General features: G+C 60.6%; 59 protein-coding genes and 1 other RNA gene (2 of these 60 cut by a window edge). 21 read left to right on the top strand and 39 right to left on the bottom strand.

Annotated elements, in window-relative coordinates:
- The 5 genes from RE418_RS11805 to purL all read right to left on the bottom strand — a co-directional run.
- Positions 1–637, bottom strand: partial view of an NAD+ synthase gene (locus tag RE418_RS11805; RefSeq protein ID WP_025303930.1) — the 5' end (the start) only. It extends 986 nt beyond the left edge of the window; only the first 637 of its 1,623 coding nucleotides appear in the window; its start codon is at positions 635–637; the stop codon falls past the left edge of the window.
- A 130-nt stretch (positions 638–767) separates the two neighbouring features.
- A complete protein-coding gene (glrR, locus tag RE418_RS11800; protein WP_025303931.1) occupies positions 768–2,108 on the bottom strand; it encodes a two-component system response regulator GlrR in 1,341 nt (446 codons plus the stop codon).
- On the bottom strand, positions 2,105–2,977 hold the full coding sequence (gene qseG / locus RE418_RS11795; protein ID WP_089181224.1) for a two-component system QseEF-associated lipoprotein QseG: 873 nt from the start codon (positions 2,975–2,977) through the stop codon (positions 2,105–2,107). Before qseG ends, glrR begins: the two co-directional genes overlap by 4 nt.
- A 3-nt stretch (positions 2,978–2,980) precedes the next feature.
- Positions 2,981–4,417 carry a HAMP domain-containing sensor histidine kinase gene (locus RE418_RS11790; protein ID WP_025303933.1) on the bottom strand — a complete coding sequence of 479 codons (1,437 nt, stop codon included), beginning with the start codon at positions 4,415–4,417 and terminating at the stop codon, positions 2,981–2,983.
- 887 nt (positions 4,418–5,304) lie between these two features.
- Positions 5,305–9,198 (bottom strand): phosphoribosylformylglycinamidine synthase, encoded by a 3,894-nt coding sequence (purL, locus tag RE418_RS11785; protein ID WP_399676273.1) that lies wholly within the window; start codon positions 9,196–9,198, stop codon positions 5,305–5,307.
- A gap of 275 nt (positions 9,199–9,473) precedes the next feature.
- Between purL and mltF the strand changes: the two genes are divergently transcribed.
- The gene (gene mltF / locus RE418_RS11780) at positions 9,474–10,934 is read left to right on the top strand and encodes a membrane-bound lytic murein transglycosylase MltF (protein ID WP_025303935.1); all 1,461 of its coding nucleotides are present in this window, start codon (positions 9,474–9,476) and stop codon (positions 10,932–10,934) included.
- On the opposite strand, the gene tadA is transcribed toward mltF, so the two are convergent.
- On the bottom strand, positions 10,935–11,441 hold the full coding sequence (gene tadA / locus RE418_RS11775) for a tRNA adenosine(34) deaminase TadA (protein ID WP_049204917.1): 507 nt from the start codon (positions 11,439–11,441) through the stop codon (positions 10,935–10,937).
- Between the two features lie 117 nt (positions 11,442–11,558).
- Between tadA and RE418_RS11770 the strand changes: the two genes are divergently transcribed.
- Complete coding sequence (locus RE418_RS11770) at positions 11,559–12,611, top strand: DUF2157 domain-containing protein (RefSeq protein ID WP_060448114.1); 1,053 nt, start codon at positions 11,559–11,561, stop codon at positions 12,609–12,611.
- Positions 12,612–12,656: 45 nt separating this feature from the next.
- Here the strand turns inward: RE418_RS11770 and yfhb are convergent, their stop codons facing one another.
- Genes yfhb through murQ form a run of 3 tightly spaced genes read right to left on the bottom strand, consistent with a single transcriptional unit; the run spans position 12,657 to position 15,596 of the window.
- On the bottom strand, positions 12,657–13,313 hold the full coding sequence (gene yfhb / locus RE418_RS11765; RefSeq protein ID WP_043138142.1) for a phosphatidylglycerophosphatase C: 657 nt from the start codon (positions 13,311–13,313) through the stop codon (positions 12,657–12,659).
- A 3-nt stretch (positions 13,314–13,316) separates the two neighbouring features.
- The gene (locus RE418_RS11760; protein ID WP_089181225.1) at positions 13,317–14,684 is read right to left on the bottom strand and encodes a PTS transporter subunit EIIC; all 1,368 of its coding nucleotides are present in this window, start codon (positions 14,682–14,684) and stop codon (positions 13,317–13,319) included.
- 18 nt (positions 14,685–14,702) lie between these two features.
- Complete coding sequence (gene murQ / locus RE418_RS11755; protein WP_049209567.1) at positions 14,703–15,596, bottom strand: N-acetylmuramic acid 6-phosphate etherase; 894 nt, start codon at positions 15,594–15,596, stop codon at positions 14,703–14,705.
- Between the two features lie 167 nt (positions 15,597–15,763).
- Here murQ and RE418_RS11750 point away from each other — a divergent pair, with 167 nt between their 5' ends.
- The 3 genes from RE418_RS11750 (at position 15,764) to RE418_RS11740 (ending at position 18,652) form a co-directional block, all read left to right on the top strand.
- Positions 15,764–16,612, top strand: coding sequence for a MurR/RpiR family transcriptional regulator (locus RE418_RS11750; RefSeq protein ID WP_016929788.1), 849 nt, complete (start codon positions 15,764–15,766; stop codon positions 16,610–16,612).
- Positions 16,613–16,755: 143 nt separating this feature from the next.
- Complete coding sequence (locus RE418_RS11745) at positions 16,756–18,300, top strand: phosphoethanolamine transferase (RefSeq protein ID WP_199559654.1); 1,545 nt, start codon at positions 16,756–16,758, stop codon at positions 18,298–18,300.
- A 91-nt stretch (positions 18,301–18,391) separates the two neighbouring features.
- On the top strand, positions 18,392–18,652 hold the full coding sequence (locus RE418_RS11740) for a YfhL family 4Fe-4S dicluster ferredoxin (RefSeq protein ID WP_025303942.1): 261 nt from the start codon (positions 18,392–18,394) through the stop codon (positions 18,650–18,652).
- Between the two features lie 44 nt (positions 18,653–18,696).
- Here RE418_RS11740 and acpS read toward each other — a convergent pair whose 3' ends face one another.
- From acpS to lepA, 7 genes are all read right to left on the bottom strand, one after another.
- A complete protein-coding gene (gene acpS, locus RE418_RS11735) occupies positions 18,697–19,077 on the bottom strand; it encodes a holo-ACP synthase (protein WP_004929169.1) in 381 nt (126 codons plus the stop codon).
- Positions 19,077–19,808, bottom strand: coding sequence for a pyridoxine 5'-phosphate synthase (gene pdxJ / locus RE418_RS11730; RefSeq protein ID WP_025303943.1), 732 nt, complete (start codon positions 19,806–19,808; stop codon positions 19,077–19,079). The genes acpS and pdxJ overlap by 1 nt, the downstream gene beginning before the upstream one ends.
- 71 nt (positions 19,809–19,879) lie before the next feature.
- Entirely contained in the window at positions 19,880–20,611 is a 732-nt protein-coding gene (recO, locus tag RE418_RS11725; protein WP_004929165.1) for a DNA repair protein RecO, read from the bottom strand.
- A gap of 6 nt (positions 20,612–20,617) precedes the next feature.
- On the bottom strand, positions 20,618–21,526 hold the full coding sequence (era, locus tag RE418_RS11720; protein WP_025303944.1) for a GTPase Era: 909 nt from the start codon (positions 21,524–21,526) through the stop codon (positions 20,618–20,620).
- A complete protein-coding gene (gene rnc / locus RE418_RS11715) occupies positions 21,523–22,203 on the bottom strand; it encodes a ribonuclease III (RefSeq protein ID WP_004929158.1) in 681 nt (226 codons plus the stop codon). The genes era and rnc overlap by 4 nt, the downstream gene beginning before the upstream one ends.
- A gap of 235 nt (positions 22,204–22,438) precedes the next feature.
- Entirely contained in the window at positions 22,439–23,416 is a 978-nt protein-coding gene (gene lepB / locus RE418_RS11710; protein ID WP_015378805.1) for a signal peptidase I, read from the bottom strand.
- Positions 23,417–23,448: 32 nt separating this feature from the next.
- The gene (lepA, locus tag RE418_RS11705; RefSeq protein ID WP_025303945.1) at positions 23,449–25,248 is read right to left on the bottom strand and encodes a translation elongation factor 4; all 1,800 of its coding nucleotides are present in this window, start codon (positions 25,246–25,248) and stop codon (positions 23,449–23,451) included.
- Between the two features lie 519 nt (positions 25,249–25,767).
- Between lepA and RE418_RS11700 the strand changes: the two genes are divergently transcribed.
- A complete protein-coding gene (locus RE418_RS11700; protein WP_025303946.1) occupies positions 25,768–26,604 on the top strand; it encodes a hypothetical protein in 837 nt (278 codons plus the stop codon).
- On the opposite strand, the gene rseC is transcribed toward RE418_RS11700, so the two are convergent.
- From rseC to rpoE, 4 genes are read right to left on the bottom strand one after another with little or no spacing between them, the layout of a single operon-like run.
- Positions 26,601–27,077 carry a SoxR-reducing system protein RseC gene (gene rseC, locus RE418_RS11695; protein ID WP_049209570.1) on the bottom strand — a complete coding sequence of 159 codons (477 nt, stop codon included), beginning with the start codon at positions 27,075–27,077 and terminating at the stop codon, positions 26,601–26,603. The two genes, RE418_RS11700 and rseC, sit on opposite strands and share 4 nt — an antisense overlap.
- Positions 27,077–28,033, bottom strand: coding sequence for a sigma-E factor regulatory protein RseB (gene rseB, locus RE418_RS11690; RefSeq protein WP_025303948.1), 957 nt, complete (start codon positions 28,031–28,033; stop codon positions 27,077–27,079). Before rseB ends, rseC begins: the two co-directional genes overlap by 1 nt.
- Positions 28,033–28,686, bottom strand: a complete 654-nt coding sequence (gene rseA / locus RE418_RS11685; RefSeq protein WP_016929795.1) for an anti-sigma-E factor RseA — start codon at positions 28,684–28,686, stop codon at positions 28,033–28,035. Before rseA ends, rseB begins: the two co-directional genes overlap by 1 nt.
- Before the next feature lie 30 nt (positions 28,687–28,716).
- Entirely contained in the window at positions 28,717–29,292 is a 576-nt protein-coding gene (rpoE, locus tag RE418_RS11680; protein ID WP_004929136.1) for an RNA polymerase sigma factor RpoE, read from the bottom strand.
- 214 nt (positions 29,293–29,506) lie between these two features.
- Between rpoE and nadB the strand changes: the two genes are divergently transcribed.
- On the top strand, positions 29,507–31,108 hold the full coding sequence (nadB, locus tag RE418_RS11675) for an L-aspartate oxidase (protein WP_025303949.1): 1,602 nt from the start codon (positions 29,507–29,509) through the stop codon (positions 31,106–31,108).
- 38 nt (positions 31,109–31,146) lie between these two features.
- Here the strand turns inward: nadB and RE418_RS11670 are convergent, their stop codons facing one another.
- Positions 31,147–31,926: a tRNA1(Val) (adenine(37)-N6)-methyltransferase gene (locus tag RE418_RS11670; protein WP_025303950.1), complete on the bottom strand. Its 780-nt coding sequence runs from the start codon at positions 31,924–31,926 to the stop codon at positions 31,147–31,149.
- A 99-nt stretch (positions 31,927–32,025) separates the two neighbouring features.
- Here RE418_RS11670 and srmB point away from each other — a divergent pair, with 99 nt between their 5' ends.
- Positions 32,026–33,348 carry an ATP-dependent RNA helicase SrmB gene (srmB, locus tag RE418_RS11665; RefSeq protein ID WP_025303951.1) on the top strand — a complete coding sequence of 441 codons (1,323 nt, stop codon included), beginning with the start codon at positions 32,026–32,028 and terminating at the stop codon, positions 33,346–33,348.
- Between the two features lie 52 nt (positions 33,349–33,400).
- Here srmB and RE418_RS11660 read toward each other — a convergent pair whose 3' ends face one another.
- From RE418_RS11660 to grcA, 3 genes are all read right to left on the bottom strand, one after another.
- Complete coding sequence (locus tag RE418_RS11660) at positions 33,401–34,156, bottom strand: ankyrin repeat domain-containing protein (RefSeq protein ID WP_043138324.1); 756 nt, start codon at positions 34,154–34,156, stop codon at positions 33,401–33,403.
- Complete coding sequence (locus RE418_RS11655) at positions 34,149–35,111, bottom strand: DUF2974 domain-containing protein (protein ID WP_025303953.1); 963 nt, start codon at positions 35,109–35,111, stop codon at positions 34,149–34,151. Before RE418_RS11655 ends, RE418_RS11660 begins: the two co-directional genes overlap by 8 nt.
- Positions 35,112–35,294: 183 nt before the next feature.
- On the bottom strand, positions 35,295–35,678 hold the full coding sequence (gene grcA, locus RE418_RS11650; protein ID WP_004929114.1) for an autonomous glycyl radical cofactor GrcA: 384 nt from the start codon (positions 35,676–35,678) through the stop codon (positions 35,295–35,297).
- Positions 35,679–36,024: 346 nt separating this feature from the next.
- On the opposite strand from grcA, the gene ung reads away from it, so the two are divergent.
- Entirely contained in the window at positions 36,025–36,708 is a 684-nt protein-coding gene (gene ung / locus RE418_RS11645; RefSeq protein ID WP_033635636.1) for a uracil-DNA glycosylase, read from the top strand.
- A 56-nt stretch (positions 36,709–36,764) separates the two neighbouring features.
- Here the strand turns inward: ung and grpE are convergent, their stop codons facing one another.
- On the bottom strand, positions 36,765–37,349 hold the full coding sequence (grpE, locus tag RE418_RS11640; RefSeq protein WP_025303955.1) for a nucleotide exchange factor GrpE: 585 nt from the start codon (positions 37,347–37,349) through the stop codon (positions 36,765–36,767).
- Between the two features lie 125 nt (positions 37,350–37,474).
- Between grpE and nadK the strand changes: the two genes are divergently transcribed.
- The 3 genes from nadK to bamE all read left to right on the top strand — a co-directional run bounded on the left by nadK (position 37,475) and on the right by bamE (position 40,680).
- Positions 37,475–38,353, top strand: coding sequence for an NAD(+) kinase (gene nadK / locus RE418_RS11635; RefSeq protein ID WP_043138328.1), 879 nt, complete (start codon positions 37,475–37,477; stop codon positions 38,351–38,353).
- An 86-nt stretch (positions 38,354–38,439) separates the two neighbouring features.
- Complete coding sequence (gene recN / locus RE418_RS11630) at positions 38,440–40,101, top strand: DNA repair protein RecN (RefSeq protein WP_043138331.1); 1,662 nt, start codon at positions 38,440–38,442, stop codon at positions 40,099–40,101.
- Between the two features lie 240 nt (positions 40,102–40,341).
- Positions 40,342–40,680 (top strand): outer membrane protein assembly factor BamE, encoded by a 339-nt coding sequence (bamE, locus tag RE418_RS11625; RefSeq protein ID WP_004929101.1) that lies wholly within the window; start codon positions 40,342–40,344, stop codon positions 40,678–40,680.
- A gap of 116 nt (positions 40,681–40,796) precedes the next feature.
- Here the strand turns inward: bamE and RE418_RS11620 are convergent, their stop codons facing one another.
- Both RE418_RS11620 and RE418_RS11615 read right to left on the bottom strand, forming a co-directional pair.
- Entirely contained in the window at positions 40,797–41,081 is a 285-nt protein-coding gene (locus tag RE418_RS11620) for an RnfH family protein (protein WP_004929098.1), read from the bottom strand.
- Positions 41,074–41,508 carry a type II toxin-antitoxin system RatA family toxin gene (locus tag RE418_RS11615; RefSeq protein WP_033648948.1) on the bottom strand — a complete coding sequence of 145 codons (435 nt, stop codon included), beginning with the start codon at positions 41,506–41,508 and terminating at the stop codon, positions 41,074–41,076. The genes RE418_RS11620 and RE418_RS11615 overlap by 8 nt, the downstream gene beginning before the upstream one ends.
- A 161-nt stretch (positions 41,509–41,669) precedes the next feature.
- On the opposite strand from RE418_RS11615, the gene smpB reads away from it, so the two are divergent.
- On the top strand, positions 41,670–42,152 hold the full coding sequence (smpB, locus tag RE418_RS11610; RefSeq protein WP_016929804.1) for an SsrA-binding protein SmpB: 483 nt from the start codon (positions 41,670–41,672) through the stop codon (positions 42,150–42,152).
- Positions 42,153–42,201: 49 nt separating this feature from the next.
- Positions 42,202–42,565: a transfer-messenger RNA gene (gene ssrA / locus RE418_RS11605) on the top strand.
- 97 nt (positions 42,566–42,662) lie between these two features.
- On the opposite strand, the gene RE418_RS11600 is transcribed toward ssrA, so the two are convergent.
- From RE418_RS11600 to RE418_RS11585, 4 genes are all read right to left on the bottom strand, one after another.
- Positions 42,663–43,010 (bottom strand): DUF6404 family protein, encoded by a 348-nt coding sequence (locus RE418_RS11600; protein ID WP_043138333.1) that lies wholly within the window; start codon positions 43,008–43,010, stop codon positions 42,663–42,665.
- 103 nt (positions 43,011–43,113) lie between these two features.
- Complete coding sequence (locus RE418_RS11595; protein ID WP_049296132.1) at positions 43,114–44,775, bottom strand: DUF2534 family protein; 1,662 nt, start codon at positions 44,773–44,775, stop codon at positions 43,114–43,116.
- 71 nt (positions 44,776–44,846) lie between these two features.
- Positions 44,847–45,263, bottom strand: a complete 417-nt coding sequence (locus tag RE418_RS11590; RefSeq protein ID WP_233494350.1) for a DUF2946 domain-containing protein — start codon at positions 45,261–45,263, stop codon at positions 44,847–44,849.
- 111 nt (positions 45,264–45,374) lie between these two features.
- Positions 45,375–45,827, bottom strand: a complete 453-nt coding sequence (locus RE418_RS11585) for a GNAT family N-acetyltransferase (protein ID WP_043138456.1) — start codon at positions 45,825–45,827, stop codon at positions 45,375–45,377.
- 98 nt (positions 45,828–45,925) lie between these two features.
- Here RE418_RS11585 and RE418_RS11580 point away from each other — a divergent pair, with 98 nt between their 5' ends.
- Positions 45,926–46,660, top strand: a complete 735-nt coding sequence (locus RE418_RS11580) for a bifunctional 2-polyprenyl-6-hydroxyphenol methylase/3-demethylubiquinol 3-O-methyltransferase UbiG (RefSeq protein WP_043138344.1) — start codon at positions 45,926–45,928, stop codon at positions 46,658–46,660.
- Positions 46,661–46,719: 59 nt separating this feature from the next.
- Here RE418_RS11580 and RE418_RS11575 read toward each other — a convergent pair whose 3' ends face one another.
- Positions 46,720–47,220, bottom strand: coding sequence for a GNAT family N-acetyltransferase (locus tag RE418_RS11575; RefSeq protein WP_025303970.1), 501 nt, complete (start codon positions 47,218–47,220; stop codon positions 46,720–46,722).
- A gap of 85 nt (positions 47,221–47,305) precedes the next feature.
- Between RE418_RS11575 and RE418_RS11570 the strand changes: the two genes are divergently transcribed.
- On the top strand, positions 47,306–48,232 hold the full coding sequence (locus tag RE418_RS11570; protein ID WP_043138348.1) for a LysR substrate-binding domain-containing protein: 927 nt from the start codon (positions 47,306–47,308) through the stop codon (positions 48,230–48,232).
- Here the strand turns inward: RE418_RS11570 and RE418_RS11565 are convergent.
- The gene (locus RE418_RS11565; RefSeq protein ID WP_043138351.1) at positions 48,227–48,742 is read right to left on the bottom strand and encodes a DUF1543 domain-containing protein; all 516 of its coding nucleotides are present in this window, start codon (positions 48,740–48,742) and stop codon (positions 48,227–48,229) included. The genes RE418_RS11570 and RE418_RS11565 overlap by 6 nt on opposite strands.
- A 120-nt stretch (positions 48,743–48,862) precedes the next feature.
- Here RE418_RS11565 and RE418_RS11560 point away from each other — a divergent pair, with 120 nt between their 5' ends.
- Complete coding sequence (locus RE418_RS11560; RefSeq protein WP_025303973.1) at positions 48,863–49,045, top strand: YodC family protein; 183 nt, start codon at positions 48,863–48,865, stop codon at positions 49,043–49,045.
- Positions 49,046–49,077: 32 nt separating this feature from the next.
- Here the strand turns inward: RE418_RS11560 and RE418_RS11555 are convergent, their stop codons facing one another.
- Entirely contained in the window at positions 49,078–49,356 is a 279-nt protein-coding gene (locus tag RE418_RS11555; RefSeq protein WP_025303974.1) for a GNAT family N-acetyltransferase, read from the bottom strand.
- Position 49,357: 1 nt separating this feature from the next.
- Positions 49,358–49,588, bottom strand: coding sequence for a (4Fe-4S)-binding protein (locus RE418_RS11550; protein WP_025303975.1), 231 nt, complete (start codon positions 49,586–49,588; stop codon positions 49,358–49,360).
- 192 nt (positions 49,589–49,780) lie between these two features.
- Between RE418_RS11550 and RE418_RS11545 the strand changes: the two genes are divergently transcribed.
- Complete coding sequence (locus RE418_RS11545; protein WP_016929826.1) at positions 49,781–50,194, top strand: DoxX family protein; 414 nt, start codon at positions 49,781–49,783, stop codon at positions 50,192–50,194.
- 50 nt (positions 50,195–50,244) lie between these two features.
- On the opposite strand, the gene smrA is transcribed toward RE418_RS11545, so the two are convergent.
- Positions 50,245–50,817, bottom strand: a complete 573-nt coding sequence (smrA, locus tag RE418_RS11540; RefSeq protein ID WP_043138356.1) for a DNA endonuclease SmrA — start codon at positions 50,815–50,817, stop codon at positions 50,245–50,247.
- Positions 50,818–51,001: 184 nt separating this feature from the next.
- Here smrA and RE418_RS11535 point away from each other — a divergent pair, with 184 nt between their 5' ends.
- Together RE418_RS11535 and RE418_RS11530 are read left to right on the top strand one after the other, a co-directional pair.
- Positions 51,002–51,337, top strand: coding sequence for an MbeD/MobD family mobilization/exclusion protein (locus RE418_RS11535; RefSeq protein ID WP_004928976.1), 336 nt, complete (start codon positions 51,002–51,004; stop codon positions 51,335–51,337).
- A 67-nt stretch (positions 51,338–51,404) separates the two neighbouring features.
- Positions 51,405–51,851: a DUF1198 family protein gene (locus RE418_RS11530; RefSeq protein WP_399676214.1), complete on the top strand. Its 447-nt coding sequence runs from the start codon at positions 51,405–51,407 to the stop codon at positions 51,849–51,851.
- A gap of 26 nt (positions 51,852–51,877) precedes the next feature.
- On the opposite strand, the gene RE418_RS11525 is transcribed toward RE418_RS11530, so the two are convergent.
- The 3 genes from RE418_RS11525 to RE418_RS11515 form a co-directional block, all read right to left on the bottom strand.
- Complete coding sequence (locus tag RE418_RS11525; RefSeq protein ID WP_025303979.1) at positions 51,878–52,216, bottom strand: DUF2002 family protein; 339 nt, start codon at positions 52,214–52,216, stop codon at positions 51,878–51,880.
- Between the two features lie 102 nt (positions 52,217–52,318).
- Complete coding sequence (locus tag RE418_RS11520) at positions 52,319–53,491, bottom strand: MFS transporter (protein ID WP_043138362.1); 1,173 nt, start codon at positions 53,489–53,491, stop codon at positions 52,319–52,321.
- A gap of 90 nt (positions 53,492–53,581) precedes the next feature.
- Entirely contained in the window at positions 53,582–54,487 is a 906-nt protein-coding gene (locus RE418_RS11515) for a LysR family transcriptional regulator (protein ID WP_043138365.1), read from the bottom strand.
- Positions 54,488–54,592: 105 nt separating this feature from the next.
- On the opposite strand from RE418_RS11515, the gene RE418_RS11510 reads away from it, so the two are divergent.
- Positions 54,593–55,288: the 5' portion of an MFS transporter gene (locus RE418_RS11510; protein ID WP_089181227.1), read on the top strand. It continues 687 nt past the right edge of the window; only the first 696 of its 1,383 coding nucleotides appear in the window; its start codon is at positions 54,593–54,595; the stop codon falls past the right edge of the window.

Below are 55,288 nucleotides of genomic sequence, written 5' to 3'. Positions count from 1 at the left end.
AGATCAGCTCATCCTGGCCGCCGACCTGGTTGAGGTACACCAGCGGCAGCTGGGTGCGCTGGCAGTGGCCGGCCATCAGCGTTTTACGGATATATGGTTTTTCGCGGTTATACGGCGAGGCATTGATCGACAGGATAATCTCCGCGCCGGCCGCCTTGGCGGCGTCGATCGGCTCAGGGAACCACAGATCTTCGCAAATCAGCAGCCCCAGACGGTAGCCTTTCAGCTCCACCACGCAGGTGTCGTTGCCGGCATGGAAATAGCGCTTCTCATCAAACACGCCGTAGTTCGGAAGCTGCTGCTTGAAGTAGCGGGTCAGCAGGCGCCCTTCGGCAAACAGCGACAGCGCGTTATACAGCTTGTCGCCTTCGCGCCACGGGTGGCCGACCAGGATCGCCGTCTCGGCGGAGGCCTGCTGCAGGCGCAGCAGCTGCGCGTCGCAGCGCTGGTAGAAATCATTGCGATACAGCAGGTCTTCCGGCGGGTAGCCGGACAGCGCCAGTTCGCTGAACATGACCAGATCGGCTCCCGCCTTCTGCTGCTCCTGCACGATTTGCAACATGCGTTCGGTGTTGCCTTCAATGTCGCCGACCAGCAGGTTCAGCTGGGCCAGGGCGATGGAAAGTGATCTGCTCATTTGTGTACGATCCCGCTTAATACGTTCCATGGTGCTCTACGCCGGGGCGCGCCGCGGCAAAGAGAACGGAGTGTAAATCATTCCGCCGGATTTGTTGAGAACCTGCGTGGCAGGCACCGGCGGGAATCTGTCATTCTTTGAAATCGTTGGCGTCCAGCTCGTGACGCGACAGCAATTTGTAAAACTCGGTGCGGTTGCGGCCCGCCATGCGTGCGGCCTGGGTCACGTTGCCCTTGGTGATCTGCAGCAGCTTGCGCAGGTAGTGCAACTCAAACTGGTTGCGCGCTTCGGCAAAGGTCGGCAGCGCGGTGTTTTCTCCTTCCAGCGCTTGCTCCACCAGGGCTTCGCTGATCACCGGCGCCGAGGTCAGCGCCACGCACTGTTCGATGACGTTGACCAGCTGACGCACGTTGCCCGGCCAGCTGGCGGTCATCAGCCGCTTCATGGCGTCGGTCGAGAAGCTGCGCACGAACGGCTTGTGCCGCTGAGCCGCCTCGCGCAACAGGTGGTTGGCCAGCAGCGGAATGTCTTCGGCGCGCTCGTTGAGCGCCGGGATCTTCAGGTTCACCACGTTGAGGCGGTAGTAGAGATCCTCGCGGAACTCGTTCTTCGCCATCGCCTTTTGCAGATCGCGGTGGGTGGCGGAGATGATGCGCACGTCGATGTCCAGATCGCGGTTGCTGCCCAGCGGCCGCACCTTGCGCTCCTGCAGCACGCGCAGCAGCTTCACCTGCAGCGACAGCGGCATATCGCCGATTTCGTCGAGGAACAGCGTGCCGCCCGCCGCCGCCTGGAACAGCCCTTCGCGGCTGCTGACCGCGCCGGTAAAGGCGCCCTTGGCGTGGCCGAACAGTTCGGACTCCAGCAGCTGCTCCGGCAGCGCGCCGCAGTTGATGGCGATGAACGCCTTGCCGGCGCGCGGGCTGGCGGCGTGGATCGCCTGCGCCACCACCTCTTTGCCGGTGCCGCTCTGGCCGTTGATCAACACGCTGACGTCGGACTGCGCCACCATTTTCACCTGCTCCAGCAGGCGCAGCATCAGCGGGCTGCGGGTGACGATGTCTTCCCGCCAGGCCTCGTCGCCGGCCGGGGTGGCCGACAGCGCGAGCGCCTCGTCGATGGCCTTGTACAGCGCATCGCGATCCACCGGTTTGGTGAGGAAGCTGAACACCCCTTGCTGGGTGGCGGCCACCGCATCGGGAATCGAACCGTGCGCGGTGAGAATGATCACCGGCATGCCCGGCTGATGTTTTTGGATCTCGGCGAACAGCGCCATGCCGTCCATCTCGTCCATACGCAGATCGCTGATCACCAGATCGATCTGTTCGCGCGCCAGCAGGCGCAGCGCTTCCTGGCCGCTTTCGGCGGTGGTGACGTGAAAACCTTCACTGGTCAGGCGCATGCCCAGCAGCTTCAGCAGGCTGGGATCGTCGTCAACCAATAACAGGTTGGCCGGTTTGCGTGCGGTCATTGCGCGTGGGGCTCCTTATTGGCAGGGGGCGGCGTATAGGTGTCTTCCGGTTCAACCGGCAGCGCGGTGCCCTTTTCCGGCTCGTCCTGCGGCTCAGCCCCTTTGGCGGCCGCGCCGTTTTTACCGGCGGCTTCGCCCTTTTGGGAGCCCGCGCCGTTGTCCGGGATTTCCCCTTGCAGCTGCTTGCGCGAAGAGAGCTGGCGCTCAATGTCGGTCAGGTTTTCCAGCTTGCGCGAGGTGTCCTGCAGCTGCGATTGCAAACGCGCCTGGCTCTGGCGCAGCGAATCGATCTGGCTGTCGCTGCTCTCCTGCAGATGCTGATAGCGCGCTTTCTCATCGAACAGCGTGATCTGCAGCATCTGCTGCTGGCGCCACAGCTGCGTCAGTGGACGCAGCGAGCCGGGGAACTCCATCCGGTAGCTGTTGATCCTGTCGATCATCTGGCGGCGTTCGCCGGAGGTCGGCTGTGCGCTACCCAGCAGGATGCTCTGTTTGAAAACGCCGGACCAGCTGTCACCCGGCACCGTTTTCGCCAGCGCGCGCGCCTGGGTCGACCCGATGCGATCGGCGCAGTCCATCGCGCGCAGCCAGTAGAGCGCATTATCCAGCGCATCCTTGTCGTCCAACTGCCACAGGGTATCGCAAGCCGCGGTGCGGTAATCGATCACCTTGGTATCCGGGATCGCCTCTTGCTGCTGAGCGTTCAGGCCGCCGCTGACGGCGCGATCGACGCAGCCCGCCAGCAACAGCGGCATAAAGAAGACTGCGCCCAACCAGCTGATCGGGCGTTTGCCGAGCGGCGCTCTGTGCGTGGCACGCGGTGAACGTTCGGTCTGTGAAAGACGAAGGCGCTTAGACCATGTGTACATTATTTATTCATTCTCGGCGGTTAACGGCAGTTCAATGCGGAAGCAGACGTCTGCACCGGCGACCGTCGCCAGTTGCAGCTCACCGCGCATGCGACGGATACAGTCCTGAGCGATGCTCAACCCCAGTCCGCTTCCTTTTACCGCCCCTTTTCGCTGGTGACTACCCTGGAAAAAAGGCTCGAAAATCATGGCTCTTTCAGCCTCGGGGATCGGCGTGCCGGTATTGGCGACGTCGATTTGCACCCGTTGTCCAACCTGACGGCTGCGGATCCAAATGTTACCGGATTCCTTGCCGTAGTGCACCGCATTGGAGTAGAGATTATCCAGCACGCGCATTAATAGCGTAGGCTCTGCCCAGCAGATTTCCGCCTCCAGCACGATTTCGGTGGAAATCATCTTCGCCCGCGCCGGCAAACTGTGCGCGGCGACCACCAAATCGACCATCTCGCGCAGCTCGACGTTCTCGTGTTCCGCCGGGCCATCGGCCAGTTTGCGGTTGTAATCCAGCAGCTGTTCAATCAGCTGCTGCAGGTGGCGACTGCTGTTGTCGAGGATCGTCACCACCTCTTTCTGATCGGAAGTCAGCGGCCCCGCCACCTCGTCGGCCAGCAGCTCGGTGCCTTCGCGCATGCTGGCCAGCGGCGTTTTCAACTCGTGCGAGATATGGCGCAAGAATTCGTGGCGCTGCGATTCCAGCCACGCCAGCCGCTCGCTCAGCCAGATGATGCGCTGCGCCAGCGAACGCAGCTCGCGCGGCCCTTTGAACGATGCAGTGCTGCCCAACGCGCGCCCTTCCCCCAGGCGGTTGATCATCCGTTCCACGGCCTTGACCGGCCCGATGATCATGCGGGTAAACAGCACCACCAGCAGCACGCTGACCAGGAACAGCAGCAGCGCCTGCCAGCCGAAGAACTGGCCACGCTCGGCGATGGCCTGCTGCAGCTGCTGGCCGCGCGAGAACACCACCGCGCGCGTGGCCTGCACCATTTCGGCGTTGGAACGGGAGAACGATTCGAGCAAGGCAGAAGCCTCTTGGTCCGGCCCGCTGTTATGGCATTTGATCGCCGCCAGCTGGGTCAGCAACTGACGCAGCGTTTGGTAGTAGCGCTCGTCCGGCAGAATCGGCGCGTGGGCGTCCAGCATCTGCGAATATTGCTTGCGCTGGTTCTGGTACAGCTTCTGCAGCGTAGGATCGACCAGCACGCAGTACTGACGATAGCTGCGCTCCATCTCCAGCGCCACGCTGGTCATCGCCTCACTGCGCCGCGCGTCCACCAGCGTGGTGCGGTTGATGTCCGCCGCCTGCGCGCTGAGGTGATCCAGGCTCTGGTAGGCTTGATAGGCCAGCACCAACAGCGGCAGCAGCACCAACAGAAAGGCCAGCAGCACCAATTGCCGCAGCGAACGGGGAAATAAACGCCATTTTTTCAACGAAATCATCTCATTCTCTCAGCTCTGTCACGATGCTAACTGACTCGCCGGAAAGAAAAAAGCCCGGCAAGGGAGAATCCTGAACGCACAAGGAAAAAGCCGCGGGATTGGTGAACCGCGCCCATAGGCCTGGCCTGCCGACGGCATGCGGCCCCGGCAGCATTAACCGGTGCGAAAGCGATAGCGTGGGGATAGCGTCTGCGTTCGAGGGCATAGGCAACGAAACAGGGATAAGCGCAGCGTTGAGAATTGACATCGGGGCAAGAAACTTGCCCCAACGCAAGGAAAGTGTGGATGCCCTTGAACCTCGTCCCCAGGGTGATGTAGCGCAGCGGCTGGCATCGAACAGGACGAATAGCATCCGTAAGTATCCAGGATTGATGAACCCTTCATCACAGTTGGATACAGGCGGTGCCTCACTCCACGTGTCGCCCGATGCTTGATAAAGCCGCTTGCACGGTCTGTTATCGGTTTAGTTGGACGATAGGCACCATTTCTTTGGCATCATTCGGAGGCTTATGAGGCGATTTGCCGTCTAATGACGGCGCCGTCATAAAAAGTTGAATGAGCAACTGACGAGAATAATGCACGTTGCGTGCCAACTTTGCAATTAAAATTATAAACAGATGATTTTATTAAAAAATAAAATTATATCAGCAAATTTCTTTGCACATCACGCCCCGATGAGCGATGAAAAAAACGCCGCGCTGTCGCCAAATGCAGACAACTAAAGCCAAACCCGCTTACCACCAATAAAATCAAACGGTTAAATGTCTCCATTTAGCGACAGGGAAAATAGCGCCTGTCGCAAAATGCAGACACTGCCGCCAGTCGGCGAACGCCGGCCATAAAAAAGGGCGCAATTGCTTGCGCCCTCTGTACGGTGGTGGCCGTTTTTAGCCCAGCTGCTTACGGGCGTTGCGGAACATGCGCATCCACGGGCTGTCCTCGCCCCACTCTTCCGGGTGCCAGGAGTTGCTCACCGTGCGGAACACGCGTTCCGGGTGCGGCATCATCACCGTGGCACGTCCGTTGGCGCTGGTTACGGCGGTAATGCCGTTCGGCGAACCGTTCGGGTTAGCCGGGTAAGCTTCCGTCACCTGACCGGCGTTGTTGACGAAACGCAGCGCCACCAGACCATGGCTTTCCAGCGCCGCCAGATGCGCCGCATCGCGCACTTCGACGTGCCCTTCACCGTGGGAAACGGCGATCGGCATGCGCGAACCGGTCATACCTTGCATGAACAGCGACGGGCTGGCCGCCACTTCCACCAGGCTGAAGCGCGCCTCGAAGCGATCCGACAGGTTGCGCACGAAGCGCGGCCAGTGTTCGGCGCCCGGGATCAGCTCGCGCAGGTTGGACATCATCTGGCAGCCGTTGCATACGCCCAGCGCCAGCGTCTGCGGACGGTGGAAGAACGCCTCAAACTCGTCACGCACCCGCTCGTTGAACAGGATAGACTTCGCCCAGCCTTCGCCGGCCCCCAGTACGTCGCCGTAAGAGAAGCCGCCGCAGGCCACCAGCGTGTGGAAGTCCTGCAGATCGCGGCGCCCGGCCAGCAGATCGCTCATGTGCACGTCCACCGCGTCAAAGCCGGCGCGGTGGAACGCCGCCGCCATTTCAACGTGGGAGTTCACCCCCTGCTCGCGCAGCACCGCTACTTTCGGGCGAGCGCCCTTGGCGATGTACGGCGCGGCGATGTCTTCGTCGGGGGCGAAGGTCAGTTTCACGTTCAGGCCAGGATCTTGTTCATCCTGCTTGGCCTGATGTTCCTGATCGGCGCACGCTGGGTTATCGCGCAGGCGCTGCATCTGCCAGGTGGTTTCCGCCCACCAGGTGCGCAGCGTATTGCGGCTTTCGCTGTACAGCGCCTTGCCGTGCTGGGTGATGACGAAACGATCGCCGGCCTGCACGCTGCCGATGTGATGCACGTTGTCGGTCAGACCGTGCTGCGCGAACGCCCGCTTCACGTCGTCGAGGCGTTCGGCGCTCACCTGGATCACCGCCCCCAGCTCTTCGTTGAACAGTACCGCCAGCGCATCGTCGCCGAGGCCATCGAGGTTAACCTCTACGCCGCAGTGACCGGCGAAGGCCATCTCCGCCAGCGTCACCAGCAGGCCGCCGTCGGCGCGATCGTGGTAAGCCAGCAGCGCGCGATCGGCCACCAGCTGCTGCATGGCGTTGAAGAAGCCCGCCAGCTGCGCAACGTTGCGCACGTCGGCAGGTTTGTCGCCCAGTTGGCGGTAAACCTGCGCCAGCGCGGTGGCGCCCAGCGCGTTATGGCCGTTGCCCAGGTCGATCAACAGCAGCGCGCTGTCGCCCTTATCGGTGCGCAATTGTGGCGTCACGGTGTGGCGCACGTCCTCCACGCGGGCGAAGGCGGTGATGACCAGCGACAGCGGCGAGGTCATTTCACGCTGTTCATTGCCTTCCTGCCAGCGGGTTTTCATCGACATGGAGTCTTTACCCACCGGAATGGTGATGCCCAGCGCCGGGCACAGCTCTTCGCCCACCGCTTTCACCGCTTCGTACAGGCCGGCGTCTTCACCCGGGTGGCCGGCGGCGGCCATCCAGTTGGCGGACAGCTTCACGCGCTTCAGACTGCCGATTTCCGTGGCGGCCAGGTTGGTCAGCGCTTCCCCGACCGCCAGGCGGCCGGAGGCGGCGAAGTCCAGCAGCGCCACCGGCGCGCGTTCGCCGAGCGACATCGCTTCGCCGTAATAGCTGTCCAGGCTGGCGGTGGTGACCGCACAGTCGGCCACCGGGATCTGCCACGGGCCGACCATCTGGTCACGCGCCACCATGCCGGTAACGGTGCGGTCGCCGATGGTGATCAGGAAGGTTTTCTCCGCAACGGCCGGCAAATGCAGCACGCGTTTCACCGCGTCGGCCAGCGTGATGTTCTCACGCTGCACCGCCTCGCCATGCGCCTGCAGGCGGGTCACGTCGCGGGTCATTTTCGGCGTCTTGCCGAGCAGCACGTCCAGCGGCATGTCGATCGGCTGGTTGTCGAAGTGGCGGTCGTTCAGCGTCAGGTGCTGTTCTTCGGTCGCTTCGCCGATCACCGCATAAGGTGCGCGCTCGCGGCGGCAAATCTCGTCGAACTGTGCCATCTGCGCCGGGGCAATCGCCATCACGTAACGTTCCTGCGATTCGTTGCACCACACTTCCAGCGGGCTCATGCCCGGCTCGTCGTTGAGGATATCGCGCAGCTCGAAGCGGCCGCCGCGGCCGCCGTCGCTCACCAGCTCCGGCATGGCGTTGGACAGGCCGCCGGCACCGACGTCATGGATAAACAGGATCGGGTTCTGGTCGCCCAGCTGCCAGCAGCGGTCAATCACTTCCTGACAGCGGCGCTCCATTTCTGGGTTGTCGCGCTGCACCGAAGCGAAGTCCAGATCGGCATCGGACTGGCCTGACGCCATCGACGAGGCTGCGCCGCCGCCCAGGCCGATATTCATCGCCGGGCCGCCCAGCACCACCAGCTTGGCGCCGACGGTGATTTCCCCTTTCTGCACGTGATCGGCGCGGATGTTGCCGATACCGCCCGCCAGCATGATCGGTTTGTGATAGCCGCGCAGCTCAACGCCGTTATGGCTGTTGACGCGCTCTTCATAGGTACGGAAGTAGCCCAGCAGCGCCGGACGGCCGAATTCGTTGTTGAATGCCGCGCCGCCCAGCGGGCCTTCGGTCATGATATCCAGCGCGGTGACGATGCGTTCCGGCTTGCCGAAATCCTGCTCCCACGGCTGTTCAAAGCCGGGAATGCGCAGGTTGGACACCGAGAAGCCCACCAGGCCCGCCTTCGGCTTGGCGCCGCGGCCGGTGGCGCCCTCGTCGCGGATCTCGCCGCCGGAGCCGGTCGCGGCGCCCGGCCACGGTGAGATCGCCGTCGGGTGGTTGTGGGTTTCTACCTTCATCAGGATGTGCGCGTCTTCCTGATGGTAATCGTACGTGCCGTTCTCCGGCGCGGCGAAGAAGCGACCGACCTGCGAGCCTTCCATCACGGCGGCGTTGTCTTTATACGCCGACAGCACGTAGTCCGGCGTCTGCTCATAGGTGTTCTTGATCATTTTGAACAGCGATTTAGGCTGCTGTTCGCCGTCGATGATCCAGTCGGCGTTGAAAATCTTGTGGCGGCAGTGCTCGGAGTTGGCCTGCGCGAACATATAGAGTTCGATATCCGTCGGGTTGCGCCCCAAACCGGTAAAGGCATTCAGCAGGTAGTCGATCTCGTCCTGCGCCAGCGCCAGGCCGAGCCGGACGTTGGCCTGCTCCAGCGCGGTGCGCCCTGCGCCCAGCACATCGACCGACTGATACGGCGCCGGCTGATGGTGCGCGAACAGCTGTTCGGCCTGTTGCAGCTCGCTGAAGACGGTTTCCATCATGCGATCGTGCAGCAGCGCGGCGAGCTGGCGCCACTGGGTTTCCGTCAGCTCGGGCGCCTTGACGTAGAACGCCAGGCCGCGTTCCAACCGCAGCACCTGTTGCAAACCGCAGTTGTGGGCAATATCGGTGGCTTTGGAAGACCAGGGAGAAATGGTGCCCGGACGCGGCGTAACCAGCAGCAACCGGCCTTCGGGAGCGTGTTCGGCGAGAGAAGGACCGTACTTGAGCAGACGCTGAAGCTTGGCGTGTTCTTCGGCACTTAGCGGTGCACTAACATCGGCAAAGTGGACGTACTCGGCGTAGATATCACTGACGGGCAGGTGAGCGTCCTGGCAGCGGGACAGCAGTTTGGTAATGCGAAAAGCCGATAAAGCGGGCGAACCACGCAGAATTTCCATAATCAAAGTTCTCTCGTCTTCGAAGCGACGGATAAGACGCTTCATTGGGCGCAACAGGGGAAAACGCGCGTCATTATAGAGAATCCTCGCCGCCGACGAAACCGTTTGCGTAGGGATTATTGATAAAAGCGTGCCGCACCGACGAATTGTCATAACGTGTCAATAAAGTTGCACACTGGCGTTTTGTTGCGCAAAATGCCCCCCGCACTGGTGATTTAACCATGAGAAAAGTCGCGGTTGTCGTCGCCGGTGTACCTGTGCCACCACTGGATAACTATTTGAAACGTCTTAAAATAAACTACATCCTCATCGGCGTTGTCACCCTGCTTCTGGCTCTCGCGCTGTGGCCCAATATCACCTGGCGCAGCGGCCAGGGCGGGCAACTCCAGGAGATCATTTCCCGCGGCGAGTTGCGTATCAGCACGCTGAACTCCCCGCTGACCTATTTCAACACCAAGCAAGGGCCGGGTGGGCTCGACTACGAACTGGCCAAGCGCTTCGCCAACTACCTCGGGGTGAAGCTGGTGGTGATCCCCCATCAGAACATCAATGACCTGTTCGACGATCTGGACGACGACGACGCCGACCTGCTGGCGGCAGGCCTTATCTACAACCAGGAACGCCTGAGCCGCGCACGCACAGGCCCGGCCTACTACTCTGTTTCCCAACAGCTGGTGTACCGACTGGGCACCCCGCGGCCGAAAAGCTTCGCCGACATCAAAGGCAAGCTGGCGGTCGCCTCCGGTTCCGCGCACGTCAGCACGCTAAAACAGCTCAAGCAGGATAAATACCCGGATCTCACCTGGGAGTCCTCCAGCGATCTCACCTCCAAAGAGCTGCTGGAGCGGGTTGCCGACGGCAAGCTGGACTACACCCTCGGCGATTCGGTGACCATCGCGCTGCTGCAGCGCATCCATCCGCAGCTGGCGGTGGCGTTCGACGTCACCGACGAAGAGCCGGTCACCTGGTATCTCAAACGTGACGGCGACGACAGCCTGTACGCAGCGATGCTGGATTTCTACAGTCAAATGGTGGACGACGGCACCCTGGCGCGGCTGGAGGAGAAATACCTCGGCCACGTCGGCAGCTTCGACTATGTGGACACCAAAACCTTCCTGTCGGCCATCGACTCGGTGCTGCCCAACTTCCGCCCGCTGTTCGAGAAGCACGCCAACGAGATCGACTGGAAGCTGCTGGCGGCCATCGCCTACCAGGAATCGCACTGGAATCCGCAGGCCACCTCCCCCACCGGCGTGCGCGGCCTGATGATGCTGACCCGCGCCACCGCCGACGGCCTGGGGGTCAACGACCGCCTCGATCCGGAAGAGAGCATTCAGGGCGGCGCGCTCTACCTGCAGCGACTGATGGCCAAGGTGCCGGACAGCGTGCCGGAAGACGAGCGCATCTGGTTCTCGCTGGCGGCCTACAACATGGGCTGGGGCCATATGCTGGACGCACGCAAGCTGACCAAAACGCAAAAAGGCAATCCGGACAGCTGGGTCGACGTCAAACAGCGCCTGCCGATGCTCAGCCAAAAGCGCTACTACCCGCAGCTGACCTACGGTTATGCGCGTGGGCGAGAAGCCTACAACTATGTAGAGAACATCCGCCGCTACCAGGTCAGCCTGGTGGGTTATCTGCAGGAAAAAGAGAGAAAGGCGGCGCAAGCGGCCGCCGAGCAGGAAGCGTTGGGGAAAGGCTATCCGACGGTGATGCCGGAACTGGCGCTCAACTACTGATTATTCCGGCGTATCCGCCGCCCGCTGCGCCAGCTTGAGCGCTTTTTTCTGTTCGCGGCGCAGGCGGAAGAAATTGCTCAGGGTGGCGGCGCATTCGTCCGCCAGCACGCCCGAGACGATCTCCACCTGATGGTTCATGCCCGGATGGCGCAAAATGTCCACCAGCGAACCGGCCGCGCCGGTTTTCTCGTCGGCGGCGCCATACACCAACCGGCGGATACGGCTGTGCACCATCGCACCGGCGCACATCACGCAGGGCTCCAGCGTGACGTACAGCGTGGCGTTCAACAAGCGGTAGTTTTGCAGCACCGCGCCGCCCTGGCGCAGCGCCATGATCTCGGCGTGCGCGGTTGGATCGTGTCGGCCGATCGGGCGGTTCCAGCCCTCGCCGATGACCTGATTGTCTAGCACCAGCAGCGCACCCACCGGCACCTCGCCCTCTTCCTGTGCGCGCAGGGCCAGCTGCAATGCCTGACGCATCCAGTACTCATCGTTATATTCAGTCATCGCATAATTCCTCGTGCGCTTTTGCGGCGGGCATTATACACACTAGCCTCCCTTTGTCGTAGCCGCCCGCCAATGGCTATACTGGCCGAATCAGCGTGTGATTCAGGGACAAGAAACATGAAACTCAGTAAAAAGAACGCCGTCGTGGTGCGCAAGGCGCTGGACGGCTGGGTTGGGGAAGGCGCCTTGACGCCCGAGCAACGGCAGCAGTTGCTGCTGCATGTGGACGTACAACCTTTCGACTGGCGACGGCTGGCGCGCTATGCGTTTCTCGCCGCGCTGGCCTCGTTGCTGATCGCCGTCACCAGCCTGTTCGCCGACAGCGCACTGCTTGAATGGCTGAGCGAACTGTTCCGCTTCGATGCGCCGGTGCGCATGGCGATCGCCGGCGCACTGGCGGCGCTGGCCTACGTCTGGGCGCTGCGCCGCCGCCAACGGCACCCGGAAAAACGCTACGGCAATGAGGCGGCGCTGTTTGTCGCCGTGTTGCTCACCGCCTGCGCCTTATGGCAGTTGGGGGTCTGGCTGGATAACGGCAGCGGCCGGGTTTCCGTACTGCTGCTGGTCGCCGCGCTGCTGTACGGCGCGATCGGCTGGTTCAGCCGCTCCGGGCTAGTGTGGTGGTTCGCCCTGCTGTCGCTCGGCAATGCCTTCGGCGCCGAAACCGGCTACCTGTCCGGCTGGGGCGCCTACTGGCTCGGCATGAGCTACCCGATTCGCTTTATCGCCTTCGGCGCGGTGCTGATCGCCGCCGCATTGCTGCTGCGGCCGCTGTTGGCGCAGCGCGGCCTGCAGCGGGTGTCGCTGGCGATGGGCCTGCTGTACCTGTTCATCGCGCTGTGGCTGCTATCCATCTTTGGCAACTACGGCGATCTCGACAGCTGGTACCGCGCGCGCCAGATTGAGCTGTTCCACTGGAGCCTGCTGTTCGGGCTGGCCGCCCTCGCCGCCATCTGGCTGGGGTTGAAGCATGACGACGCCATGCTGCGCGGTTTCGGGCTGACATTCCTCGGCATCAACCTCTATACCCGCCTGTTCGAGTTTTTCTGGGACAGCATGCCGAAGGCGATTTTCTTCGCGCTGCTCGGCCTGAGCCTGTGGGCGTTGGGGCATTATGCGGAGAAGATTTGGCAACTGGGGCGCAAACCGCACGACGTAACCGACGACTGAACGCGGTAGCGATAACAGCAAAGGGCGGAATTCTCCGCCCTTTGTTTATTCCAGCTGCTGCAGCTCGCCCTGCTTGCTTACCCGCCAGCGGTGTTCGCAAAAAAACAGCAGCGGGTTATCCTGCTTGCTGTCGCTGTAACCGCTGTACAGCTTCAGCGGCGCACCGAGCCGTTGCTCCAGCTGCACCACTTTTTGTACGCCCAGACAGCGCAAGGTCAGCACCCAGCCGCCATAGCGGCGCGCGATGCGGCTGCCGACCAATCGCACCCGCGGCAGAAACGCCGAATCCCGATAGACCTGCGCCACCAGTTGCTCCGGCGAGCCGGTAATCAGCCACACCTCGGCATCGTGCTCATCCAAATACTGCCGCAAGCGCATTTGCACCACCGGAAACGCGGTCACCTTCTGGCGGAAAACCTCGATAAACTGCCGCTCCAACGCCTTCAGCGTCGCTTCGGAGCGCCCGAAGGTGATCGCCCACAGCAACAGGCTCATCGGCCAGCGCGCGGCGCGCCCCAGCAGCAACAGCGCCAGGCCAATCAATGGCAACAGCGGTATCACCAGCAGCAGATTCAGCGGTAAACGGCGCAGCAGGAAGCGCAAGAAACTGCCGAACATATCCTCCTGATGCAGAGTGCCGTCCAGATCGAAAAAGACCACGCGGCGCCCTTCTGCGGCCGATGGTTGCTGCTTGTCGCTCAAACGCTACTCCTCGGGATCGTTGAACCCCATCATCCAGGTGAAGAGAAAACCGGCGATAATCGTAATCAGCATCCCCGCCAGATACAACATCACCTTACCTGAGACGATGGTCAACGCCAAAGGCAGCCCCGAAATGCCGAAGGTAATCACCGTCGCCACCTTCCAGTAGCTGATGAGCGCACCGCCGACCGCCCCGCCGAGGCAGGCGCCGATAAACGGCCGCCCCAGCGGCAGCGTCACCCCGAAGATCAGCGGCTCGCCGATGCCGAGAATGCCGACCGGCAACGCCCCTTTGATCACCTTCTTCAGCCCCGCATTGCGGGTTTTCAACAGCACCGCCAGCGCCGCCCCCACCTGACCGACGCCGGCCATCGCCAGGATCGGCAGCAGCGGGTTGGAACCGTGCGCCTGCACCAGCTCGACGTGGATCGGCACCAGCCCCTGATGCAGGCCGGAGAGCACCAGCGGCAGGAACAGCCCCGAGAGCAGCGCCCCCACCAGCAACCCGCCCTTGTCGATCGCCAGATTGGCGCCGTGGGCGATGGCATCGGAAATAACCCCCCCGACCGGCTGCAGGATCAGGATCGCCAACGAGGCGGTGACCAGCGTGGTCAGCAGTGGGTTAAGGATCAGTTCGACCGACTCCGGCAACAGCGTACGCAGGCGTTTCTCCACCCAGCACATCAACGCCACCACCAGCAGCACGGCGATCACCCCGCCGCGCCCCGGCTGCAGCGCCTCGCCGAACAACGTGATCTGCGCCAGCGCAGGGCTGGAGAGGATCCCGGCCATCACGCCGCCCATCGCCTGTGAGCCGCCGAACACCCGCGCGGCGTTCACTCCAACCAGAATGTTCATGATGGCGAATACCGCGCTGCCGAATATCGCCAGCAGCCCCAGCACGTTCGGGTAGTCCACGGCCAACTGACCGGCGATGTCGGGCCGTTTCAGCAGGTTGATGATGCCGGTGATCAGCCCCGAGGCGATAAACGCCGGGATCAGCGGAATAAAAACGTCGGCCAGCTTTTTCAGCGCGCCGCTCATCGGCGCAGCGTATTTTTGCTTAGCCTGCGCCTTGGTGCGGGCGGCGTCACCGACGGCGGCAGCGGGCTGTGCATTGCCGCTCAACAGCCCGCGCATGGCGTCCACCACCTTGGCGGCGGCGCCCGGGCCGACGATAAACTGATGCTGCTCACCCTGTTTGATATAGCCCTTCACGCCGGGCAGCTGCTTGAGGGCGGCCAGGTCCAGACGCTGTTCGTCGCTGACCTCAACGCGCACCCGCGTCATGCAGTTCTCCAGTTTGAGGATATTGCCCTCGCCCCCCACGCCCGCCAAGATCTGTGTCGCCAATGCCGTTGTCTTGTCCATCGCCACCCCCACCGTGAATTAACGCGCCAACGCCGCGCGCAGGTAGCCGTCGTGCCGCTGCAGCCGCTGCTGCGCCTCTTCGGCGCTGACGCCGGCCAAGATCATCAGGATCGCCGGTTTAACCTCAAAACCGGTCTGCGCCAGCGCCGCCTCCGCCTGAGCGCGTTCTGCACCGGTGGCCTCCACCACGATGCGGCAGGCGCGATCCACCAGTTTGACGTTGGTGGCCTTCACGTCCACCATCAGGTTCTGGTAGACCTTGCCCAGCTTGACCATCGCGCCGGTCGACAGCATGTTGAGCACCAGTTTCTGCGCGGTGCCGGATTTCAGGCGAGTCGAACCGGTCAGCGCCTCTGGCCCCACCACCGGCGAAATCGCCACCTGCGCTTCGTGCGCAATCGGCGAATCCGGGTTGCAGGAGATGGCCGCCGTCGGGCAGCCCAGCCCGCGCGCATAGCGCAGGGCGCCGATCACGTAGGGCGTGCGCCCCGAGGCCGCCAACCCCACCACCATATCGACGGCGGTGAGGTTCAGCGCCCGGAGATCGGCTTCGCCCAGGGCCTCGTCGTCTTCCGCCCCCTCCACCGCTTTGAGCAGCGCGCCCGGCCCGCCGGCGATCAGCCCCACCACCACGCCGTGCGGCACGCCGAAGGTCGGCGGGCACTCGGAGGCATCCAATACGCCCAGGCGGCCGCTGGTGCCGGCGCCCAAATAAATCAGCCGGCCGCCGGCCTTCAGCGCCGCCGCAGCCAAATCGACCGCCTGCGCAATCGCCGGCAGCACCTTTTCAATCGCCTCCGGCACCTTGCGGTCTTCCTGGTTAAAGCAGCGGACCATGTCCAACGTCGACATCTCATCCAGCCCCATGGTGGCCGGGTTGCGGGTTTCCGATACCAGTGCGCCTAAGTTCATCTGTTCACCTTTGAATTTTTAATTCACAAAATTAAATCAATATTTGAATATTTTATTCAACAAAGCGAGCGCTATTTGCTATTTTAACGGTGAGCTCACAAAAATTTTCACCGCGCGTTTTCGCCCTCTGCATGGCAAAATGGCCGCTGGTTTCCAGGGAAAGAACAATGAGTACCCTTCTGCGCATTCGCCAGATGTATCCGACACTGGCGCAAAACGACCGCAAGCTGGCGGACTTTCTGCTGAATAACGCCGAGCAGGCGCGCCATCTCAGCTCGCAAAAGCTGGCCCAGTTGGCCGGCATCAGCCAGTCGAGCGTGGTCAAGTTCGCCCAAAAACTGGGCTATAAAGGTTTCCCGGCGCTGAAGCTGGCGCTGAGCGAAACGCTGGCCCAGCCGCAGGCCGAACCGGTAGTGACCGTCCACAACCACATCCTCAGCAGCGACACGCTGAAAACCGTCGGTGAAAAGCTATTGGCGGAAAAGCAGGCGGCGCTGCGCGCGACGCTGGACATCAACAGCGAAGAGCGGCTGCATCAGGCGCTGGATATGCTGCGCCAAGCGCGCCGGGTGATGCTGATCGGCATCGGCGCCTCCGGGCTGGTGGCCAAGGATTTTTCCTTCAAGCTGCTGAAAATCGGCGTGATGGCGGTGGCCGAAGCGGACATGCACGTCCAGCTGGCGGCGGTGCAGGCGCTGGACAAACGCGATCTGCTGCTGGCGATCTCCTTCAGCGGCGAACGGCGTGAAATCAATCTGGCGGCGGAAGAGGCGCGCCAGGCCGGCGCCAGAGTGCTGGCGCTGACCAGCTTCTCGCCCAATGGTCTGCAGCAGCGCGCGGACCACTGTCTCTATACCATCGCCGAAGAGCCCCATACCCGCAGCGCGGCCATCTCCTCCAGCACCGCCCAGTTCGCCCTCACCGACCTGCTGTTTATGGCATTGATCCAGCACGATCTCGATCATGCCCGCGATCGCATCAAGCACAGCGAACAGTTAATGAAAAAGTTGGTTTGACGCGTATAATGGCGGCCGATAAAACGCCGCCAGTTCAATTATTTCCCTTCTCTGCATTCGAAAAATAATGTGCGGGCGGTGACCTGCTCGATTATTGATCAATAATTGAGCGTGCATGAACAGCATTATTTAACGATACCATTATGAATACACACACTGTTATTTTAGATAAGTTGCGGCATTCCGTGACGCATCCGATTCTGCGTACCTTTTTGCTCTATGTCATTACTGCATTGATTCTAATCAAGGCGATGGGATACAGCGGTGGAAAAGGTATTGATATTCTTTTTATTGCGCTTACTTTGCTATTATTATCTATTCATTCACTTACCCGATACGGCCTGATTATTCCGTTTATTCTGCTGTGCGCGCTGTATGCGCCGGTCGGGGCCATTTACGGTACCCCTTCCGCTGCCGTGATGTCCGCCCTGTTGCAAACCAACCTCATAGAAGCGAGGGAGTTTTTGCAGACCCTGCCGGCCAGTTGTTATCTGCTGCCCGCCGCCATTCTGGTTATGCTGGCCATTCTCGGCCTATTTATTTGGCGGCAAGCCATTTCAAAAAAAACTATACTTCCCTTGCTAGCCCTGCTGATGGTTATCATTATCGCCAGAGCCTTCAATGGCGGTGTGGCGAATCTTAAATTGCCTGACTTCTTTTTATCCCTCTACTCGGCTTACCAACAATACCAGCAGCAGGTTGATGAATTAAGTGCCGGTGCTACAACACCGGGTACCTGGTCAATAACCGCAGGCGCACCGACGAATGGAAACTATGTCATTATCGTCGGCGAAAGTATGCGCAAAGATCATATGTCCTTATTTGATTATCCGGTGTCCACTACGCCGTTTCTGGATAATGCCAATGGACGATTTTACAGCAATTATATTTCCACTGCGCCAAATACGTTCGAATCGCTTCCTCGCACGCTGGCTTTGAGCAACGGCCACAACATTGCCATCGGAGATAATATCATCACCCTGGCAAAAGCCGCCGGTCTCAAAACCCACTGGCTGTCCAATCAGGGCATGTTCGGACAATTCGATACGCCGGTATCAAAAATCGCCATGTTCAGCGATAGCCATTATTTCCTGAAGAAAGGCGACTTCCAATCGCGCAATACCGATGACGATGCGCTGCTGCCGATATTTGACCCATTATTGCGTCGCCAGGGACAAGGCAATCTGTATGTGCTGCATCTGATGGGCTCGCACGCCGACTTTTGCGAGCGGCTTAACGGCGAACCGCCGAGCGTCGAGTCGCCGAATAAGGAACTGGCCTGCTATCTCTCTACCTACCGCAAGACCGACCGTTTTATCGAGCAGGTTTATCACAGCCTGAAACAGAGTGGCACACCGTTTAAACTGTTCTATTTCTCCGATCACGGCCTTTCCCACAAGGATATCGGCGGTGGGCGTTCTTTACGCCACAGCGGCGATACCCGGCAGAATTACCAGGTGCCGTTGCTGGTGCTGAGCGATCGCGACCAACAGCACCAGATCATTGATGATCCCTTAAGCGCGTTCGATTTTATCGGGTTGTTTGCCCAAGAGGCGGGAATACGGATTGCCCATCCCGAAGTGATGCCTACGATACGTATCGCAGATGCAGATAAACGCTGGGTGTTTGACGGGCAGAGAATGGTTGATTTCGATCAGTTGGCTGACGATCCGCCTGAGTTACCCTAAGCGGTAAGATGACGAAAAAGTGCCCGTTGCGCGGCGATTCTATGATAGATTGCGCGCCAGCCCGAGCACACCGATGGAAAGATAACTGACAATGGCACTGCTGATTACCAAGAAATGCATCAACTGCGACATGTGCGAGCCGGAATGCCCGAACCAGGCAATTTCGATGGGCGATGAAATTTATCAGATAGATACCGACCGCTGCACCGAGTGCGTCGGCCATTACGATACGCCGACCTGTCAGCAGGTCTGCCCGATCGACAACACCATCATTACCGATCCGCAGCACCGCGAGAGCAACGAACAGCTGTGGGACAAGTTCGTGGTGTTGCACCACGCCGATCGCATTTAATCGCCGCAGGACTGACAAGGGCGCCATAGGCGCCCTTTCTCTTTTCAGCTTTCGACGATCACCGTCGCGCAGGCATAACGCCGCTCGTCGGCCAGCGAAACGTGGATCGCGGTGACCCCCATCTCCCCCGCCAGCTCGGCGGCGCGGCCGTGCAAACGAATATTCGGCTTGCCCAGCGCATCGTTGAACACTTCGAATTGATTGAACGCCAGGCCGTTGCGAATGCCGGTACCGAACGCCTTGGCAGCGGCCTCTTTCACGGCGAAACGTTTGGCCAGAAAGCGAATCGGCTGCTGGTGCTGCTGATACAGCGCCCACTCGGCGTCGCTCAGCACGCGGCGCGCCAGACGATCGCCGCTGCGCTCCACCACCGCTTCGATACGCGCCATCTCGACGATGTCGGTACCCAGCCCGAGCACCGCCATTACCGGCGCGCTTCCCGCATCAGCACTTTCATGTCGGCAACCGCGGCCGGCAGCCCGCTCATCACCGCCTGGCCGATAATCGCATGGCCGATGTTCAGCTCGTGCATTTCCGGCAGCGCGGCGATCGGCTGCACGTTGTGATAGGTCAGGCCGTGGCCGGCGTTGACCTTCAGCCCCTTCTCGGCCGCGTAGGCGGCGGCGACCGCGATGCGGCGCAGCTCGGCCTGTACCGCCAGCTCGCCCTGCGCTTCGGCGTAGGCACCGGTGTGGATTTCGATATACGGGGCGCCCACCGCCACCGCCGCGTCGATTTGGCGATGATCGGGATCGATGAACAGCGAGACCAAAATGCCCGCCTGCGCCAGGCGCTCAACCGCCACGCTCATTTTGTCCAGCTGACCGGCGACGTCCAGGCCGCCTTCGGTGGTCACTTCTTCGCGTTTTTCCGGCACCAGGCAGCAGAAATGCGGCTTCAGCTCAATGGCGATATCCAGCATCTCGTCGGTCACCGCCATCTCCAGATTCATGCGCGTCTGGATGGTCTGGCGCAGCAAGCGCACGTCGCGGTCGGTGATGTGGCGGCGGTCTTCGCGCAGATGCACGGTAATGCCGTCGGCCCCCGCCTGTTCGGCAATGAATGCCGCCTGAACCGGATCCGGGTATTGGGTTCCGCGCGCGTTACGTAACGTGGCGATGTGATCGATATTGACGCCCAGCAACAAATCAGCCATGACAACCTCTAAATACGATTTTCAGTGTCAGCAGTTTACACGCGGGCGCAGGGCGGCAAAAGGGGAAAAGGTCAGGCGTCGTCGACCGGCGTATTCGGCTGTTTGCGCACAAACTGGCGGAACAGTTCACGGCTCTTCAACGGCTTGCCGCCGAGGTAGGGTTTCAGCGCCATGCGGGTGAAACGCTTGGCGGCGCGCAGCGTCTCGGCATCGGGAAACTGACGCTCCGCCAACGCGCGCAGTTCGCGCCCGGTGAAGCTGTAGTGATCCACCACCAGGCTGGCGATAAAGCCCTTCTCTTCGCGGTAGCGGTAGGTCATGGCATCATCCACCGGCAGGCCGCTGCCGGCGCAGTGCAGGAAATCGAGGCCGTAACCCAGGTGGTGCAACAGGGCCAGCTCGAACTGACGCAGCGCCTGTTCCGGCGAACTGTCTTCCGCCGCCAGCGCCTGCAGGCATTGCAGGTAGTCGAAGAACAGCACCGAGTAGTTGGTTTCCTGCTCCAGCACGCGCGCCAGCAGCTCGTTCACATACAGGCCGCTGTAGAGCATCATGCCGCTGAGGGGTAAACCAAGGGAGACCGCTTCGGCGTTGCGCAGCGTTTTCACTTCGCCACGCCCGCCCCAGCGCACTAACAGGGGGGTAAAGGGCTGCAGGCAACCCTTCAGATTGGAGCGGCGGCTGCGCGCGCCTTTCGCCAGCAAGCGCACCCGCCCATGACCTTCGGTAAACAGATCCAGCATCAGACTGGTTTCACTGTACGGCCGCCCATGCAGGACGAAAGCGCGCTCCCAGCCGTCCACGGGTCGTTACTTCAGATCGTCAACATAGCCCAGGCTGCGCAGCGCACGTTCGTCGTCCGCCCAACCGGATTTCACTTTCACCCACAGCTCCAGATGCACTTTGGCGTCGAACATCTTTTCCATGTCCTGGCGCGCTTCGATGCCGATGGTTTTGATCTTGGCGCCTTTATTGCCGATGACCATTTTCTTCTGGCCTTCGCGCTCGACCAGGATCAGGCCGTGCACATCGTAACCGCCGCGATCGTTGGCCACGAACTGTTCGATTTCTACCGTCACCGAATATGGCAGCTCTTCGCCCAGGAAACGCATCAGCTTCTCACGGATGATCTCGGACGCCATAAAGCGCTGGGAGCGATCGGTGATGTAGTCTTCCGGGAAGTGGTGTTCCGCTTCCGGCAGCAGCTTGCGCACGATGCCGGCGATGGTGTCGACGTTCATCCCTTTCTCGGCGGAGATAGGCACCACGTCGAGGAAATTCATCTGCTGGCTGAGGAACGCGATGTGCGGCAACAGCTTGGATTTGTCAGTGACGTTATCGACCTTGTTGATCGCCAGCAATACCGGGCAGCGCAGGCTGCGCAGCTTGTTGACCACCATTTCGTCGTCGGCGGTCCAGTTGGTGCCTTCGACCACGAAAATCACCAGTTCGACGTCGCCGATCGAGCTGCTGGCCGCGCGGTTCATCAAACGGTTGATGGCGCGTTTTTCTTCGATGTGCAGCCCAGGGGTATCGACGTAGATCGCCTGATAGGCGCCATCGGTGTCGATGCCCATGATGCGGTGACGGGTCGTCTGCGGCTTACGCGACGTAATGGAAACCTTCTGCCCCAGCAGTTGGTTCAGCAACGTCGATTTGCCCACGTTCGGGCGGCCGACGATGGCGATAAAACCGCAGTGTTGTTTTACTTCACTCATTCAAGCTCCAGCTTTTTCAGCGCTTGTTCCGCTGCCGCCTGCTCGGCTTTACGGCGGCTTGAGCCGGTGCCCACCACGGGCTCGCTCAAACCACTCACCTGGCAGTGGATGGTAAACTCTTGGTCGTGCGCTTCACCGCGAACCTGCACCACCAAATAAGAAGGCAACGGCAGATGACGCCCCTGCAAAAATTCCTGCAAACGGGTTTTCGGGTCTTTCTGCTTATCACCGGGGCTGATTTCGTCCAACCGGCTGCGATACCAGTCCAAAATCAGGCGCTCGACGGTCTGGATGTCGCTGTCCAGGAACACGCCGCCGATCAATGCCTCCACCGTATCCGCCAGGATTGACTCGCGGCGGAACCCACCACTTTTCAATTCGCCCGGCCCAAGCCGCAGACATTCGCCCAGGTCAAACTCGCGTGCCATCTCCGCCAGCGTATTGCCGCGCACCAGCGTGGCGCGCATGCGGCTCATATCGCCCTCGTCTACGCGAGGAAAGCGATGATAGAGCGCATTGGCGATGACAAAGCTCAGAATCGAGTCACCCAGAAACTCAAGACGTTCATTGTGTTTACTGCTGGCGCTGCGGTGAGTCAAAGCCTGCAGTAAAAGCTCCTGCTGTTGAAAAGTGTAGCCCAGCTTCCGCTGCAGCCTGTTTATTACGATGGGGTTCATGAGTTACCAATAGATCAAGAATGCGTCAAAAACTTGCAGCATACGGAACAGGCCTGCTTCGCCGAAAGCCGATCCAAAGCTGTTTCGTTTGCAGTGGCTCCCAGCAGGGGCCAACTTTTTATCGCTCGAGAAAGTATTCTACAACGAGTGGAAACATAATGCTGTGTTTATATCCCCTTAATCTTTCACGCCGCAGTAGGCTGCGGCGTGAAATTAACAGGGAATCAGTCAGCGATTAATGAATACCGCCGATCCGGCTGAAACGCACGCCGGTAGGCCACTCACCTTCCTGTTTTTCAAAGCTCATCCAGATGGCCGTGGCTTTACCCACCAGATTCTTCTCCGGCACAAAGCCCCAGTAACGGCTGTCCGCGCTGTTATCGCGGTTGTCGCCCATCATGAAGTAATGCCCGGCCGGCACCACCCACTCCGCCAGCGGTTTACCCGGCTGTTGGTAGTAAGCGCCCACCCGATCCTGCGCGTCCGGCACGGTCAGGATGCGATGCGTGACGTTGCCGAGGCTTTCCTGGCGCTCACGCATGCGAATACCGCCCGACGGCACGTTATCGTTCAGCGGGATCTGATAGAAGCCGTTGCTGGCCTCGCCCATGCCGCTGCGGCTGAACAGCTGCACGAAGTCGCTCGGCTGCGCATCGGCGTAGGTCACGGCCAGCGCGGTATCGCAGGACTGCCCGCTGTTGCAGGACGGCTGCACCGTGACGCGCTTATTCACCGGATCGTAAGTAATACGGTCGCCCGGCAGGCCAATCACGCGCTTGATATAATCCAGCTTCGGATCCAGCGGATATTTAAATACCGCAATATCGCCACGCTTCGGATGGCCGGTTTCAATGAGCGTAGTCTGGGTAATCGGATCTTTAATGCCGTAGGCATATTTCTCCACCAGAATGAAATCGCCAATCAACAGCGTCGGCATCATTGATCCGGACGGGATCTGGAACGGTTCGTAAATAAACGAGCGCACCACAAAGACCAGCAGCAACACCGGGAAGACCGATGCCCCGGTCTCTACCCAGCCTGGCTGCTTCGCCACTTTCGCCAGCGTTTTATCGTCTACTGCGCCCGCGGTCTGCTCGTTGACCGCCGCAATCTTCGCGCGGCGGGCCGGCGCCCATTTAAAGCGCTCGAAGCACCAGATGATCCCAGTGACCAGGGTGGCCAACGCCAGGATCAGGGCAAACATATTCGCCATGCAAACTCCCTCGTTTCGCGAACTCGTCGCGGTTACTTGCCGTCTTTACCGACGTGCAGAATGGCCAGGAACGCTTCCTGCGGCAGCTCGACGTTGCCGACCTGCTTCATGCGCTTCTTACCGTCTTTCTGTTTCTGCAGCAGCTTTTTCTTACGGCTGACGTCACCGCCGTAGCATTTCGCCAGCACGTTTTTACGCAGCTGCTTCACGGTGGAGCGCGCGATGATGTGCGTGCCGATCGCCGCCTGAATCGCAATGTCGAACTGCTGACGCGGGATCAACTCTTTCATCTTCTCCACCAGTTCACGGCCGCGGTACTGCGAGTTGTCGCGGTGGGTGATCAGCGCCAGCGCATCCACGCGCTCGTTGTTGATCAGCACGTCCACGCGCACCATGTCGGAGGCCTGGAAACGCTTGAAGTTGTAATCCAGCGACGCATAACCGCGCGACGTGGACTTCAGGCGGTCGAAGAAGTCGAGCACGACTTCCGCCATCGGGATTTCATAAGTCAACGCCACCTGGTTGCCGTGGTAAACCATGTTGGTCTGCACGCCGCGTTTCTCAACGCACAGGGTGATGACGTTGCCCAGGTATTCCTGCGGCATCAGCATGTGACATTCGGCGATCGGCTCGCGCAGTTCCTGGATGTTGTTCAGCGGCGGCAGCTTGGACGGGCTGTCGACGTAGATCACTTCTTTGCCGGTGGTTTCCACTTCGTAGACTACCGTCGGCGCGGTGGTGATCAGATCCAGATCGTATTCACGCTCCAGACGTTCCTGAATGATCTCCATGTGCAGCAGACCGAGGAAGCCGCAGCGGAAGCCGAAGCCCAACGCGGTGGAGCTTTCCGGCTCGTAGAACAGGGACGCGTCGTTAAGGCTCAGCTTGCCCAGCGCATCACGGAAAGATTCATAGTCGTCGGAGCTGATTGGGAACAGACCGGCGTACACCTGCGGCTTCACTTTCTTGAAGCCCGGCAGCGCTTTATCCGCCGGCTGACGCGCCTGCGTCAGGGTATCGCCCACCGGCGCGCCGAGGATGTCTTTGATCGCACAGACCAGCCAGCCCACTTCGCCGCAGTTCAGCACGTCGCGATCGACCTGCTTCGGCGTGAAGATACCCAAACGATCGGCGTTATACACCTGGCCGGTGCTCATGACCTTGATCTTGTCGCCCTTGCGCAGCGTGCCGTTCTTGACGCGCACCAGAGACACGACGCCCAGGTAGTTATCGAACCAGGAGTCGATGATCAACGCCTGCAGCGGCGCATCCGGATCGCCCTGCGGCGCAGGAATGTCGCGCACCAGACGCTCCAGTACCTCAGGCACACCGACGCCGGTTTTGGCCGAGCAGCGCACCGCATCGGTAGCGTCGATGCCGACGATGTCTTCAATTTCCTGCGCGGCGCGATCCGGATCGGCGGCCGGCAGGTCGATTTTGTTCAACACCGGCACCACTTCCAGATCCATTTCGATCGCGGTGTAGCAGTTGGCCAGCGTCTGGGCTTCTACGCCCTGACCGGCGTCCACCACCAGCAGCGCGCCTTCGCAGGCCGCCAGCGAGCGGGAGACTTCATAGGAGAAGTCAACGTGGCCAGGGGTGTCGATAAAGTTAAGCTGATAGGTCTGCCCATCCAGCGCTTTATAATCCAGCGTTACGCTCTGCGCCTTGATGGTAATGCCGCGCTCGCGCTCCAGATCCATGGAATCGAGCACCTGCGCAGCCATTTCACGGTCGGACAAGCCGCCGCAGATTTGGATAATGCGGTCAGACAGCGTCGACTTACCGTGGTCAATATGGGCAATAATGGAGAAATTTCGTATATGCTTCATTATAAAAGTTTTTCTGCCTTGGTATTTCTGAATTACTCGCCTATAGAAACCCGCATGGACCTAAAGCGACAGTGAATGGGTGAGGCCGTCTTGCACCTGAATCGCTGCATTCTACATGCCACACCACTGAAAACCTAGCGATCGGTGCAGTGAAGGCATTCTATTATGCGCCGCTAAATGTTACAGGTCGCCCCGGCGGGTGAAAACAGATGTTAACGCGGACAATACAGCCTGAACCCGAGGCTTGCCGGTGCTCCGTGGCCATCAAACTCCGGTGCTAATACATAACCGGCCGCAGCGCAATAAACCCCTTCTGAAATTATCGAAAAAGAATATTTGGATCAACCTCTTAGAATTCGATTTTGCCCCACATCCTTTAGGAAAAACCCCATATACGCCACCACCGTCCCTCGGATAGAAAGGGCGTGAACTCCGCGACAAAACATTATTCCGGGCACTACATCGGCAGCCCACCGGGGTTCACCAGCATATCTGCGTACGTTGATTGGAAGGTGCATTATGATCGATAAAGGGCAAATGCTGAGCCGGCACGATTTTTCGAAGGTCAACTGGGGCATTCTGGCAGCGGCGGCGCTGCTGTTTAGCGTGGGGGCGGCGCTGTTGGTGCTGCCGCTGCTGAGCAGCATTGACGAGAGCGAGGTCATCACGCTGTTGCAGGCCGGCGCGGGCACGATTTTACTCGGCTGTACGCTGCTGGCGCTGCGGCATTATCTGCGCCCAACGCTAACCTATCGCCTGTACGAGCACGGCGTGCGGGTCTTTGACGACCACCATCACAAAGAGCGTTTCATCCCGTTTGAGAAGATCGGTGATATCTATCGCTTTCGCGGCGGCAAGGCTTTTGGCGGGCTGTTTGACGTCACGGCGTTTCGCACCGGTGCGGATCAGCCCTGGTGCACGGTTTTCAGCAATATCGCCCATTCGTGGCGGTTGGCGGACGTGATCGTCGACCAACAGCTGCAGCAGCGCGGGCCGCTGGCGTTGAATGCGCTCTATCAAGGGGAGACGGTGTCGTTTCACACCGTTGAGGGCGACGCGCGCTGGCTGTGGCAGCTGCTGCTCGGCAAGCGGCAAGGCACGCCGACCGAAACGCTGCGGCTGAGCGCCACCTTGCTGACGACTGAACGGGGAAACGTGCCGATCGAGCAGATCCGCACCTTGGAAAACCATCCGCAGCGCGGCATCCGCTTGCTCGACGGCCAGGGAAATCTGCTGTTCGCGATTAACTACGATTCGCTGCTCAGCGCCGATCTGTTCATCGCGCTGTTGGAGCATATGATCCACAACCGCATCACCGCCTATCACAACCCGGCGATGACGCGACCGTCGGTTTAAATCAGCGGGGAGTTTTCCGCCTGCATGCGCATCGCGGTAGGCGGCAACCCAATCTGCAGCACCACCGGCTGGTAGTCGGCCTGCTCGCCCAAATGCCGGGCCAACCGGCGCGCCAGCATAAAGGCCGCCCCGCCGCCCAGTACGGCGCCGACTGCCGCCGAGGCGTCGCTGCCGAAACAATATTGCAACAACGTGCCGCCCAGCATCATGCCCAGCAGCGGCGTCAGGTAAACCAGCATGGCGGAGCGCAGCAGGCTGCCTTCCGCGATGCCGACCTCGACGCGCTGCCCCGGTTCGAGCGGCTGATCGATATGCACCTGCAGCTGATGCTCGGTTTCCGGCACCAGCTCGTTCAGCGCACGCGCGCCACAGCCGGAGCGCGCGGTGCAGCTGCCGCAGCCGGCCTTGGGTTCACAGCGCAGCAGCGCTACGCCCTGTTGCCACGAAACCACCGTGGCCCACTCTTTCATCATTACGGCGATACCTTGAAAGAAATGCTGTCGGCGATGCGCTTGGCCGTCGCCGGCGGCAATTCGCCCACAATCGTGATTTCGTTGCCCGCGCGCACTTCGGTCTGAATGGTGCGGCGCCCCTGACGGTAGTACTGCTGCCCGGCTCCGCTGCCCGCCGGGCTGACGTTGACCGAGAAGCTGAACAGGCCGTCGCTGTAGAGCCGGGATTCAACCGGCACGGCGACATTCGGCAATTTGCGGCGATTGCGCGCCACCTCGTCCACGCCGGCCGGCAACCAGCCGGTGCTCCAGCTCAGCTGGACGTTTTCCACCGCCGGCAGCGACAGCAGCGGCGGCAGGTTGGCTTTGAGCAGCCCCTGCATCGCGCCCTGCACGTCGGCGCCGACCGCGAAGGAGATCACCCGATATTGCTCCAGCGTTTCGCCGTCGCGATCGAGCAAATCCACCCGCAGCGGCAGCTTGGTGTCTTCGTCCATCCAGACGATGTAACTGTAGCGGGAACCGTCGCGCGCCACTACGCGCAGCACTTCACACGGCCGATCGGCGATGCGGGTGCTGCCCACGGAGATGAAGTCGTAATACTTGGCCAGACGAGTGAAATCGGCATAGACGATCGCCGGCAGCGCATCGACGATGTGATCGCCGGTGAGCGTGAACGGTTCCAGACCGGGTTCGAAGTAGCTGATCCCGCCGCCGCGCTGCAACACTTCGCGACGCGGGCCATCCATATGCAGCAGCTGGCCGAGCGGCACGTTGCCGATCACCGCATGGCGATAGCGCAACGACTCGATTCCCTGCTTGCTGATGCTGATGTAGGCGAGCTCGTAATTGAGAGAACGGCTGGCGCTGCTCATCTGTTGCAATAACGCCCCGGACGCAGTTGGCTGCGCCGGGGCGATGCTGGAATAGAGCAGGCTGCCCGTCAATAAACAAACGGAGAACCAGATTTGCTTCATTACTGCTGTTGCATTCCTAAAGACTGAGTTCCGGGAACCTGAATGGCAGCCTGTTGTGGGTTGCCTTGCTCAAGCTGCAGCTGATCCGAATGCAGGCGACGTTGCAGCTCATAGTCCTGCAGCATGGCGTTGATACGCTTACGCTGTTCCTGCACCTGCTGCTGTTGACCGCTGCCGGTAGAGAAACTGTCGGCAGGCACGCCCAGGCTGACCGGCGAGGCCTGGCCCATGATCGGCAGCGTGGTGAAGGCCGGCGATTCGGACGCGTTCGATGGCGCAGAAGGCTGGTTGTACTGCTGCACGCCGACGATCACCGCCAGAGACACGCAGGCCGCCATACCGATTTGCGTAATCTGGCTCGCCCAAGGACGCACTTTGTCCCAGAACGGCATTTTCTGCCAGGTGTGAGGCTGCGGCTGAGATTCCTGAACGGCGGAAGGTACCAGCCGGGCGGGTTCTTTCTCAAGTGCAGCGGCTACGCGATCGGCGATGTCGAGATGCATCACTTGTCCGACATCACCTCGCAGCGTGTCACGTATCAGGTGATAGCTCTGCCAGCTTTGTTGAAGCGTTCGATCTTGCGACAGAGAACTCAACAGCTCGCTGTCGAACGATTCACCATCCATCAGAGCGGAAAGCTTTTCTTTCTGCATGCCTAAGTACCCTTCCTGTGCCCGCCATTGCTAACGCTGGATCAGCGGTTGAACTTTATTATCGATAGCTTCCCGGGCGCGGAAAATACGCGAACGTACGGTTCCGACCGGGCAATCCATGATGGCGGCTATCTCTTCGTAGCTTAGACCATCCAACTCCCGCAAGGTAATCGCCATGCGAAGATCCTCAGGGAGAGACTCAATGGTACGGAAAACTATCTGTCTCAGCTCTTCTGACAACATTAAGTTCTCAGGGTTCGAAATTTCTTTCAGTGCGCCCGCACTTTCGTAATTTTCCGCATCGTTGGCGTCCACATCACTGGATGGCGGACGGCGCCCCTGAGCAACCAGATAATTCTTTGCCGTGTTCACGGCGATTCGATACAACCAGGTATAAAAAGCGCTGTCGCCACGGAACGATTCCAGTGCGCGATAGGCCTTGATAAACGACTCCTGCACCACATCGGGCACATCGCCCTGCGGCACATAGCGGGAAACGAGACTCGCCACCTTATGCTGATAGCGCACTACCAGTAGGTTAAACGACTTCTGATCGCCCTTTTGGACCCGCTCGACCAGAACTTGATCCGTTAACTGCTCGCTCATCCGAGGTAAACTCTCCCCAAATCCGTCTCCACGCGTAAAATTGTACTGCCAGCCATACATTATTTTCCTGAGCAAGCACTCGCTTGGAGTTCATATAGAACACGAAGTTCCATATCGCCATTGTTTTTTCTGTTGATGTCACCCTATCCGTGGCTTTTGCCCGGACAGTTAGGCTAACATGAAATTCACTCTTCTTCTGCACACATCATACGTTATGCAACCATCATCTGAACATGTTAGCGATGTCCTGATCGTCGGCAGCGGCGCTGCGGGCCTGTCACTGGCGCTGCGCCTGGCGCAGCATTGTAAGGTTACCGTTCTCAGCAAGGGGCCGCTCAGCGAGGGGGCCACCTTTTACGCCCAGGGCGGGATCGCCGCGGTGTTCGATGAGACGGACAGCATTGCCTCACACGTTGATGACACTTTGATTGCCGGTGCCGGCCTGTGTGACAAAGAGGCCGTCGAATTCATCGCCGGCAACGCGCGCCACTGCGTGCAGTGGCTGATCGATCAGGGCGTGCTGTTCGACACCGAGATCAACGCGCAGGGCGAGGCGCATTATCACCTCACGCGCGAAGGCGGCCACAGCCATCGCCGCATCCTGCACGCCGCGGACGCGACCGGTAAGGAAGTAGAGACCACGCTGGTGGGGAAAGCAAGCGCTCACCCCAATATTTGCGTGATGGAGCGCCGCAACGCGGTTGACCTTATCACCTCGAATAAAATCGGCCTGCCGGGCACCCGCCGAGTCGTGGGCGCTTACGTCTGGAACCGCGAGCTGGAGCAGGTGGAAACCTACCGCGCCAAAACGGTGGTGTTGGCGACAGGCGGCGCGGCCAAGGTGTACCAATACACCACCAACCCCGATATCTCCTCCGGCGACGGCATCGCCATGGCCTGGCGCGCCGGCTGCCGGGTCGCCAACCTGGAGTTCAACCAGTTCCACCCGACCTGCCTGTTCCACCCGCAGGCGCGCAACTTCCTGCTGACCGAAGCGCTGCGCGGCGAAGGCGCTTACCTGAAGCGCCCGGACGGCAGCCGCTTTATGCCGGATGTCGACCCACGCGGCGAACTGGCCCCGCGCGATATCGTCGCCCGCGCCATCGACCATGAAATGAAGCGCCTGGGCGCCGACTGCATGTACCTGGACATCAGCCACAAGCCGGCGGAGTTCATCACCCAGCACTTCCCAATGATCCACGAAAAGCTGCTGACGCTGGGCTTCGATCTGACTCGGCAACCGATCCCCATCGTCCCGGCGGCGCACTACACCTGCGGCGGCGTGATGGTCGATCAGCACGGCCGCACCGATCTCGACGGGCTGTACGCCATCGGCGAAGTCAGCTACACCGGCCTGCACGGCGCCAACCGCATGGCGTCGAACTCGCTGTTGGAATGCCTAGTTTACGGTTGGTCGGCGGCGGAAGACATTCTGCAGCGCCTGCCGTTCATCCAGCAGGCCAAACAGGTGCCGCACTGGGATGAAAGCCGGGTGGACGATGCGGACGAACGGGTGGTGATTCAGCACAACTGGCACGAGCTGCGGCTGTTCATGTGGGATTACGTCGGCATCGTGCGCACCACCAAGCGGCTGGAGCGCGCCCTGCGCCGCATCAACACGCTGCAGGCGGAAATCGACGAGTACTACGCGCACTTCCGCATCTCCAACAACCTGCTGGAGCTGCGCAATCTGGTGCAGGTGGCCGAGCTTATCGTGCGCAGCGCCATGGCGCGCAAAGAGAGCCGCGGCCTGCACTACACGCTGGACTACCCGGATTTGCTGCCGGAAGCGCTGCCGACCATTTTGCAGCCTTAAACTCTGCGACAGGGCGCCTTATCGGCGCCCTTTTCTTTTCAGTAGAACAGGTAGAAGTCGGTGATCAATCGGCGGAAATCGTCGGTGTAGCTGCCATCGGCCTGTTTGATCGCCAGCGCCTGCGCCTGCAGCGGCGTTTCGCGCCGTGTCAGCGCCAGCAACACCCGGTGCAGCGGCGTATCGGCCCGGTCGCTGACGTTCACTTTCACCGCCGTATGCCAGCCGCTTTGCAGCGCCAGGCGTTCGAATTCGGCGCCAACGTCGTGCGGCAGCACCACGCAGAACGTCCCCTGTTCCGCCAGCAGCTGCGCCGCGCAGGCCAACAGCGCGCCGTGCGTCAGGGTTTCGGTGTAGCGCGCGTTGTGGCGCGCCTGGTCGCGGCAGGCCACCGCCGGCTCGAAATACGGCGGATTACTGACGATCAGATCATACTCAGCGGCATGCCGCTGCGCATAATGATGAATATCCTGCGCATGCACGCGGATGCGCTGTGGCCACGGCGATTCCGCCGCGTTTTCGCGCGCCTGGCCGGCGGCGGCTTCATCCAGTTCCACCGCGTCGATGGTCACTTCGTCGCCGCTGCGCTGCGCCAGCATCAACGCGATCAGCCCGCTGCCGCAGCCGATGTCCAGCACCCGGCGCGCCTGCCCCAGCGGTGCCCAGGCGCCGAGCAGCACCCCGTCGGTGCCCACTTTCATGGCGCAACGATCGTGGGCGACAAAGAATTGTTTAAAGGTAAAACCCCCGCGGCGCGGGGTAAAATCGGCTTTCGATCGCTTGCTCACACTCACCACCTGGCTATAAAACTGGCGTAGCATAAGGCAATCTGATCGGCGGGAAAAGAGCGGCTTTCCGCTTAAATAGGTGAAGATCGCGGCCAACCCGTCTATAATCGGCGCCCCAAGTAGAGGTAGACCATGACAGCAACCACTTTTTCCGAACTCGAACTCGATGATCGCCTGATCGACGCGCTGCGCGACAAAGGCTACGATCGCCCCACCGCCATTCAGGCCGCAGCGATCCCGCCGGCGATGGACGGGCGCGACGTCTTAGGTTCGGCTCCGACCGGCACCGGCAAAACCGCCGCCTTCCTGCTGCCCGTTTTGCAGCACCTGCTGGACTTTCCACGCAAAAAATCCGGCCCGCCGCGCGTGCTGATCCTGACGCCAACGCGTGAACTGGCGATGCAGGTCGCCGACCAGGCGCGTGAATTGGCTGCTCATACCTCGCTGGATATCGCCACCATCACCGGCGGCGTCGCTTACATGAACCACGCGGAAGTGTTCAGCGAAAACCAGGACGTGGTGGTCGCCACCACCGGCCGCTTGCTGCAATACATTAAAGAAGAGAACTTCGACTGCCGCGCGGTGGAAACCCTGATCCTCGACGAAGCCGACCGCATGCTCGACATGGGCTTCGCGCAGGACATCGAAACCATCTCCGCCGAAACCCGCTGGCGCAACCAAACGCTGCTGTTCTCCGCCACGCTGGAAGGCGAAGCGATCCGCGAATTCGCCGAGCGCATCCTGAAAGAGCCGGTGGAAGTGGAGGCCGATCCGTCGCGCCGCGAACGCAAAAAGATCCTGCAGTGGTACTACCGCGCCGATGACGTGCAGCACAAAACCGCGCTGCTAATCCACCTGCTGCAGCAGCCAGACGTGCAGAAATCGGTGATCTTCGTGCGCAAGCGCGAGCGCGTGCATGAGCTGGCCACCTGGCTGCGCGAAGCGGGCATCAACACCTGCTATCTCGAAGGCGAAATGGTGCAGGCCAAACGCAACGAGGCGGTCAAACGCATGATGGATGGCCGGGTTAACGTGCTGGTCGCCACCGACGTTGCCGCACGTGGCCTGGATATCCTCGATATCACCCACGTGTTCAACTTCGACATGCCGCGCACGGCGGATACCTACCTGCACCGCATCGGGCGTACCGGCCGCGCCGGGCGCAAAGGCACCGCCATTTCGCTGGTGGAAGCGCACGACCATCTGCTGCTGGGCAAAGTGGGCCGTTACCTGAACGAGCCGCTGAAAGCGCGCGTGATCGACGAACTGCGGCCGAAAACCAAGGTGCCGAACGAGAAGAGCAACGGTAAACCGTCGAAGAAAGTGCTGGCCAAGCGCGCGGAAGACAAGGCGAAGAACAAAGAAAAGGCCAAGGTGAAAGTGCGCCATCGCGACGCCAAAAACGTCGGCAAACGCCGTCAGGCGAAGGCCAAACCGGCCGGCGACGCGGAATAACCACCGCTGCCTAAGAAAAAACCGCCTGTACAGGCGGTTTTTTTATGGGCGTTTACTGCTGCGCGTAGTGCGTGGCCAGGCGATGCCCCTGCAGCCATTTGTCCAGCTCGCGGAACTGCGCCTTCAGCTCGTCATTCTGCAAATGCGCCGGCGTTTGCGAGAAGTAAAACTGGAACACGACGCCCTGCTGGTTGCGTGCCCGGGCATCGGCCCCGGCCTGCAACAGCAGCAGCGCCAGGTGCGGCGCGTTAATCTTCGCCGCCAGATGCAGCGGGGTATCCCCCAGCCGATCGCTCAAGGTGGTGTCCGCCCCGGCCGCCAGCAACAGACGCAGTTGCTCTTCGCGCCCGGCCAGCACCGCCGCCGCAAGCGGCGTGGCGCCGGTAACGGCATTACGCACGTTCACCTGCGCCCCTTCGGCCAGCAACAGCCGCAGGTACTGCGCATCTTGCAACATCGCCGCGGTGTGCAACGCGCTGTTGCCGTCCAGCCCCGCCGCCGCCGGGTCGGCGCCGAGATCCAGCAACGCCTGCACGCTACCCGGCTGCAGCGAAAGCACCGCCCACTGCAACAGCGTGACCTGTCGATCGCCCCGTTCGCGCAAGCGATCCTGCGTGGCCTGTGCACGGATACCCTGCGTATCGCCACGCGCCACCGCCTGAGCCAGCGCCAGATTGCTGCGGCCGTCAAACGGCGAAATCTCCTGCCCCATCTGTTGCTCCTTAGCCATCATCAGTAAACCGGTCACCGCGACCAGCGCCAGTAAGGCTATCGCCAGCGCCCGCCGCAAGCGACGCCCTTCAGGCATTAGCCTTCGCCTCCCACGGCTTTTGTTCCGCCATCGAGCTTATCACCTTGTCGATGCCGTGCGCCGTCAGGCTGCGATCCAGATGCTTGCTCGGCCGCCAGTCATCGATACCGGTCAGGGTATCGTTGTTGGCCAGGGTGATGTTGTGGCCGATGGCGTCCGGGATCAGCGAGGTCGACTCCTGGGTGCTGGTCAGCATGTCATATTGCTCGCTGTAGCGGCGAATGCCGCCGGCTTCGGCATCTTTCTTCGCCGCCGCCGGATCGATACCCAGGCGATTCAGGGTGTAATCCGACACCCCAGCCGCGTTGAAGGTGACCGCGACGGTACCGGTCGCCAGCGCAGCCGTGGCCGCCAGACCACCGCCAAGCGAATGGCCGGCGATCACCAGCGCATCGCCGAAGGCCGCCTTGGCGCTTTTGGCAGCGGCAACCGCCTGATTGTACTGCACATCGTCATAGCCCGTCGCCTGCCGCACGTTGCTCAGCCAGTCGCGCCAGTCGTTGGTGCCGGCGAACGCCAACACATACTGCTTGTCGTTGCTGTAAACCCCGGCCTGGAAACCGCTGCCCGCGTCGTGCAGGCTGGCGGGATCAATGCCGAAACCGAGCAGCGCGCTGTCGCTCAGGCGGTTGAACCCGGCAGCGCCCTGGCCGTTCAGTGAATAAACGTCCTTGGCCAACAGCGCCAACGCATAATCACCTTCCTGCGATTGTTGCCCCCGGGTCACGCCCGGCGCTGCCGCCGCCGTCGGGGCCGCCGCGGAGATATCGCCGACCAGCGTATTCAACAGATTCTGCGCATTGAGCGTGTTCTGAGAAGGGGTGGCCACCGGCGCCGGATTTGCCGGCGCTGCCGCAGGCTGCGCCGCCGTCGCCGTCTCGGCAGCGGCGCGAGGTGTAGGGATCGCGGCCACCGGGGATACTGCAGAGGTAAAACTTAAAGGCATACTCATGCCGACTCCTTGTCGATAGACTTTTTATTGAGCACCTGAATAGGTGCTGATTTAGCTATCGGCAGGTCGGATGAGTTCTGTATTAGAAATGCTTATCTTTGTACAGAATGTGATCCGCGTTCGGTTTTCGGCCGCCAAACGCAGAAAAGGGAGCCGAAGCTCCCTGATTGACTGCGCCGCAAATTACAGGCTTTCGGTAAAGGTGCGGGCGATAACGTCGCGCTGCTGTTCCGGCGTCAGAGAGTTGAAGCGTACCGCATAACCGGACACGCGGATGGTCAGCTGCGGGTATTTTTCCGGGTGCTTGACCGCGTCTTCCAGGGTTTCGCGACGCAGCACGTTGACGTTCAGGTGCTGACCGCCTTCCACGCGCACGGTCGGCTGCATTTCCAGCGGCACTTCACGGTATTCGATCTGGCCCAGGTCGCTCACTGCGACAACCTGATCTTCCGCGTAGTTGGCCTTGGCGCACACGCAGCGAGCTTCCGCTTTTTCATCATCCAGCAGCCAGAAAGAATTCACCAGCGCCTGGTCGTTCGCTTTGGTAATTTGAATACCGGTAATCATTATGTTGCCTCCGTACAAGGGCGTAAAAATTCACGTCGTGAGAAAACCCAATTCTGGTTTCGGCCATTTGGTAAAACCATTGTTGTCTTGTTGTTCTGTATACCAGCCTGACCGGGCCAGTTCCTTGATTAAAGTCAATTTTTACCGGGTAGGCACAGGGCATGAAGGGGCAAATTTATGTTTTATATCAATTTTCCCACTGCGGCAAAAACCAATTATTTTTGTAAATTTTCAAAAATAATTGCATTACGCGTGACAGTGAGAAATGAAAAGCGGGTTTCGCTGCGCGTGCCGAAACGGTAAGCTATAGCCCATGAATTGCTAAAGAAAACAAAGGAGAGCGTTTATGGCCACCTCCCTCACCTGGCATGACGTGATCGGCAAAGAGAAAGAGCAACCCTATTTTGTTGAAACGCTCGCCTTTGTTGCCGCTGAACGTCAGGCCGGTAAGACCATTTATCCACCGCAGAAGGACGTGTTCAACGCTTTCCGCTATACCGAGCTGGCGGACGTCAAGGTCGTCATCCTCGGCCAGGATCCGTATCACGGGCCCAATCAGGCGCACGGCCTCTCTTTCTCGGTGCGCCCCGGCGTGCCGGCGCCGCCGTCGCTGGTGAACATGTATAAAGAGCTGGCGACCGACATTCCCGGCTTCGAACGCCCGGATCACGGCTACCTGCAAAGCTGGGCTGAACAGGGGGTGCTGCTGCTCAACACCGTGCTGACGGTGGAAGGCGGCCGCGCGCACTCGCACGCCAACCTGGGCTGGGAAACCTTTACCGATAAGGTGATCGCCGCCCTGAATGAGAACCGCGAAGGCGTGGTGTTCCTGCTGTGGGGCTCGCACGCGCAGAAGAAAGGCAACTTTATCGACCGCAACCGCCACCATGTGCTGAAGGCGCCGCACCCGTCACCGCTCTCCGCGCACCGCGGTTTCCTCGGCTGCCGCCACTTCTCGCAGGCCAATCAGCTGCTGGAGCAGCAAGGGCTCACGCCGATCGACTGGATGCCGCGCCTGCCGCAGGCATAATCCAGAGACAAAAAAGGCACCCTCGGGTGCCTTTCTTTATGCCGTTGCCGGGGCGATTACGCCTTGGCTTTGGAGACCGCGACCATCGCCGGACGCAGCAGGCGGCCGTTCAGCGTATAACCTTTCTGCATCACCATCATCACGTGGTTCGGCTGGTGATCGGCGGATTCCATCATGCTCATCGCCTGATGCACTTCCGGGTTGAACGGCACGTTGACGTCGCCGACGATTTCGATGCCATACTTGCGCACCACGTCCAGCAGCGATTTCAGCGTCAGCTCGATGCCTTCGATCATCGCGGCCAGTTCAGGATTGTTTTTATCCGCCAGATCCAGCGCGCGCTCCAGGTTGTCGATCACCGGCAGCAGATCGCCGGAGAATTTCTCCAGGGCGAATTTGTGCGCTTTCTCGACGTCCAGTTCGGCGCGGCGGCGGATGTTTTCCGCTTCCGCTTTGGCGCGCAGCAGGCTGTCGCGCTCGTGCTGCTGCGCTTCCGCCAGTTGGGCTTCCAGTTCGGCGATACGCGCATCGCGCAGATCGACGCCTTCCGCCGCTTCCGGCAGCGTATCATCGTGATGAGCGTGTTGTTCCATTTCTTCCGAGACTTGCTCGTTTGGCGTCTTCTGTTCTTTACTACTCATGAATATCTCCGCGTTTTAGCATTAATCTCGCAACTTGGCTTATTATGGGGATCAAAACCGGGGTTTCAAGTCAACCGGTCACAATGTGGGGCATAAACGGGTCCCGGTGAGGAAAATCACAACAAATGAATAAAAAATTCGCCTGTATTGGCATTGTTGGCCACCCGCGTCACCCTTCAGCGCTGGCAACCCACGAGATGCTGTTCCACTGGCTGGTCGCCCGCGGCTATTCAGTGATGGTCGAACGCCAGATCGCCCATGATTTGGGGCTGAAAGACGCCGTGACCGGCAGCCTGGCGGATATCGGCCAGCAGGCCGATCTGGCGGTAGTGGTCGGCGGCGACGGCAACATGCTCGGCGCCGCGCGCGTGCTGGCGCGTTACGACATCAAGGTGATCGGGGTCAACCGCGGCAACCTCGGCTTCCTCACCGATCTCGATCCCGACAACGCCCTGCAGCAGCTGGCGGACGTGCTGGAAGGCGAATACATCGACGAACAGCGTTTCCTGCTGGAAACCATCGTGCATAAAGAGCACCAGCAGTGCCGCATCAGCACCGCCATCAACGAAGTGGTGCTGCACCCCGGCAAAGTGGCGCACATGATCGAATTCGAAGTGTACATCGACGATCGCTTCGCCTTCTCGCAGCGCTCCGACGGCCTGATCATCGCCACGCCGACCGGCTCCACCGCCTACTCGCTCTCCGCCGGCGGGCCGATCCTCACCCCGTCGCTGGAGGCGATCGCGCTGGTGCCGATGTTCCCGCACACTCTCTCCGCCCGGCCGCTGGTGATCAACGGCGACAGCACCATCCGCCTGAAGTTTTCGCAGATCGGCAGCGATCTGGAGATCAGCTGCGACAGCCAGATCGCGCTGCCAATCCAGGAAGGGGAAGAAGTGCTTATCCGCCGCAGCGATTTCCACCTGAATCTGATTCATCCGAAGGACTACAGCTATTTCAACACGTTAAGCACCAAGCTGGGCTGGTCGAAAAAATTGTTCTAAAATCTGCGCCGGCCACTTTACTGTATATAAAACCAGTCTATACTGTATGAAACTACAGTTATGTGTTTATACACAGGAAGGTTCCCATGCTGGCGCAATTAACCATCAGCAACTTTGCTATCGTTCGTGAGTTGGAAATCGATTTTCAACCGGGCATGACGGCGATCACCGGTGAAACCGGCGCCGGCAAATCCATCGCCATCGATGCGCTGGGGCTGTGCCTCGGCAACCGCGCCGACGGCAACGTGGTGCGCCTGGGAGCCGCCCGCGCCGACCTCTGCGCCCGCTTCTCGCTGGCGGACACCCCGTCCGCGCGCGAATGGCTGGAACAGAACCAGCTGGACGACAGCAACGAATGCCTGCTGCGCCGCGTGATCAACGCCGACGGCCGTTCACGCGGCTTTATCAACGGCACCGCCGTGCCGCTGTCGCAGCTGCGCGAACTGGGGCAACGCCTGATCCAAATCCACGGTCAACATGCCCATCAGCTGCTGCTCAAGCCAGAGCACCAAAAAGCGCTGCTCGACGCCTACGCCGACGAACCCGCCCTGCTGGCGGCGATGAGCCAGGCCTACCAACGCTGGCATCAGAGCTGCCGCGAGCTGGCGCACCATCAGCAGCAGTCCATCGAGCGCGAAGCGCGCAAGCAGCTGCTGCAATACCAATTGAAAGAGCTGAACGAATTCGCGCCGCAGACCGGCGAGTTCGAGCAGACCGACGCCGAGTACAAACGCCTGGCCAACAGCGGCCAGCTGCTGACCCTCAGCCAGCAGACGCTGCAGCTGCTGGCCGACAGCGACGAGAACAACATGCTCAGCCAGCTCTACAGCGCCAAACACCTGCTGCTTGAGCTGGCCGGGCTGGACGACAAGCTCGGCGGCCTGCTGGACATGCTGGAAGAGGCCTCTATCCAGATCAGCGAAGCCAGCGACGAACTGCGCCATTACGCCGATCGCATGGATCTCGATCCCAATCGCCTGCACGAGCTGGAACAGCGCCTGTCGCGTCAAATCAGCCTGGCGCGCAAACACCAGGTCGCGCCGGAAGAGCTGCCGCAGCTGCATCAGCAGTTGCTGGATGAACAGCAGTTGCTGTCGCAGCAGGAAAGCGACCATGAGCACCTGAACGAGGCGGTCATCCTGCATCACCAGCAGGCGCTGGCGCTGGCGGAAGAGCTGCACCAGAAACGCCTGCACTACGCCGCCGAGCTGACCACGCTCATCACCGACAGCATGCAAGCGCTCTCCATGCCGCACGGCAAATTCAACATCGACGTGCGCTTCGAACCGCAGCATCTGAGCGCCGAAGGGGCCAGCCGCACCGAGTTCTGCGTCTCCACCAACCCGGGGCAGCCGCTGCAACCGCTGGCGAAGGTCGCCTCCGGCGGTGAGCTGTCGCGCATCGCGCTGGCCATTCAGGTGATCACCGCCCGCAAGATGGAAACTCCGGCGCTGATCTTCGATGAGGTGGACGTGGGCATCAGCGGCCCGACCGCCGCCATCGTCGGCCGTCTGCTGCGCCAGCTCGGCGAATCCACCCAGGTGATGTGCGTGACTCACCTGCCGCAGGTGGCCGGATGCGGGCATCAGCACCTGTTCGTCAGCAAGAAGACCGACGGCACGGTCACCGAAACCCAGATGGCGCCGCTGGATAAACGCGCCCGGCTGCAGGAGCTGGCGCGCCTGCTCGGTGGCAGCGAAGTCACCCGCAATACGTTGGCGAACGCCAAAGAACTGCTGGCGGCATAAAAAAGCTCAACTTTTTCACTTTCCTGCGGTCTGACAGTGACGCTGTTGACCCGAAATATATCTAAAGTGCGGCGCGGCGGTGATCTTAAGCCTCCTCAACGGCCCGAAACAGGCCAAGCGCTTGAGGTGCTAAAGGAAAGCCAACGCGTCGCAACGTGAAAGATGAAGGGTATAAAGGTTTCCAACTGCCGCAAGGTCTATTATCATCGGCATCCTATGCCCTAAAGGAATGTGATTACTATGCGCTGTAAAACGCTGACTGCCGCCGCTGTAGTTCTTGTGATGCTGACTGCAGGCTGTTCTACTTTTGAAAAGGTGGTTTATCGTCCTGACATCAACCAGGGGAACTACCTGACGTCGACCGACGTGGCGAAAATTCAGAAAGGGATGACCCAACAACAGGTCGCTTACACATTGGGTACCCCAATGCTGCAAGACCCGTTCGGAACTCAGACGTGGTTCTATGTGTTCCGCCAGCAGCCTGGCCATGAAGATATCACCCAGCAGACGCTGACGCTGACCTTCGACAGCGCAGGCGTGTTGACCGACATCCAGAACAAACCGGCGCTGACCAAGTAATCGGCGCTGCCCGCTCTTCCGGCCCATGAGGGGGCAGGTGTTCCTCATGACAGTCGCAGGCTGCAACGCGGAAGAGAAAATCAGTTTCAGATAAAAAATAAGGCGCTATAAGCGCCTTATTTTTTTGCCTTTTCTGCCCGTTGCCGGCGCAGCTCTTTCGGATCGGCGATCAGCGGCCGGTAAATCTCCACCCGGTCGCCATCGTTCAGCGTATCGCCCAGCTTGGCCGGGCGGCTGTAAATGCCGATTTTGTTGCTTTTAAGATCGATATCCTGGCGCAGCTCCAGCAGGCCTGAAGCCTGAATCGCCTGCTCGACGCTGCTGCCTTCGGCCAGCTTCACCTTGCGCAGGTACTGCCGCTCCGGCAAGGCGTACACCACCTCGACCTGGATGTCAGACACTGTAGACCTCTTTCGCCCGCTGGGTGAATGCCTGCACCATGTTGCCCGCCAGCTCTTTGAATACCTTGCCGAACGCCAACTCAATCAGTTTGTTGGTGAACTCGAAGTCCAGGTGCAGCTCCACCTTGCAGGCCTCTTCGCTCAGCGGCGTGAACTGCCAGCCGCCCATCAGCTTGCGGAACGGGCCATCGACCAGCTGCATATTGATGCTCTGGTTATCCAGTAGCGTATTGCGCGTGGTGAAAGTCTTGCTGATACCGGCCTTGGCGACGTCCACCGCGGCGGTCATCTCGTTGGAGGTAGCATTAAGCACCCGGCTGCCGGTGCAGCCTGGCAGAAAATCGGGGTAAGAATGAACATCGTTAACCAACTGATACATCTGCTCGGCGCTGAACGGCACTAATGCAGACCGACTGATCTGGGGCATATCATTTCCTGTAAGACATAAAACGTACAGATAATACCATTTATCTGGCGGCAAACAAAAAATCTGCTACGGGATGAGGGAACCAAAAATGCGAAAAATTGCGCAGGTGCTGAACGGGAAAGGATTTCTTTCGCTGGAGCATCCAGTATAATGAACGCACTATGACAAAGAAAAAAGCACACAAACCCGGTTCCGCCACCATTGCCCAAAACAAGCGCGCGCGTTTCGAATACTTCATTGAAGAAGAGTTCGAGGCGGGCCTGTCGCTGCAAGGGTGGGAAGTTAAATCGCTGCGTGCAGGCAAAGCCAACCTCAGCGACAGCTACGTGACGTTCCGTGACGGTGAAGCCTACCTGTTTGGCGCCACCATCACCCCACTCAACGTGGCTTCGTCGCATGTGGTGTGCGATCCAACGCGTACCCGTAAACTGCTGCTGAACCGACGCGAGCTGGACACCCTGCTCGGCCGCGTCAACCGCGACGGTTACACTGTGGTGGCCTTGTCCCTGTATTGGAAAAATGCCTGGAGCAAGATCAAGATCGGCGTAGCCAAAGGCAAGAAAGAGCACGACAAACGCGATGACATCAAAGATCGCGAATGGCAGACGGCGAAAGCCCGTATCATGAAGCACGCCAATCGTTAAGCCGCTGGCTTATCGAGGTAAACTTCTGGTATACTGCACAAAGTTACTTGGGGCTGATTCTGGATTCGACGGGATTTGCGAAGCCCTAGGAGCATGCCGAGGGGCGGTTGGCCTCGTAAAAAGCCGCAAAAAAATAGTCGCAAACGACGAAAACTACGCTTTAGCAGCTTAATACCCTGCTTAGAGCCCTCTCTCCCTAGCCTCCGCTCTTAGGACGGGGATCAAGAGAGGTCAAACCCAAAAGAGATCGCGTGGATGTCCTGCCTGGGGCTGAAGCGTTAAACTCAATCAGGCTAGTCTGTCAGTAGCGTGTCCATCCGCAGCTGGCCGGCGAATGTAAAGATTGGACTAAGCATGTAGTGCCGACGGTGTAGTAATTTCGGACGGGGGTTCAAATCCCCCCAGCTCCACCAAATACGTCGCCAGTGAACCAGATAGACCCGGCGATAATAGCGAAAAAGCCCGCAACTTCGGTTGCGGGCTTTTTTGTGTCTGTTCGTCACCAACGTGTCAAAGCGAGTTCCAGTCCGGCAGCCTGTTCGCCTTTTTCCGCCTGTAGTGGAAAAGCGCCATAAAAAAGCCAAACAACAGGCCGGCGGCGAGGCTTAATGTCAGGGCCTCTTCACCGGTATATCCCTGATTTTTCCATACCATGAACCACATCAGCACGCCCCACAGCGGGCCAAACCAAATGCCGAAGAACAGCATATTCAGCCAGAAAGGCGCAAACGGCGGCGGTGGCATATTCACATCCATTCGCCACAGCAGGCGCAAGATTGGCGGCGCATAGTTGCTCCGCCACATCTTCTTTTCCTCCATCAGCGCTATCGCCTTGTCCCTTCGTTGTTCAAACGTCATCGTTCGCTTCCTTTCAGTGGAAATTGCCTATCCGGTGAGATGATACGTGCTTAAGCCCCATTACCAAATATCCGGCATGCCCGCAGGTATGCCGGACGCTACCTCACCGCCCCTCTTTTTCCCCCAGGAAGAAATACCACAGCGGAATGGAAAGCAGCAGGGTGAACACCAGCGTATACAGCAGCACCATCAGGCTCTGCATGATCACCATCTGTGCGCTCCAGTCACCGATCGGCAGTTGAAACTGTTCGACGGTGCCGCCGAGGATCGCCCGGCCCATCACGCAACCGACCGCCACCGCCACTGTCGCCACCGCCGCGCGGAACTTGCGCACCTCGGCGCGGCGGGCGGCCGCTTCCGGCGTTTCGTCCTGAAGGCCTTGCCGCTGGCCGCGCCAGCGCCATACGTCCACCAGCAGCAACGCCGCGAGGCTCACGCCCATCACCGGCAGGCAATACCCCAGTGCGGAAGCCACCAGCAGCGTGGCGGCGCGCGCCGGCAGGGAAAGCGCCAGCCAGGCGGCAACCAGCGTCTGCACCGGATGCTGCGCCCCCGCCGCCGGGCGGCGACTCCACCACATGCGGTAACCCAGCACGATCATCAAGCACAGCCCAAGGCCAAACGCCGCCAGCAGCAGCTGATTCGGCAAGCCGAACAGAATGCCCATGTGGGCGTCGATGCCCCAGCGGGTCAGCTTGGCGATGAGCGGGAAGGTGTCGAACCGCACCTGATCGATGACGGCGAAGCTTTGCGGTGCGATGGCAACCGCGTCCACCTGCGTCGGCCAGCTGCGATCCACTTCGGTTACCGTCCAGGCTTTGCCCTCGCCTTTCGGCTGGCGCAGCTCGACCTTGGCGGCGTCGATCCCGGCGGCGCGCGCAGCGTGCAGCGCCCGATCCCAGTCGCCGTTCAGCGCATTGGCCTGCACGGCAGGGTTCATCTTCATGCCCGGCATCATCCCGCGGTGCTCGGCGTGCGGATCGGCCGGCATCTGCGGCGCATCGGCCTGCAGGCTGGTGTTGACCTGCGGCGTCAGCCAGCCCAGGTTGGCCCGCAGTGCGTCGATGTTGCTGCCGGCCCACTGCGACCAGGTCAACCCGGTAGCCGAGAAGAACAGCAGCCCGGCCAGCAGCGCCACGCCCAGCGTGATATGCCAATGGCGGCTGGCGGCGAAGCCCCCTTTTGCCCTTTTCAGCTTGCGCTTCGGCCGCGTCGCCAGCCACAGCGCCACGCCACCCAGCGCGGCCACCCACAGCCAGGAGGCCGCCAGCTCGCTGTAGTTGCGCCCCAGGTCGCCGAGCAGCAGGCTGCTGTGTAGCTTGTCCAGCCAGGTGCGCAGCGGCAGCACGCCAGAGGTGCCGTACACCGTCATGTCGCCCTTGATCGCCAGGGTGTAAGGATCGACAAACAGCGCGCGCGACTCGGAAGCGCCCAGATCGGCGCCCGCGAACTGTACGCGCGTGGTGTCCATTGCGCCGGGTGCCGGACGCACGGCGTAAATGCGCGCCTCGTCACCCGCCACACGGCGGGCGGCGGCGATCTGGTCAGCCAGCGATCTCGCCTGCCCGTGCGGTTCGGTGAAAAGCGCATCGCGATACAGCGCCTCTTCAAGCTGCGGGGTCAGCACATACAGCGTGCCGGTCAGTGCGGCGACCAGAATAAAAGGAGCGACCAGCAGGCCGATATAGAAATGCAGCCGTCTGATCAGGTTCAGCATCGCGCCACGCGGCGATGCGGCAGGTGGAGTTTTGGTTATTGAAGACATGGCCTTTCTCGTTTTTCAAACTGTGCGCGCAGGCAAACCGTCCGCAGCGATACGGACGGCATTACCCATGATCAAGCAATAAGGAAAAACGGCTGGCCGGGCGGCCCGCGCGGGCTTGGCCGCAGAGTAAGGCGCCGAAGGAGCGGAGAAACGATACGCGGCGCGCAAGGCAGGCGCGCGATGCGCGTCATCAGCCACAGCAGCGGGACGAATGCCCACAGCAGTAGCGGCACGTGGATCAGCAGCTCGCAATAGCCGCAGAAAGTCATCTCCGCCGGGTCCATGCCGTGGTGGCCGGCATGTTCGGCGGCGGGCATCGCCATCCCGTGCATGTCGTGCGGCATAGCGGCTGCCGACTGCGTCATGCCGCCCATCATCGGGTGGTGCGTCAGCGATTTCGACACCACCGGCGCCACAAACAGCAACAGCACCGCCATAATGGCGATGCAGGCGGTAACGCGTTGCTGTAGCTGACGTGGCACTCTCATCGCGGCGGCGAATTAACCCGGTCGGTGGCGAACAAGCGGCCAGTGTAACCGCGATGCGCGATGAGGTGAAAGAAAAGTCAGGTTTGTCTTACACGCCCCCGGCGAGGGCGATCACAGCGCCCGTGAATAGACCCGTGAGGCTTCGCCCCAGGGGTGATACCCGAGCCCGTTATAAACGAAGCCGCTGCGTTCGTAATACCCTTCCAGATCGGTGCACAGGTGCAGCTGCGGGAAGCCCAGCCGGCGGGTTTCCGCAGCTACATGCTCAATCAGTTTGGCGCCGTAGCCCCTGCCGCGCTGCGTCTCTTCTACGTAGAGCGCACACAGCCAGGGATACAACTCCCCACGGCTGATAAAGTCGTTGGTGATGAGCCCCGCACAGCCGAGGATCTGGTCATTTTCCATCAGCAGGTACCACTGCGGCAGCGGGTTGGCGGCGCCGAGGCTGCGGTTGATGGCGTCTTCATACATCATCAGCGTCTCTGCCGTGGCCCAGTGCCGCTGAAAATACGCAATGGCGCGCGGCGCCAGCTCGGGCGCTTGCCGCACCGAAATCATGTCCATCGTCATTCCCGTTATTCATGTTGTCAGCGTAGAATTATGCAGCAATATGCACGGTATGGCAGCGGCATTCCGCCGCCGTCATTCACTAAGGAGTCATCATGACGCAAAACATCTATGACAATCAGGCCTTCTTCGACGGCTATGCGCAGCTCAGCCGCTCGCAGCACGGCCTGGACGGCGCGCCGGAATGGCCCGCCATCCGCCGCATCCTGCCGGATTTGCAGGGCAAAAGCGTGGTCGATCTCGGCTGCGGCTACGGCTGGTTTTGCCGCAGCGCGCGCGAACAGGGCGCAGCCAGCGTGCTGGGGCTGGACGTTTCGGAAAAAATGCTGGCCAAGGCGCGGGAGATGACCGCCGACGCGGGTATCGAGTACCGTCGGCAGGATTTGGCGCAGCTGCAGCTGCCGCCGGAAAGTTACGATCTGGTCTACAGCTCGCTGACGCTGCACTACCTCGAGGATTTGCCCGCGCTGTTCGCCACGGTTTACGCCGCGCTGAAACCCGGCGGGCAGTTCATCTTCACCGCCGAGCACCCGATCTACACCGCCCCGGCGCAGCAGGGCTGGCTGACCGACGGCAACGGGCAGAAATCCTGGCCGCTCAACGGTTACCAGCGAGAAGGCCAGCGCGTTTCCAACTGGCTGGCGGAAGGCGTCATCAAGCAGCACCGCACGCTTGGCGGCTATATCAACCCGCTGGCGCAGCAAGGGTTTATCATCCAGCATTTGAACGAATGGGGCCCCAGCGCGCAGCAAATCGCCGCTAATCCGGCGCTGGGCGAAGAGCAGGAGCGCCCGATGATCTTCATTCTCGCCGCCCGCAAACCCGCCTGATTGATCCGCAGTAAACCGTTCACATCACCACAGTTGGGGAGGCCGCCTCCCCCCAACGGCTATTGTGCCGGCAACGCCGCCCCGTGCGCCGCGAAGTGCGTCAGCGCCTCGCCTTCCATACGATAGCGCACCCACTCGCCCTGCGGCTGCGCGCCGATGCTGAGGTAGAAATCGATGGCCGGTTGGTTCCAGTCCAGCACGCTCCACTCCAGGCGACCGCACTGCCGTTCGCACGCCAGCTGGGCGATGTGTCGCAGCAGCTTTTTACCGGCGCCCGCGCCGCGATGCTTCGGCGCCACGTACAGGTCTTCCAGATAGATGCCATTTTTACCCAGCCAGGTGGAGTAACTCATAAAGAACACCGCATAACCCGCCGGCTCGCCGTTCACCGTACAAATCAGCGCTTCGGAACAGGCGCCCGGCCCAAACAGGCTGCGTTCGATGTCTTCCACGCTGGCCAGCACCTGCTCGCGCGCCTTTTCGTACACTGCCAGCTCGATAATCATATCCAGAATCAGTTTGGCGTCGCTTTTTTGCGCCGGATAAATCTCAATGGTCATGGCAAATCCTGAGTGTGTTAATGACTGTGCTTGCCAGCATATCGCGCCTCCAATACTGTATGAACTGCATTTTCATCAACAGGTAATGAATATCATGCATCTGGATTTGAAACGCCTCGATCTCAACCTGCTGCTGGTGTTCGAAGCGGTCTATCGGCTGCGATCGGTGACGCGCGCCGCAGCAGAGCTGGCCCTCAGTGCGTCGGCGTTGAGCCACGCGCTGATCCGGCTGCGCAAGGCGCTGGCAGACGAGCTGTTCTACCGGGTCGGCAACGACATGCACCCGACGGTGTATGCCGACAGCCTGGCCCCGACCGTCAGCGAAAGTCTGGCGCTGCTGGCCAAAGGGCTGCATCCGCGCCCGCGCTTCGTCCCCGCCGAAAGCCGGGAGAGCTTCACCTTCGCCATTACCGATTACACCGCTTTCGCGGTGTTTCCCGCACTGATGGCGCAGATGCAGCGCCTGGCACCGGGGTTATCGTTTCAGCTGCGCTATTCCGAGCGCAAGGTGGCGCTGAACGATCTGCTGGCGGGGCGCATCGACTTCGCGCTGGGCTTTACCGAAACCGATGGCGAAAGCTACCCGGAGATCGACGAGGTGAGCTGGCTAGAGGATGAGTATGTGGCGATCTGTTCGCCCGCGTTCAGCGCGAAATACGGCGAGCTGACGCTGGAAAACTACCTGCAGGCGCGTCATCTGGTGGTGACGCCGTGGAACGAACAGCGTGGCGTCATTGACTACCAGCTCGACAAACTGGGGCTGCAGCGCGATATCGCCATCCGCACGCCTTCGCTGCTGGGCGCGCCGTTCATCGTCGCCGACAGCGAACTGGTGATGAGCATGCCGCGTTACGCCGCGCAAAAATTGCGGCAGGCGGCGGCGCTGGATATCCATCCCCTGCCGTTTCCGGTGCCGCCGTATCAGATCAAAATCTACCTGCACCGCAAGAACGGCCGGCCGGAGGCCTGCCGCTGGTTGCGGCAACAGCTGCAGGCGCTGGCGGCGTTATAACGCGGGTTCGCCGATTGGCAGATACCCCTGCCACAGCGGCCGGGCCGGTTTGCCGTGCGGGTTGGCCCGCAGATGCACGTGGTAGCCCTGCAGCGCGTGCAGCAGCAGGCAGTCGTCCACCTCGGCCAGGTCATCCTTGTGCTGCTGCGCACTGTCCGTTAGCAGCACCCGTTTGGCTTTCTCCTTCGCCTCGTCGGCGGAACGCGCCACAAACAGGCCGAACTGGTGCAGTTCCGCCAGCTGATCGCTGCGGTAGCCGCCTACGTTGACGAAAAACAGCCTCTCTTCACCGGCGAACGGCGCAGGCTCCAGGCTCACGTCGTAACCGTCCGCCCAGTCGATGCGCGCATAGCCGTCGACATGCACCTTGCGCTTATCGCCGAACCACTTTTCACGCAGCAGCGGATACGCCTCTTCCGGCCGATCCGCCGCCGCGAACTGCACGTCGTGCAACTCAATATTGGCGCCCGGCGCCGTACCGCCCACATAAAACATCAATAATCCCGGCATGTTAGTCTGCTCTCCTTAGTGATAATCGCTGTATAAATCAATACATAACGAAACTCCTGCCAACGGCGGCGGCATTCTGTGTTATCAATAGATGAGGTTTAATCTGTTGTGGAGGAACGCATGGCATTCAATATCGGTGATTTTGTACAACGCACCACCGGCGGCCCAAAGATGACCGTGGTAGCGATCGACGGCGAAACCCTGGTTTGCAGCTGGAATGAACTGGGTAAAGAGCAGCGCACGGAAGTGCAGGCCAGCGACGTGGCGCTGTACCACGAAGACGGCGATTTCGGCGTCTGCTGAATGACCGGGGCGCGCCGCGCCCCGTTATCGCCTCAGGCGCGAATGTCCTGATAGGCTGGGGTGGTATCGAACTCATGCTTGGCGAACGGGCATAGCGGAATGATTTTACGCTGCTCCGCGCGCATTTTCTCCACCACCAACGCCACCAGCTTTTTGCCGACGCCCTGCCCCTTCAATGACTCATCCACCCAGGTGTGATCGATTATGGTCAGCTTGTCGCCGCTCGGCACGAAAGAGATCTCGGCGATCAGCTTGCCCTGCTCATCATTGATATAAAAACGCTTCTCGTCTGCCAGTATTTTATGATCCATATTATTTCTCCCTATATTTCAGTGCGCCGCTGGGGCAGGTGTCGATAACGCGTTTCACCTCGGCCGGCTCGGCATTGTCCGGCATAATCCACGGGCGGCGGTTCAAGGTGAATATAGCCGCGTTGCCGCGCACGCAGTTGGCGGAATGGCGGCATATCGCGCTGTTAAAATAAACGTCAATCTTGTCGCCGGAATAACGACGGTAACCGGCGGCGGTCAATTCCTCATCCATCTTGGCCTCACATTGCCTGTTTTATTGTTTTTGCTCCAGGCTCAAGTATAGGCAATGCCGTCGGCTTCACCACGCGTCTCACCCAACGAAAAAAGTGGCGCAACCGCCCGTCGCCGCTAGAAAAAAACGTAAATTGTTCTAATCTTTATTCAGTAAGACAACATAATTCCGACAGTGGCTAAGGAGTTCGAAATGGGTGATAGCTCAAAAGACGGCGTAATTCTGCTGTCCCGTATTCTACTGATGGTTCTGTTTATCATTTTCGGCTGGATGAAACTGGTCAACTTCGGTGCAACCGTCACGGCGATGGAAGGCTATGGCACGCCGATGCCTTATTTGGCGGCGATCGTTGCCGTGGTGGTGGAGTTTATTTTCGGCATCGCGCTTATTCTCGGTCTGTTTACTCGCCCTATCGCGGTCATTTTCGCCCTGTACGTGTTGGGCACCGCGTTTATCGGCCATCCGTTCTGGAAAATGACCGGCATGGAAATGATGGGCAATGAAATCAACTTCTTTAAAAACATCAGCATCATTGGCGGCTTGCTGTTGCTGGCGGTAACCGGCGCCGGCCGTTATTCGCTGGACTATAAAATATTTAATAAATAATTCATCGATGGCCGGCGATATTCGCCGGCCATTTTATTTCGGCTATCCTTTCAACGGCTGCGCTTGGCGTGGCGCTCAAAGTTTTCTGCCTTGGCCTGCGCTGATTTACGCAGCGTGACATAGCAGGCACCCTCGCCGCCGTCGCGCGGTAAGGCGCGGCAAAACGCCTGTACCTGTTCAAACTGTGCCAGCCACTTGGCGAGGTAACTGCGCACGATATTCGGATGGCTTTCGTTCTGCCGCCCGCGGCCGTGCACGATCAGCAGCGAACGCAGGTTTTGCGCCTCCGCCTGCACGATGAAACGAAACAGCGCCTGCCGGCTGGCCTCGACCGACTGGCGCAGCAGGTTCAGCGACGCCTGCGGCGGGTAACGGCCGTTGCGCAGCTTGTCCAGCACGCCCTGCTGAATGCCTTCCCCTTTGAACTCCAGCGGCTGTTCACAGGGGATCACCTCGAGAAAATCGGTGCTGAGGAAGTTTTCCTGCATCAGCCGCTGCGCTTCGCGCCGCGCGCTTTTGTCCACCGCCTCCTGCGGCTTGAGGTACAGCGTCTGCCGTCCACTCTCCAGCGGCACCACGTCCGCCATCGCCTGTTCAAAAAAGTCTTTTTCCTGCTCGCTCATGTTCCACCTCTCTTGAACGGCAGCCTTTACGGCCGGGAATGGGGTCGATTGTAAGACGCCTTGGCGCGGTTGCAAGCCGGGAATTGTCAGAGGCATTTGTCTCATTTGTCGTCAACGGGTGAGCTTGCGAACAGTTTTCGCTATACTGCTAAGCCATCATTGAGTGCCGCAAAGGATCGAGCCCATGACAATGCGCGAGCTGGAAATCCAGTTTCAAAATGCGATGAATGAGTTGCAGAGCAGCTTCGAACGGCAACACCGCGAATGGCAGCAGAGCTACCAGGCGCTGCAGCAACTGCTGGAAGAAGCCAAACAGCGCGAAGCCGCGCTGCGGGCGCAGAATGAACAACTGGCGCGCAAACTGAGCACCGCCAGTTCGGTGCCGGAACAGCATGCACTGGTCAAGCAGATCAAAATGCTCGGCGCCCATCTGGACGCGCTGGCCAAAGACGCGGCCACCTTCAATCACCACCTGCGCCAACAGAGCGCGGTCGGTAATTTCAGCGGCGAACAGCATTGATAGCGGGCGCTGTCGCACAGCGCCTCCCGCCCCTCTTCTGGCGTATTGAGAGTGTAATAAAGCCTAAATGACCTGGATCATCCTCGCCGCCCTGATCGTCGTATTCATTATCGGTTACCGCATCTTGACGTCCGACACCCGCAAAGCCATCGATTCGCTGGCCCATCTGCTGAGGGTCAAGCCGATGCTGATCGAATCGATGATCCAGGAAATGGGCGGCCGCCAAAGCCAGACCTTTATCCGCATGCTGAACAACGGCTACACCGAAGAGATGCACCAGGCGGCTTATCTGCTGTTCATCTACCTGACGTTTATCAAACAGGCGGACGACGAGCAGATTGCCCTGTGGCGTGACGTGCTGCTGCGCGCCGGGCTGTCACCGGAGCTACACGCCGAGCACACCGAAGCGGCGCTGTTTTACTTCACCGAGCTGGATATTGATGCGTTTGAACTGGCGCAATTCCGCCGCGCCTACAACGAGCGTTTCAACCGCGAAGCGTTGGCCCACGGCTGATAGCGTCCCCCGGGTCGGGGGACCGATTACAGGAACATGCTGTAAAGGTAGCGCGAAAGCGCTTCGCGCGAGCTGAAGCCGTGTGCGATGCCGTAGCGCTGGTTCGGGGTGTCGCTGCTTAAATCCAGGGGAAACTCCAGATACTGCTCGCTGAAGCGCACCGGGGAGGTCGGCGTGGCGAAATGCACGCTTCTCTCTTTCAGCGCCGGGTGGATCACCAACGCGGTTCTGCCCATCCGCGCTTCGCGATTCACATACACGTAGTGTGCGCCCTTGCGGTAACCATAGGCCTGATCGGTGACATAATCACGCTCAAAGCCGGTATTCTCCAACACTTTAGCCACTTCATCCGGCCGTAAATACATCGATTCCTCCTCTCATTCTGGACCGCTGAGCGACCTTACCGTAATCATTCACCGAAACAATGATTTTCTGGGAAGGAATCCGGGTTTCGGACTATTCCTGAATCAGGCCCGGCTGCGTTGCAGCAGGCGCAGGGTGAGCAACACCCCGAGCGCCACCAGCAGCGCCGCCGCCAGATAGATCGACGGCACGCCCGTCTGCCCGATCAATAGCCCGGCCAGCGGGCCGGTGATGCCCAGCGCCAGGTCGAGGAACGCCGAATAGGTGCCGAGCGCCGTGCCCTGGTTCTGCGGCGGCACCTGTTTCACCGCCTCGACGCCCAGCGCCGGGAACACCAGCGAGAAACCGGCGCCGGCCAGCAACGCGCCGGTTTGCACCATCCAGGGATCGCCGGCCTGCCAAATCAACAGCAGCCCGACGATCTCGACCAGAAACGACGCCAGCGTCACCTTCAACCCGCCGTGGCGGTTAATGACGTTGCTGAAGATCAGGCGAATGCCGACGAAGGCGCAGCTGAACAGCGTCAGCGAAAACGCCGCGCCGCTCCAGCCTTTGTCGGCATAGTAAAGTGTGATGAACGTGGCGATCACGCCGAAACCGACGGTGCCCATCGCCAGACCGAGACCATAGGCCCAGATGCGGCCGAACACCGCGCTAAAGGCGATGCGCTGCCCGGCGGCGATCGAGACGTCCGGCTTGCCGCTCGCCAACAGCAGCGCCACCGCAACCGCCAGCACGATCAGCGCCGCCACCCCGGCCAATCCCCACTGCTGATTCAGGTACACGCCAAGCGGCGCCCCGGCCGCCATCGCCCCGTAGGTGGCAACGCCGTTCCAGGAAATCACCCGCGCGGTGTGCATCGCCCCGACCCGGCCGATGCCCCATAGCGTGGAACCGGTGCTGGCGAAGCTTTCGCCGACGCCGAGAAACACCCGCCCCACGCACAGCAACAGCAGGCTGAGCCACGGGTAACCGTCAACGCCGAACGCCAGCGCGTAAAACAGGCCGCTGGCACCGCAGCAGGCCAGGCCGAACAGCACCACCTTCTTCGGCCCCAGCTGATCGGCGTAACGCCCGGCGTGCGGGCGGCTGAACAGCGTGGCGAAGTATTGCGCGCTGATGATAAGGCCCGCCAACACCGAGTTGTAGCCCAGGTGGTCATGCACAAATCCCGGCAACACCGCCAGCGGCAGGCCGATGGTCAGGTAGCAGACGAAGGTGAACATCACCACGGACAAAATACGTCGGTTCAGCTGGAGGTTATTTTCTGCGGTCATCGAAGGTGGCTCGCATCGGACGGGGTAGACGAAGCCCTCCAGCATACCCCGATGAGATTTGATGATAAATGAGAGAGTTATAACGAATTATTATTTCGCTAACGATTTTGCCGCCACCCGCGCGCGCAGAAAATCGATAAACGCCCGCACCTTCTCCGGCACGTGACGGGTATTCGGGTAGAGCGCATAGATGCTCTGCTCAGGGAAACGGTGCTCCGGCAGTAACCGCTGCAGCCTGCCGGCATCGATGTCGGGCTGCGCCAGCCACGCCGGCAGCAGCGCCACCCCGGCGCCATGCAGGGCGAACGCCAACAATGCCGCAGCGCTGTCGCCGGTAAGCGTGGCGGCGTCCGCAACCTTGAACAGCACCGCTTCGCGCTGCGGCGTGACCACCTGCCAGCTGAGCGGCGAACTGAGCCGGCTGTGGGCGATCCACTGCGCCTGCGCCAGATCCGTCAGCGAATGAATCGGCCGGTCGGCCAGATAACCCGGCGACGCCACCGGAAAGATGGCAAAGCTGTCGATCAGCGCCGCGCGGTGGCTGGAATCCGCCAGCTGGCCCAGACGGATCGCCACGTCGAAGCGCTCAGAGATCAGATCGGCATGATAAGAAGAAGAGACATGCTGGATGCGCAGCCGCGGATGCTGTCGCGAAAATGCCGCCAGCGCCGGCACCACCACCTGGGCGCCGTACTCCGGCGTGCTGGTGATACGCAGCACGCCGCTCAGCCCGTGATGATCGCGACGCACGTCGTCCAGCACATTTTCCGCCTCCTGCAGCAGCTGCAGGCTGCGCTGGTAGAAGCGTTCGCCGGCATCGGTCAGCGACAGCCGCCGGGTGCTGCGCGCCAGCAGTGACACCCCCAGCTCGTTCTCCAGCTGCTTGACGTTAAAGCTCACCACCGCCTTGGTTTGTCCCAGCGCCGCCGCCGCCGCGGTAAAGCTGCCCGCTTCCACCACTGCCGCAAAGATCGCCAGACGCTGCAAATTCAGCATTTCGTCGCCCTTATTGTCAAAATAATTTTGACAGTGTAATCGCCCGCCGCCGATTTATCCGCACTTTTCCCCCCGATACACTGCTCGCCTTCAACCGGAGGCACCATGTCTTATCGCAGCAAAGTGGCAATCGTCTATCTGCTCGGCTTTTTCGTCGATCTGATCAATATGTTTATCGCCAACGTCGCCTACCCCGCCATCGGCCAGGCGATGCGGGCGTCGGTCAGCCAACTGGCGTGGGTCAGCAACGGCTATATTCTCGGCCTGACGCTGGTGATCCCGCTCAGCGCCTGGCTGGCGCAGCGCATCGGCGGACGGAGGGTGTTTCTGCTGTCGCTGGCGTTGTTCATGCTGGCCACCCTCGGCGCGGGCAACGCCGACAGCATCGGCGCGCTGATCGGCTGGCGCACCCTGCAGGGCATGGGCGGCGGCTTGCTGATCCCCATCGGCCAAACGCTGACCTATCAGCTGTACCGCAGCCATGAACGCGCCGGGCTGTCGGCCGCCATCATGTTGGTGGGGCTGCTGGCACCGGCGCTGTCACCGGCGCTGGGCGGCTGGCTCGTCGATCGGTTGGACTGGCGCTGGGTGTTTTTCGCCAACCTGCCGCTGGCGGCCCTGGCACTGGCGCTGGCGGCGCTGTGGCTGCGTGCGGAAACGCCGACGGCGGCGCGCAAACCGCTCGACGCGACAGGATTACTGAGCGCCTGCGCGGCGCTGACGCTGCTGCTGTTCGGCCTGACCCGGCTGAGCGAAGCCGGCCATCAAGCTTCCGGCGCGGCGCTGCTGGCCACCGGTCTG

Source organism: Serratia sp. szju (assembly GCF_044594185.1).
GTDB classification, from domain to species: domain Bacteria; phylum Pseudomonadota; class Gammaproteobacteria; order Enterobacterales; family Enterobacteriaceae; genus Serratia; species Serratia bockelmannii.
The sequence above is the reverse complement of the archived record's forward strand: the minus strand, read 5'-3'. Positions and strand labels throughout refer to the sequence as shown.

Excerpts from the sequence above, each read along its gene's own strand:
- glrR (WP_025303931.1), bottom strand. The coding sequence starts at position 2,108 with ATGACCGCACGCAAACCGGCCAACCTGTTATTGGTTGACGACGATCCC.
- qseG (WP_089181224.1), bottom strand. The coding sequence starts at position 2,977 with ATGTACACATGGTCTAAGCGCCTTCGTCTTTCACAGACCGAACGTTCA.
- RE418_RS11790 (WP_025303933.1), bottom strand. The coding sequence starts at position 4,417 with ATGATTTCGTTGAAAAAATGGCGTTTATTTCCCCGTTCGCTGCGGCAA.
- tadA (WP_049204917.1), bottom strand. The coding sequence starts at position 11,441 with ATGACTGAATATAACGATGAGTACTGGATGCGTCAGGCATTGCAGCTG.
- RE418_RS11770 (WP_060448114.1), top strand. The coding sequence starts at position 11,559 with ATGAAACTCAGTAAAAAGAACGCCGTCGTGGTGCGCAAGGCGCTGGAC.
- RE418_RS11760 (WP_089181225.1), bottom strand. The coding sequence starts at position 14,684 with ATGGACAAGACAACGGCATTGGCGACACAGATCTTGGCGGGCGTGGGG.
- murQ (WP_049209567.1), bottom strand. The coding sequence starts at position 15,596 with ATGAACTTAGGCGCACTGGTATCGGAAACCCGCAACCCGGCCACCATG.
- RE418_RS11750 (WP_016929788.1), top strand. The coding sequence starts at position 15,764 with ATGAGTACCCTTCTGCGCATTCGCCAGATGTATCCGACACTGGCGCAA.
- RE418_RS11745 (WP_199559654.1), top strand. The coding sequence starts at position 16,756 with ATGAATACACACACTGTTATTTTAGATAAGTTGCGGCATTCCGTGACG.
- RE418_RS11740 (WP_025303942.1), top strand. The coding sequence starts at position 18,392 with ATGGCACTGCTGATTACCAAGAAATGCATCAACTGCGACATGTGCGAG.
- acpS (WP_004929169.1), bottom strand. The coding sequence starts at position 19,077 with ATGGCGGTGCTCGGGCTGGGTACCGACATCGTCGAGATGGCGCGTATC.
- pdxJ (WP_025303943.1), bottom strand. The coding sequence starts at position 19,808 with ATGGCTGATTTGTTGCTGGGCGTCAATATCGATCACATCGCCACGTTA.
- era (WP_025303944.1), bottom strand. The coding sequence starts at position 21,526 with ATGAGTGAAGTAAAACAACACTGCGGTTTTATCGCCATCGTCGGCCGC.
- rnc (WP_004929158.1), bottom strand. The coding sequence starts at position 22,203 with ATGAACCCCATCGTAATAAACAGGCTGCAGCGGAAGCTGGGCTACACT.
- lepB (WP_015378805.1), bottom strand. The coding sequence starts at position 23,416 with ATGGCGAATATGTTTGCCCTGATCCTGGCGTTGGCCACCCTGGTCACT.
- lepA (WP_025303945.1), bottom strand. The coding sequence starts at position 25,248 with ATGAAGCATATACGAAATTTCTCCATTATTGCCCATATTGACCACGGT.
- RE418_RS11700 (WP_025303946.1), top strand. The coding sequence starts at position 25,768 with ATGATCGATAAAGGGCAAATGCTGAGCCGGCACGATTTTTCGAAGGTC.
- rseC (WP_049209570.1), bottom strand. The coding sequence starts at position 27,077 with ATGATGAAAGAGTGGGCCACGGTGGTTTCGTGGCAACAGGGCGTAGCG.
- rseB (WP_025303948.1), bottom strand. The coding sequence starts at position 28,033 with ATGAAGCAAATCTGGTTCTCCGTTTGTTTATTGACGGGCAGCCTGCTC.
- rseA (WP_016929795.1), bottom strand. The coding sequence starts at position 28,686 with ATGCAGAAAGAAAAGCTTTCCGCTCTGATGGATGGTGAATCGTTCGAC.
- rpoE (WP_004929136.1), bottom strand. The coding sequence starts at position 29,292 with ATGAGCGAGCAGTTAACGGATCAAGTTCTGGTCGAGCGGGTCCAAAAG.
- nadB (WP_025303949.1), top strand. The coding sequence starts at position 29,507 with ATGCAACCATCATCTGAACATGTTAGCGATGTCCTGATCGTCGGCAGC.
- RE418_RS11670 (WP_025303950.1), bottom strand. The coding sequence starts at position 31,926 with ATGCTACGCCAGTTTTATAGCCAGGTGGTGAGTGTGAGCAAGCGATCG.
- srmB (WP_025303951.1), top strand. The coding sequence starts at position 32,026 with ATGACAGCAACCACTTTTTCCGAACTCGAACTCGATGATCGCCTGATC.
- RE418_RS11660 (WP_043138324.1), bottom strand. The coding sequence starts at position 34,156 with ATGCCTGAAGGGCGTCGCTTGCGGCGGGCGCTGGCGATAGCCTTACTG.
- RE418_RS11655 (WP_025303953.1), bottom strand. The coding sequence starts at position 35,111 with ATGAGTATGCCTTTAAGTTTTACCTCTGCAGTATCCCCGGTGGCCGCG.
- grcA (WP_004929114.1), bottom strand. The coding sequence starts at position 35,678 with ATGATTACCGGTATTCAAATTACCAAAGCGAACGACCAGGCGCTGGTG.
- ung (WP_033635636.1), top strand. The coding sequence starts at position 36,025 with ATGGCCACCTCCCTCACCTGGCATGACGTGATCGGCAAAGAGAAAGAG.
- grpE (WP_025303955.1), bottom strand. The coding sequence starts at position 37,349 with ATGAGTAGTAAAGAACAGAAGACGCCAAACGAGCAAGTCTCGGAAGAA.
- nadK (WP_043138328.1), top strand. The coding sequence starts at position 37,475 with ATGAATAAAAAATTCGCCTGTATTGGCATTGTTGGCCACCCGCGTCAC.
- recN (WP_043138331.1), top strand. The coding sequence starts at position 38,440 with ATGCTGGCGCAATTAACCATCAGCAACTTTGCTATCGTTCGTGAGTTG.
- bamE (WP_004929101.1), top strand. The coding sequence starts at position 40,342 with ATGCGCTGTAAAACGCTGACTGCCGCCGCTGTAGTTCTTGTGATGCTG.
- RE418_RS11615 (WP_033648948.1), bottom strand. The coding sequence starts at position 41,508 with ATGCCCCAGATCAGTCGGTCTGCATTAGTGCCGTTCAGCGCCGAGCAG.
- smpB (WP_016929804.1), top strand. The coding sequence starts at position 41,670 with ATGACAAAGAAAAAAGCACACAAACCCGGTTCCGCCACCATTGCCCAA.
- RE418_RS11600 (WP_043138333.1), bottom strand. The coding sequence starts at position 43,010 with ATGACGTTTGAACAACGAAGGGACAAGGCGATAGCGCTGATGGAGGAA.
- RE418_RS11595 (WP_049296132.1), bottom strand. The coding sequence starts at position 44,775 with ATGTCTTCAATAACCAAAACTCCACCTGCCGCATCGCCGCGTGGCGCG.
- RE418_RS11590 (WP_233494350.1), bottom strand. The coding sequence starts at position 45,263 with ATGAGAGTGCCACGTCAGCTACAGCAACGCGTTACCGCCTGCATCGCC.
- RE418_RS11585 (WP_043138456.1), bottom strand. The coding sequence starts at position 45,827 with ATGGACATGATTTCGGTGCGGCAAGCGCCCGAGCTGGCGCCGCGCGCC.
- RE418_RS11580 (WP_043138344.1), top strand. The coding sequence starts at position 45,926 with ATGACGCAAAACATCTATGACAATCAGGCCTTCTTCGACGGCTATGCG.
- RE418_RS11575 (WP_025303970.1), bottom strand. The coding sequence starts at position 47,220 with ATGACCATTGAGATTTATCCGGCGCAAAAAAGCGACGCCAAACTGATT.
- RE418_RS11570 (WP_043138348.1), top strand. The coding sequence starts at position 47,306 with ATGAATATCATGCATCTGGATTTGAAACGCCTCGATCTCAACCTGCTG.
- RE418_RS11565 (WP_043138351.1), bottom strand. The coding sequence starts at position 48,742 with ATGCCGGGATTATTGATGTTTTATGTGGGCGGTACGGCGCCGGGCGCC.
- RE418_RS11560 (WP_025303973.1), top strand. The coding sequence starts at position 48,863 with ATGGCATTCAATATCGGTGATTTTGTACAACGCACCACCGGCGGCCCA.
- RE418_RS11555 (WP_025303974.1), bottom strand. The coding sequence starts at position 49,356 with ATGGATCATAAAATACTGGCAGACGAGAAGCGTTTTTATATCAATGAT.
- RE418_RS11550 (WP_025303975.1), bottom strand. The coding sequence starts at position 49,588 with ATGGATGAGGAATTGACCGCCGCCGGTTACCGTCGTTATTCCGGCGAC.
- RE418_RS11545 (WP_016929826.1), top strand. The coding sequence starts at position 49,781 with ATGGGTGATAGCTCAAAAGACGGCGTAATTCTGCTGTCCCGTATTCTA.
- smrA (WP_043138356.1), bottom strand. The coding sequence starts at position 50,817 with ATGAGCGAGCAGGAAAAAGACTTTTTTGAACAGGCGATGGCGGACGTG.
- RE418_RS11535 (WP_004928976.1), top strand. The coding sequence starts at position 51,002 with ATGACAATGCGCGAGCTGGAAATCCAGTTTCAAAATGCGATGAATGAG.
- RE418_RS11530 (WP_399676214.1), top strand. The coding sequence starts at position 51,405 with ATGACCTGGATCATCCTCGCCGCCCTGATCGTCGTATTCATTATCGGT.
- RE418_RS11525 (WP_025303979.1), bottom strand. The coding sequence starts at position 52,216 with ATGTATTTACGGCCGGATGAAGTGGCTAAAGTGTTGGAGAATACCGGC.
- RE418_RS11520 (WP_043138362.1), bottom strand. The coding sequence starts at position 53,491 with ATGACCGCAGAAAATAACCTCCAGCTGAACCGACGTATTTTGTCCGTG.
- RE418_RS11515 (WP_043138365.1), bottom strand. The coding sequence starts at position 54,487 with ATGCTGAATTTGCAGCGTCTGGCGATCTTTGCGGCAGTGGTGGAAGCG.